Origin of the sequence: Pseudarthrobacter niigatensis, assembly GCF_030812615.1 — a bacterium.
Lineage (GTDB): Bacteria > Actinomycetota > Actinomycetes > Actinomycetales > Micrococcaceae > Arthrobacter > Arthrobacter niigatensis.
Window position 1 is genome coordinate 228,512 of the sequence record NZ_JAUSTB010000006.1, and the last position, 56,457, is coordinate 284,968.

General features: G+C 67.6%; 55 protein-coding genes and 1 pseudogene (2 of these 56 only partly in view). 43 read left to right on the forward strand and 13 right to left on the reverse strand.

Annotated features, from left to right (window positions below; genetic code table 11):
- From J2T23_RS11465 to J2T23_RS11495, 7 genes are all read left to right on the forward strand, one after another.
- Positions 1-356, forward strand: partial view of a molybdopterin molybdotransferase MoeA gene (locus tag J2T23_RS11465; protein WP_307360035.1) — the 3' end only. The gene continues 889 nt to the left of window position 1, outside the view; 356 of the gene's 1,245 nt are visible here — the last part of the coding sequence; its start codon lies beyond the left edge, outside the window; it ends in the stop codon at positions 354-356.
- Complete coding sequence (gene moaC / locus J2T23_RS11470; protein WP_307360038.1) at positions 344-835, forward strand: cyclic pyranopterin monophosphate synthase MoaC; 492 nt, start codon at positions 344-346, stop codon at positions 833-835. The genes J2T23_RS11465 and moaC overlap by 13 nt, the downstream gene beginning before the upstream one ends.
- Positions 832-1,362 (forward strand): MogA/MoaB family molybdenum cofactor biosynthesis protein, encoded by a 531-nt coding sequence (locus tag J2T23_RS11475; protein ID WP_141181172.1) that lies wholly within the window; start codon positions 832-834, stop codon positions 1,360-1,362. Before moaC ends, J2T23_RS11475 begins: the two co-directional genes overlap by 4 nt.
- The gene (locus tag J2T23_RS11480) at positions 1,352-1,816 is read left to right on the forward strand and encodes a molybdenum cofactor biosynthesis protein MoaE (RefSeq protein ID WP_141160972.1); all 465 of its coding nucleotides are present in this window, start codon (positions 1,352-1,354) and stop codon (positions 1,814-1,816) included. Before J2T23_RS11475 ends, J2T23_RS11480 begins: the two co-directional genes overlap by 11 nt.
- Positions 1,817-1,907: 91 nt before the next feature.
- The gene (gene dapB, locus J2T23_RS11485; protein WP_307360040.1) at positions 1,908-2,678 is read left to right on the forward strand and encodes a 4-hydroxy-tetrahydrodipicolinate reductase; all 771 of its coding nucleotides are present in this window, start codon (positions 1,908-1,910) and stop codon (positions 2,676-2,678) included.
- A 3-nt stretch (positions 2,679-2,681) separates the two neighbouring features.
- Positions 2,682-3,155 (forward strand): hypothetical protein, encoded by a 474-nt coding sequence (locus J2T23_RS11490; protein WP_141160970.1) that lies wholly within the window; start codon positions 2,682-2,684, stop codon positions 3,153-3,155.
- 326 nt (positions 3,156-3,481) lie between these two features.
- A complete protein-coding gene (locus J2T23_RS11495) occupies positions 3,482-4,453 on the forward strand; it encodes a TM2 domain-containing protein (RefSeq protein ID WP_307360042.1) in 972 nt (323 codons plus the stop codon).
- Between the two features lie 91 nt (positions 4,454-4,544).
- Here the strand turns inward: J2T23_RS11495 and J2T23_RS11500 are convergent, their stop codons facing one another.
- Positions 4,545-5,780 (reverse strand): heparan-alpha-glucosaminide N-acetyltransferase domain-containing protein, encoded by a 1,236-nt coding sequence (locus tag J2T23_RS11500; RefSeq protein ID WP_307360044.1) that lies wholly within the window; start codon positions 5,778-5,780, stop codon positions 4,545-4,547.
- A gap of 159 nt (positions 5,781-5,939) precedes the next feature.
- On the opposite strand from J2T23_RS11500, the gene J2T23_RS11505 reads away from it, so the two are divergent.
- The 7 genes from J2T23_RS11505 to J2T23_RS11535 all read left to right on the forward strand — a co-directional run bounded on the left by J2T23_RS11505 (position 5,940) and on the right by J2T23_RS11535 (position 13,900).
- Positions 5,940-6,428, forward strand: coding sequence for a hypothetical protein (locus J2T23_RS11505; protein ID WP_307360049.1), 489 nt, complete (start codon positions 5,940-5,942; stop codon positions 6,426-6,428).
- Positions 6,429-6,486: 58 nt separating this feature from the next.
- Positions 6,487-7,395 carry a 4-hydroxy-tetrahydrodipicolinate synthase gene (gene dapA, locus J2T23_RS11510; protein WP_141160967.1) on the forward strand — a complete coding sequence of 303 codons (909 nt, stop codon included), beginning with the start codon at positions 6,487-6,489 and terminating at the stop codon, positions 7,393-7,395.
- 40 nt (positions 7,396-7,435) lie between these two features.
- Positions 7,436-9,127, forward strand: coding sequence for a ribonuclease J (locus J2T23_RS11515; protein WP_141160966.1), 1,692 nt, complete (start codon positions 7,436-7,438; stop codon positions 9,125-9,127).
- Between the two features lie 140 nt (positions 9,128-9,267).
- Entirely contained in the window at positions 9,268-12,144 is a 2,877-nt protein-coding gene (locus tag J2T23_RS11520; RefSeq protein WP_307360052.1) for an FtsK/SpoIIIE family DNA translocase, read from the forward strand.
- 17 nt (positions 12,145-12,161) lie between these two features.
- Positions 12,162-12,803, forward strand: coding sequence for a CDP-diacylglycerol--glycerol-3-phosphate 3-phosphatidyltransferase (pgsA, locus tag J2T23_RS11525; protein WP_307360054.1), 642 nt, complete (start codon positions 12,162-12,164; stop codon positions 12,801-12,803).
- On the forward strand, positions 12,800-13,279 hold the full coding sequence (locus J2T23_RS11530) for a CinA family protein (RefSeq protein WP_141160963.1): 480 nt from the start codon (positions 12,800-12,802) through the stop codon (positions 13,277-13,279). The genes pgsA and J2T23_RS11530 overlap by 4 nt, the downstream gene beginning before the upstream one ends.
- Before the next feature lie 168 nt (positions 13,280-13,447).
- Positions 13,448-13,900 carry a helix-turn-helix domain-containing protein gene (locus tag J2T23_RS11535; protein ID WP_018771597.1) on the forward strand — a complete coding sequence of 151 codons (453 nt, stop codon included), beginning with the start codon at positions 13,448-13,450 and terminating at the stop codon, positions 13,898-13,900.
- A gap of 67 nt (positions 13,901-13,967) precedes the next feature.
- Here J2T23_RS11535 and J2T23_RS11540 read toward each other — a convergent pair whose 3' ends face one another.
- The gene (locus J2T23_RS11540) at positions 13,968-14,513 is read right to left on the reverse strand and encodes a MarR family winged helix-turn-helix transcriptional regulator (protein WP_307360057.1); all 546 of its coding nucleotides are present in this window, start codon (positions 14,511-14,513) and stop codon (positions 13,968-13,970) included.
- Between the two features lie 41 nt (positions 14,514-14,554).
- Between J2T23_RS11540 and J2T23_RS11545 the strand changes: the two genes are divergently transcribed.
- The 6 genes from J2T23_RS11545 to dapF all read left to right on the forward strand — a co-directional run bounded on the left by J2T23_RS11545 (position 14,555) and on the right by dapF (position 20,126).
- Positions 14,555-14,779 (forward strand): DUF3046 domain-containing protein, encoded by a 225-nt coding sequence (locus J2T23_RS11545; protein ID WP_141160961.1) that lies wholly within the window; start codon positions 14,555-14,557, stop codon positions 14,777-14,779.
- A gap of 221 nt (positions 14,780-15,000) precedes the next feature.
- On the forward strand, positions 15,001-16,056 hold the full coding sequence (recA, locus tag J2T23_RS11550) for a recombinase RecA (RefSeq protein WP_141161628.1): 1,056 nt from the start codon (positions 15,001-15,003) through the stop codon (positions 16,054-16,056).
- Between the two features lie 132 nt (positions 16,057-16,188).
- Entirely contained in the window at positions 16,189-16,677 is a 489-nt protein-coding gene (locus J2T23_RS11555) for a regulatory protein RecX (RefSeq protein WP_141161627.1), read from the forward strand.
- 3 nt (positions 16,678-16,680) lie between these two features.
- The gene (miaB, locus tag J2T23_RS11560; protein WP_307360060.1) at positions 16,681-18,237 is read left to right on the forward strand and encodes a tRNA (N6-isopentenyl adenosine(37)-C2)-methylthiotransferase MiaB; all 1,557 of its coding nucleotides are present in this window, start codon (positions 16,681-16,683) and stop codon (positions 18,235-18,237) included.
- A gap of 3 nt (positions 18,238-18,240) precedes the next feature.
- Entirely contained in the window at positions 18,241-19,137 is an 897-nt protein-coding gene (gene miaA / locus J2T23_RS11565) for a tRNA (adenosine(37)-N6)-dimethylallyltransferase MiaA (RefSeq protein ID WP_307360063.1), read from the forward strand.
- Between the two features lie 44 nt (positions 19,138-19,181).
- Positions 19,182-20,126: a diaminopimelate epimerase gene (gene dapF, locus J2T23_RS11570; protein ID WP_307360065.1), complete on the forward strand. Its 945-nt coding sequence runs from the start codon at positions 19,182-19,184 to the stop codon at positions 20,124-20,126.
- Here the strand turns inward: dapF and J2T23_RS11575 are convergent.
- Entirely contained in the window at positions 20,098-20,721 is a 624-nt protein-coding gene (locus J2T23_RS11575; protein ID WP_307360067.1) for a class I SAM-dependent methyltransferase, read from the reverse strand. The genes dapF and J2T23_RS11575 overlap by 29 nt on opposite strands.
- Before the next feature lie 437 nt (positions 20,722-21,158).
- Between J2T23_RS11575 and hflX the strand changes: the two genes are divergently transcribed.
- A complete protein-coding gene (gene hflX / locus J2T23_RS11580; protein WP_141181183.1) occupies positions 21,159-22,736 on the forward strand; it encodes a GTPase HflX in 1,578 nt (525 codons plus the stop codon).
- Positions 22,729-24,786, forward strand: coding sequence for an ATP-dependent DNA helicase (locus tag J2T23_RS11585; protein WP_307360069.1), 2,058 nt, complete (start codon positions 22,729-22,731; stop codon positions 24,784-24,786). Before hflX ends, J2T23_RS11585 begins: the two co-directional genes overlap by 8 nt.
- Before the next feature lie 47 nt (positions 24,787-24,833).
- Here the strand turns inward: J2T23_RS11585 and lexA are convergent, their stop codons facing one another.
- Positions 24,834-25,568 carry a transcriptional repressor LexA gene (gene lexA / locus J2T23_RS11590; protein WP_307360072.1) on the reverse strand — a complete coding sequence of 245 codons (735 nt, stop codon included), beginning with the start codon at positions 25,566-25,568 and terminating at the stop codon, positions 24,834-24,836.
- 357 nt (positions 25,569-25,925) lie between these two features.
- Here lexA and J2T23_RS11595 point away from each other — a divergent pair, with 357 nt between their 5' ends.
- The 8 genes from J2T23_RS11595 to J2T23_RS11630 all read left to right on the forward strand — a co-directional run bounded on the left by J2T23_RS11595 (position 25,926) and on the right by J2T23_RS11630 (position 32,170).
- Positions 25,926-26,276, forward strand: coding sequence for a LysM peptidoglycan-binding domain-containing protein (locus J2T23_RS11595; RefSeq protein WP_141160954.1), 351 nt, complete (start codon positions 25,926-25,928; stop codon positions 26,274-26,276).
- Positions 26,277-26,337: 61 nt separating this feature from the next.
- Complete coding sequence (locus J2T23_RS11600) at positions 26,338-27,456, forward strand: histidinol-phosphate transaminase (RefSeq protein WP_307360074.1); 1,119 nt, start codon at positions 26,338-26,340, stop codon at positions 27,454-27,456.
- Positions 27,457-27,517: 61 nt separating this feature from the next.
- Positions 27,518-28,144 carry an imidazoleglycerol-phosphate dehydratase HisB gene (gene hisB, locus J2T23_RS11605; protein ID WP_141160952.1) on the forward strand — a complete coding sequence of 209 codons (627 nt, stop codon included), beginning with the start codon at positions 27,518-27,520 and terminating at the stop codon, positions 28,142-28,144.
- Positions 28,141-28,899 (forward strand): imidazole glycerol phosphate synthase subunit HisH, encoded by a 759-nt coding sequence (gene hisH, locus J2T23_RS11610; protein ID WP_141181186.1) that lies wholly within the window; start codon positions 28,141-28,143, stop codon positions 28,897-28,899. Before hisB ends, hisH begins: the two co-directional genes overlap by 4 nt.
- Complete coding sequence (locus tag J2T23_RS11615) at positions 28,900-29,058, forward strand: CG2302 family histidine operon protein (protein WP_168223112.1); 159 nt, start codon at positions 28,900-28,902, stop codon at positions 29,056-29,058.
- Between the two features lie 84 nt (positions 29,059-29,142).
- A complete protein-coding gene (gene priA, locus J2T23_RS11620) occupies positions 29,143-29,889 on the forward strand; it encodes a bifunctional 1-(5-phosphoribosyl)-5-((5-phosphoribosylamino)methylideneamino)imidazole-4-carboxamide isomerase/phosphoribosylanthranilate isomerase PriA (protein WP_307360081.1) in 747 nt (248 codons plus the stop codon).
- Positions 29,890-29,910: 21 nt separating this feature from the next.
- A complete protein-coding gene (locus J2T23_RS11625; RefSeq protein ID WP_307360084.1) occupies positions 29,911-30,795 on the forward strand; it encodes an SseB family protein in 885 nt (294 codons plus the stop codon).
- Between the two features lie 58 nt (positions 30,796-30,853).
- A complete protein-coding gene (locus tag J2T23_RS11630) occupies positions 30,854-32,170 on the forward strand; it encodes an MFS transporter (RefSeq protein ID WP_307360087.1) in 1,317 nt (438 codons plus the stop codon).
- A 68-nt stretch (positions 32,171-32,238) separates the two neighbouring features.
- On the opposite strand, the gene J2T23_RS11635 is transcribed toward J2T23_RS11630, so the two are convergent.
- Entirely contained in the window at positions 32,239-32,625 is a 387-nt protein-coding gene (locus J2T23_RS11635) for a DUF1844 domain-containing protein (protein ID WP_141181188.1), read from the reverse strand.
- A 399-nt stretch (positions 32,626-33,024) separates the two neighbouring features.
- Between J2T23_RS11635 and infC the strand changes: the two genes are divergently transcribed.
- From infC to J2T23_RS11655, 4 genes are all read left to right on the forward strand, one after another.
- Positions 33,025-34,023, forward strand: a complete 999-nt coding sequence (gene infC / locus J2T23_RS11640) for a translation initiation factor IF-3 (protein ID WP_370871404.1) — start codon at positions 33,025-33,027, stop codon at positions 34,021-34,023.
- A 116-nt stretch (positions 34,024-34,139) separates the two neighbouring features.
- A complete protein-coding gene (gene rpmI, locus J2T23_RS11645; RefSeq protein WP_009358635.1) occupies positions 34,140-34,334 on the forward strand; it encodes a 50S ribosomal protein L35 in 195 nt (64 codons plus the stop codon).
- A 118-nt stretch (positions 34,335-34,452) separates the two neighbouring features.
- Positions 34,453-34,842, forward strand: a complete 390-nt coding sequence (rplT, locus tag J2T23_RS11650) for a 50S ribosomal protein L20 (RefSeq protein WP_018763610.1) — start codon at positions 34,453-34,455, stop codon at positions 34,840-34,842.
- A 69-nt stretch (positions 34,843-34,911) separates the two neighbouring features.
- Positions 34,912-35,835, forward strand: coding sequence for a TrmH family RNA methyltransferase (locus J2T23_RS11655; protein WP_141181189.1), 924 nt, complete (start codon positions 34,912-34,914; stop codon positions 35,833-35,835).
- Between the two features lie 65 nt (positions 35,836-35,900).
- On the opposite strand, the gene J2T23_RS11660 is transcribed toward J2T23_RS11655, so the two are convergent.
- Together J2T23_RS11660 and J2T23_RS11665 are read right to left on the reverse strand one after the other, a co-directional pair.
- A complete protein-coding gene (locus J2T23_RS11660; RefSeq protein ID WP_141160945.1) occupies positions 35,901-36,176 on the reverse strand; it encodes a GlsB/YeaQ/YmgE family stress response membrane protein in 276 nt (91 codons plus the stop codon).
- 178 nt (positions 36,177-36,354) lie between these two features.
- Positions 36,355-37,563, reverse strand: coding sequence for an MFS transporter (locus J2T23_RS11665; protein WP_307360090.1), 1,209 nt, complete (start codon positions 37,561-37,563; stop codon positions 36,355-36,357).
- A 161-nt stretch (positions 37,564-37,724) separates the two neighbouring features.
- Between J2T23_RS11665 and J2T23_RS11670 the strand changes: the two genes are divergently transcribed.
- Positions 37,725-38,213 (forward strand): (deoxy)nucleoside triphosphate pyrophosphohydrolase, encoded by a 489-nt coding sequence (locus J2T23_RS11670; RefSeq protein WP_307360092.1) that lies wholly within the window; start codon positions 37,725-37,727, stop codon positions 38,211-38,213.
- On the opposite strand, the gene J2T23_RS11675 is transcribed toward J2T23_RS11670, so the two are convergent.
- From J2T23_RS11675 to J2T23_RS11685, 3 genes are all read right to left on the reverse strand, one after another.
- Entirely contained in the window at positions 38,210-39,328 is a 1,119-nt protein-coding gene (locus J2T23_RS11675; protein WP_307360159.1) for an Rv2578c family radical SAM protein, read from the reverse strand. The two genes, J2T23_RS11670 and J2T23_RS11675, sit on opposite strands and share 4 nt — an antisense overlap.
- A 95-nt stretch (positions 39,329-39,423) precedes the next feature.
- The gene (locus J2T23_RS11680; protein ID WP_307360094.1) at positions 39,424-40,083 is read right to left on the reverse strand and encodes an SIMPL domain-containing protein; all 660 of its coding nucleotides are present in this window, start codon (positions 40,081-40,083) and stop codon (positions 39,424-39,426) included.
- Positions 40,080-40,532, reverse strand: a complete 453-nt coding sequence (locus tag J2T23_RS11685; protein ID WP_141160941.1) for a hypothetical protein — start codon at positions 40,530-40,532, stop codon at positions 40,080-40,082. Before J2T23_RS11685 ends, J2T23_RS11680 begins: the two co-directional genes overlap by 4 nt.
- A 200-nt stretch (positions 40,533-40,732) precedes the next feature.
- Between J2T23_RS11685 and pheS the strand changes: the two genes are divergently transcribed.
- The 3 genes from pheS to J2T23_RS11700 are packed head-to-tail and all read left to right on the forward strand — an operon-like array spanning position 40,733 to position 45,073.
- Positions 40,733-41,794 carry a phenylalanine--tRNA ligase subunit alpha gene (gene pheS / locus J2T23_RS11690; RefSeq protein WP_141160940.1) on the forward strand — a complete coding sequence of 354 codons (1,062 nt, stop codon included), beginning with the start codon at positions 40,733-40,735 and terminating at the stop codon, positions 41,792-41,794.
- A 2-nt stretch (positions 41,795-41,796) separates the two neighbouring features.
- A complete protein-coding gene (pheT, locus tag J2T23_RS11695) occupies positions 41,797-44,340 on the forward strand; it encodes a phenylalanine--tRNA ligase subunit beta (RefSeq protein ID WP_307360097.1) in 2,544 nt (847 codons plus the stop codon).
- Positions 44,341-44,368: 28 nt separating this feature from the next.
- Positions 44,369-45,073 (forward strand): 4'-phosphopantetheinyl transferase family protein, encoded by a 705-nt coding sequence (locus tag J2T23_RS11700; protein WP_307360099.1) that lies wholly within the window; start codon positions 44,369-44,371, stop codon positions 45,071-45,073.
- On the opposite strand, the gene J2T23_RS11705 is transcribed toward J2T23_RS11700, so the two are convergent.
- The 3 genes and pseudogenes from J2T23_RS11705 to J2T23_RS11715 all read right to left on the reverse strand — a co-directional run bounded on the left by J2T23_RS11705 (position 45,037) and on the right by J2T23_RS11715 (position 51,516).
- Positions 45,037-46,398 carry a M1 family metallopeptidase gene (locus tag J2T23_RS11705; RefSeq protein ID WP_307360101.1) on the reverse strand — a complete coding sequence of 454 codons (1,362 nt, stop codon included), beginning with the start codon at positions 46,396-46,398 and terminating at the stop codon, positions 45,037-45,039. The genes J2T23_RS11700 and J2T23_RS11705 overlap by 37 nt on opposite strands.
- A gap of 11 nt (positions 46,399-46,409) precedes the next feature.
- Positions 46,410-50,326: pseudogene (locus J2T23_RS11710) on the reverse strand (Pls/PosA family non-ribosomal peptide synthetase).
- A 224-nt stretch (positions 50,327-50,550) separates the two neighbouring features.
- The gene (locus J2T23_RS11715) at positions 50,551-51,516 is read right to left on the reverse strand and encodes a quinone oxidoreductase family protein (protein WP_141181194.1); all 966 of its coding nucleotides are present in this window, start codon (positions 51,514-51,516) and stop codon (positions 50,551-50,553) included.
- 156 nt (positions 51,517-51,672) lie between these two features.
- On the opposite strand from J2T23_RS11715, the gene argC reads away from it, so the two are divergent.
- The 5 genes in view from argC to argF are tightly spaced (at most 55 nt apart) and all read left to right on the forward strand, a layout consistent with a single transcriptional unit that may run on beyond the window.
- Complete coding sequence (gene argC, locus J2T23_RS11720; RefSeq protein ID WP_307360104.1) at positions 51,673-52,704, forward strand: N-acetyl-gamma-glutamyl-phosphate reductase; 1,032 nt, start codon at positions 51,673-51,675, stop codon at positions 52,702-52,704.
- Complete coding sequence (argJ, locus tag J2T23_RS11725; protein ID WP_307360106.1) at positions 52,701-53,867, forward strand: bifunctional glutamate N-acetyltransferase/amino-acid acetyltransferase ArgJ; 1,167 nt, start codon at positions 52,701-52,703, stop codon at positions 53,865-53,867. The genes argC and argJ overlap by 4 nt, the downstream gene beginning before the upstream one ends.
- Before the next feature lie 55 nt (positions 53,868-53,922).
- Positions 53,923-54,882: an acetylglutamate kinase gene (gene argB, locus J2T23_RS11730; protein WP_307360108.1), complete on the forward strand. Its 960-nt coding sequence runs from the start codon at positions 53,923-53,925 to the stop codon at positions 54,880-54,882.
- Positions 54,879-56,132: an acetylornithine transaminase gene (locus tag J2T23_RS11735; RefSeq protein WP_307360110.1), complete on the forward strand. Its 1,254-nt coding sequence runs from the start codon at positions 54,879-54,881 to the stop codon at positions 56,130-56,132. Before argB ends, J2T23_RS11735 begins: the two co-directional genes overlap by 4 nt.
- A 26-nt stretch (positions 56,133-56,158) precedes the next feature.
- On the forward strand, positions 56,159-56,457 hold the start of the coding sequence (gene argF / locus J2T23_RS11740; RefSeq protein ID WP_141161621.1) for an ornithine carbamoyltransferase. Its footprint extends 703 nt past the window's final position; only the first 299 of its 1,002 coding nucleotides appear in the window; it begins with the start codon at positions 56,159-56,161; its stop codon lies beyond the right edge, outside the window.

The following is a 56,457-nucleotide window of genomic DNA, read 5'->3' on the forward strand; positions in this document are numbered from 1 at the left end:
GCGGACCCCAAGGGATAGGACTGTTCGACGGCGTCCCCTTCCTGGGGTTTCCCGGCAACCCGGTCAGCTGCCTGGTGTCCTTCGAGATGTTCCTCCGCCCCGCCCTGTCGGGACTGCTCGGGTCGCCGGCGGCCAGGCAGCCGCTGCGCGGCCGCCTGGCCCAGCCCTTGGAGTCACCCGGGCACAAGCACCAGGTCCGGCGGGGAAGCCTGCAGCGTGACGGGACCGTGCAGCTGGAGGGCGGCGAGGGCTCGCACCTGATGCACGCGCTCGCGGGATCGAACTGCCTGGTCCACGTCCCCGTTGGCGTAACGGAGCTCGCCGCCGGCGACGAGGTGGAAGTATGGATGCTGTGAACGCAGAACAGACCCCCGCGCTGACGCACCTGCGCCAGGACGGCAGCGCCCAGATGGTGGATGTTTCCGCCAAGGCAGAAACAACCCGCGAGGCCACGGCCACCGCTACGGTCCGGACCACACAGGAGGTGATGCGGCTCCTGGGCACCGGCGGCCTCCCCAAGGGGGATGCCTTGGCCGTTGCGCGCGTGGCAGGCATCATGGCCGCCAAGAAGACCCCGGACCTGATTCCGCTGTGCCATCCGCTGCCGCTGTCCAAGGTGACGGTCGATTTCGACCTTGGCCTGGACGCCGTCGCCATCAGCTCCACCGTCAAGACACGGGGCGTCACCGGAGTGGAAATGGAGGCCCTGACAGCGGCGTCCGTGGCTGCGCTGAGCGTCTACGACATGATCAAGGCCGTGGACAAACATGCCGTCCTCACGGACATCAAGGTGCTGGCGAAGAGCGGCGGCAAGAGCGGAGACTGGGCCCTGTGACTACCCCCAACACCCTTCGGGTTCCCGAACCGCACCGGCATGGCGACGTACAGGGACGGAAAGCCGGCGTCGTCATCGCCTCCACGCGCGCCGCCGCCGGCATCTACGACGACGAAACCGGGCCCGTGATCACCGACTGGCTCACCGAACACGGCTTTGACGTGTTTCCCGCCATGGTGGTCCCCGACGGCGACCCCGCGGGCGCAGCCATCCGCGCGCTCCTGACCCAGCACCCCGCCGTCGTCATCACCAGCGGCGGCACCGGCCTCAGCCCCGACGACCGGACTCCCGACGTCACCCTGCCGCTGCTGGACCGGGAAATCCCCGGAATCATGGAGGCCATCCGGCGGGCCGGAGCCGCCAAAACCCCGCTTGCTGCCCTGAGCCGGGGGTATGCCGGCGCCGCAGGGCGGACCTTCATCGTGAACCTGCCCGGCTCCCCGAAGGGCGTCATGGACGGACTGGGCGTCCTGGACCCGCTCATCGGGCATCTGTGCGACCAGCTGGAGGGCGGACATGGGCACTGAAGCATTCGAAGTAGTCAGCGCGGTCCTGAGCGCTGAGCCCATCTCGGTGGACCAGGCGATTGCCGCTGTGGAAAGCGATACAGCCGGTGCCGTGGTCAGCTTCAGCGGCGTGGTGCGCAACCACGACGGCGGCAAGGCCGTCAACCGCCTCAGCTACAGTGCGCACCCCACAGCGCACCAGGTCATGGCAGACGTCGTCGGGCGCCTGGTTGCCGAGCAGAACGCCGAAGCAGGTGCCGGGCCCGGACAGCCCGTCCGGATCTGGGCGGCGCACCGGATCGGAATGCTGGAGATTGGGGACCCGGCCCTGGTGTGCGCGGTGTCCGCAGCCCACCGCGGGCAGGCGTTCGCGGTCTGCTCCGAGCTGGTGGACCGCATCAAGGAACAGGTACCTATCTGGAAGGAACAATTCTTCACTGACGGCACCGTGGAATGGGTTGGCGCAGGCAGCTGATGCGGCACTGTCCGGAGCGCCCCCGGGACTGCGAGGTAACGCACGCCGCCCGGTTCCTGCGCGCGCAGGTCCCGCCGGTAGGGTTAACGGCATGACCGAACAACACTCCGTTCCCAAGCTGGTGGCCGTCCTGGGCGCCAACGGACGCATGGGCGCCGAGGCCGTCAAAGCCGTCGACGCCGCGCCCGACATGAAGCTCGTCGCAGCCCTGGGACGGGGTGACTCGCTGGAGCAGCTGGCCGCCTCGGGCGCCCAGTATGTGGTGGACCTGACGGTTCCCGAAAGCACCGAAGCCAACGTCCGCTTCGCCGTCGAGCACGCCATCCACACCGTGGTGGGCACCACCGGCTGGGACGAGGGACGCTTGTCAGACCTGGAGTCTTTGCTGGCAGCGCACCCGGGCACCGGTGTCCTCATTGCGCCCAACTTCGCCCTGGGCTCGGTCCTGGCCTCGGCCTTCGCAGCGAAGGCATCGAAGTACTTTGAATCGGTGGAGATCATCGAACTGCACCACCCGGACAAGGTCGACGCCCCGTCCGGCACCGCTGTCCGCACCGCCCAGCTGATCGCCGCCGAGCGCGCGGCGGCGCAGGTTCCGCAAAGCCCGGATGCCACCACCAGCGAGCGTGCCGGGGCCCGCGGCTGCGAGGTGGACGGCGTCCGCGTCCACAGCGTCCGGCTCCGCGGCCTGGTGGCGCACCAGGAGGTGCTCCTGGGTGGTCCGGGGGAGCAGCTGACCCTTCGCCATGATTCCTTCGACCGCGCCTCGTTCATGCCCGGCGTGCTCCTGGGCGTGCGCAACGTTGCGGCGCACCCGGGCCTGACGGTGGGCCTGGATGGATACTTGGACCTGGGACTTTAGGCCATGAATGGTCTCCTTGCCGGCTTCCGGAAAAACCGCACCAAGATTTGGGTGGGTGCGGTCACCCTCCTGCTGGTCTTCTACCTGGTGGTCTCCTTCCAGCGTTCGCTCCTGCTCCTGACGGACAGCAACCTGACAGCCAAGGCCATCGGCGCCGCCTACCTGGTGCTGCCCGTTGTGGGCGCCTGGGCCCTGATCCGGGAGCTCATGTTCGGCGCCCGCACCGAGCAGATGGCCAAAGTCCTGGAAGCCGAAGGCGGGCTGCCCGTCGATGAGCTCCCACGCACGCCCGGAGGCCGGATCGTTCGGGCCGCAGCAGACGCGGAGTTCGAAAAGTACCGGGCCGAAGCCGAAGCCGCCCCCAACGACTGGCGTTCCTGGTTCCGCCTCAGCTGCGCCTACGACGCCGCCGGCGACCGCAAACGTGCGCGGGCGTCCATGCGTGACGCCGTGAAGCTCTTTACCGCCGCCTCCTGATCCACCGCCGGCGCCGGCCCGGCCCCAGCCTCGCGGTGGCGCTGCGGGTAACTGCGATGGGCATTTCTGCCCATCGCAGTCCGCCTCCGCCCGCGGTAGGTTTATTTAGTAAATACTCTTTAGCTTTGGGGGAAAGCATGAGGCTGGCCGTATCTGTGCCACGGTTCCGGCTCTTCGGAACCGAAGGCAGGGCCCCCGCCCCTCAACCCCACCACTTCGCTCCTCCACGCCGTGCCGCCCGAGGCTTCCTGACGCCGCGCGCAGTTACTCCTGGGCCCAGCCGCGCCCTGCGTGCCGCACCGCACCCTTGACCAGAAGGACCATCGATGAGCCACCCAAATTTCCCGCAGCCGCCCCACAACGGACCGGCCGCTCCACCCATTCCGCCGGCACCGTCCACCTACGGCGGACCGCCCAATTTCCAGGGGCAGTTCCCTGCAGGTCCGCAGGGGGAATACCAGCCCGGGCCCCACGGCAACGCTTTCTACTCCGGCGGCCCCGGAAAGTCCTTCATCACCACCTGGATCCTGTCCCTGCTGCTGGGAACATTTGGTGCGGACCGCTTCTACCTGGGCAAGACCGGCTCGGGTGTCGCCAAGCTCTTGACCGCCGGTGGCCTGGGCATCTGGGCCCTCGTGGACCTGATCATGACCTTGACGGGGAACACCAGGGACAAGGAAGGCCGCCCGCTGGAGGGCTACCCGGAGAACAAGAAGAAGGCCTGGATCATCACCGGCATCCTCTGGCTGGTGAGTATCATCACCGCTATCCTGCTGACCCTCGTGTCCCTTGCAGTGGCCGGCGCCGCCCTTGAGAAGCGGACGATCCCAGGAGCGCCCGATGTTCCGTCGGCCTCACAGGCCGCCCCGGCGCCGTCCACCGGATCCGCCCCACCCAGTGGATCGGCTGCCGGCGCGAACTCCTTCGTGGCCACCGTCTCGGAAGGAAATACCGTCAAGGTCAGCGTCCTCGACTCCATCTACACCACGGAAATTCCGGGCATGACGTACCTGCAGCCCAAGAATGGCGGATTCCTGGCCGTCAAGGTCTCCTGGGAGACGCTGACCGGGAGCAGCTTCGCCAGCCCCTCGAACTTCACGGTCTTCGACGCTGACGGCAAAGAGGGCGAACTGGTTTACCTCGATGACGGCATGGGCGCCCTGCCCACCGATGAGGTGGGTACCGGCGATCTCCGCCAGGGCGTCATCGCGTTCGATGTGAAGAAGGGCCCGGTCCAGGTTGTCCTCAACGATGACTTCGGCGACAAGGCGGCCGCCTTCACGCTGACGCCGCAATAGCAGGCGGCCCCGGCGCCGGAACCGGACCCGCGCCCCCACCCGGGGGGCGCGGGTCCTTTCATTCCGGCCGGCGCTTTGGGCAGCGGGAGGGTCAGGAAAGGGCCTTGAAGCCTCCGCGGCCCACAAGCGAGGCCGTATGGCCTGCCCACTCCAGCGGGCCGCGCCACCGCAGCCGGGCGAAAACGATGCCGATCGTGACGGCGGTGGCCGCCTGGGCGAAGAACATCCCGTCCTCGGTCCAGCCGGCGGGAAGGGGCTTCAGGTAAAACCCGGAGACAACCCAGACGTGGACGGTGTAGAGAGTCAACGTCATGGCGCCGGCCCCGCGCAACGGCAGCAGCAGGTCCAGGTCCACCCACTCCGCGAGGCGCTCCAGGAGCAGGCAGGCGCCGATGACGGCAGCGGCCACCGCCGAGGTATGCAGCAGGTCAAGCGGGGTTCCCGAGTGCGGTGCCGCTGACGCCAGCCACCACCAGGAACCCTCCTGCTGGATGCCGGTCAGGTTGACCTGCAGGACGCTGCCCAACGGGTACCCCGGAGCGTTCAGGACCTGCTCCAGCGCTGCACGGCCGCCCCAGTCTTCCATGGCCGCCGTACCCAGGGCCTTGGCCGCCACGGCCACCACGGTTCCGCTTACCAGCAGCAGCACCGGGGTGACTGCCTTGGGGAGCACCAGGCGGCCTATCACCAGTCCCACCAGCAGGTAGGACAGCCATTGGAACACGGGGTAGTAGCCGGTAAAGAAGACATCCGCGAGCAGCCGTGTTGGCGTAGCCAGGTCATCCCAGGCAGGGTTGTGGCCCAGGTTCAGCGGGGGTTCGGGGGCCAGCAGCCATGGCCGCAGGAGGTACGCCAGCACCGGCGACGCAAGGATCCATCCCGCGGCCCACGCGCACAGCGGCTTCACCCCGAGCCCCAGGAAAGGCAGGATACACAGGAACAGCACGGCGTAGTGGACCAGGATGATGGCCACGTTCACTTCGAGTCCGCCCAGGGTAAGTCCGACGGCGGCAACCACCAGGGCGCGCAGTGCCACGCCGCGCCGGGCGGCGGAGAGTTGGGCACCCTCGAGCGGCGTGTTCTTCCCGGTGGACAGGGCGAGCCCCACGCCCGCCAGCACGGCGAAGAGGGCAGCAGCCCGGCCGGAGAAGGTGAGGCCGATCCAGGTCGGCGTGAGGTTTGCATCCGATTCGAAGGTGGGCAGCAGGTGGGTGGCCATCATGCCCAGCAGGGCCACGCCCCGCGCAGCGTCGATGCCCCGAAGACGCCCCGGTTGCCGGCTTCCAGTGGCCTTGCGGGACCGGGTGGCCGCGGATCGGGACGTCATGACCAGATCGTCTCACATGCGCCGCCGGCGCAGCTTGTCACAGCACGGCAGGACCGGCCCCGGGCCCTGAAAGGCCGGACCGTCCGGGCAGCCACGCACCATCCAGAGGATACCTGGACATCCTTGTTTTCGAATATATGTTCGAATATCATGGCAGCCATGGAGATCAGACCAGCAGGAATCCCCGCACCCCGGGAGCAGGGGCGCCAGCAGCACGGACCTGGGCGGGCTGGGGCAGCGCGTCCTGGGAACCAGCCGGCGGACAATCCGCAGTCCGCCGGCAAGCCGCGCCGGATTGGCCCCGCCACCCAGTCAGCGGTGGATAACGGCTCCGGCGGTGGGCCCCTGAGGGCGATGAGTCCGGGAGTGGTGGATTACCTGTTCCGCCAGCTCGTTTCCGGCCGGCCGGCGGAGGACGTGGCATGGGAACGGGAGGGCATCAGCCTGACTGCCCAGCCCGAAGGGGCGGAGCTGGCCCGGCGGCTTGCTGAAACGGACCTTGATGCGCTGACGCCCACGGAGTTGTTCCACTATGTGCGCGCGGCGCAGCGTCTCGCGGCATGGGCAGAGGGCCTGCGCCAAACCGCCGTCGGCCGCTATTGCCATGCCGGAGCGGACGCACCGCGGCCGGACCGGCGCGGTATTTGACGCTCGTCACGCCCGTGGCATTGTCCTAACCAGCCGGGGACAGGGTAACGTTTTTTCCATGGCTGACTCTTCCGCGCACATCCCTGCCCTCGGTACCCTCCTGACCGCCATGGTCACGCCGTTCACCAAGGACGGCGCAGTGGATTACGACCAGGCGGCAGCGCTGGCCAGCAAACTGGTTGACGACGGCTGCGACGGCCTTGTGGTCACCGGCACCACAGGCGAAACCTCCACGCTGACAGACGAAGAGAACCTCGGCATGTTCCGCGCCGTCAAGGATGCCGTGGGCGGCCGAGCAGCCATCATTGCCGGTACCGGCACGAACGACACCGCGCACTCGGTGCACCTTTCCCAGCAGGCAGCCGCCCTCGGCGTCGACGGCCTCCTCCTGGTGACCCCTTACTACAACAAGCCCAGCCAGGCCGGCGTCCGCGCGCACTTCGAGACCATCGCCTCCGCAGTGGACGTCCCCGTCATGCTCTACGACATCCCCGGGCGTTCCTCCATACCGATTGAGCCCGACACCATGATCCGGCTGGCCCAGCACCCCAACATCGTCGCCGTCAAGGACGCCAAGGCGGACTTCACCGCAGCCACCCGCGTCATGGCCGAAACGGACCTCCTCTTCTACTCGGGCGATGACGGGCTGACCCTTCCCTGGATGGCGCTGGGCGCAGTCGGCCTGGTAGGGGTCACCACCCACGTCGCCACCCGCCGCTTCCGCGAGCTCATCGACGCCGTCAACGCCAATGACCTTGGGACTGCCCGCAAGATCAACTTCGAGCTGCAGCCCGTCGTCCGCGCCACCATGACCCGCGTCCAGGGGGCCGTGGCGGCCAAGCAGATTCTTAAATGGCAGGGAGTCCTGCCCAACTCGATTGTCCGTTTGCCCCTCGTGGAGCCGGACGAAACCGAGATCGAAACCATCCGCGGGGATTTGGCGGAAGCGGGGCTGGTCTTCTCCTGAGGCTAAGACCGGCACCCTTCCGCCTGGAAAGTAGTGCACTATGACCCAAACTGCCCTTACCGGCCTTGTCACCCCTCCGCGCCTGCCCCAGGGCACGCTCAGGATCGTTCCGCTTGGCGGACTCGGGGAGATCGGCCGGAACATGGCCGTGTTCGAAATCGACGGCAAGCTGCTGATCGTGGACTGCGGTGTCCTCTTCCCCGAGGAAACCCAGCCCGGCGTTGACCTGATCCTGCCGGATTTCTCCTACATCGAGGACCGGCTGGACGACGTCGTGGCCGTCATCCTCACCCATGGCCACGAGGACCACATCGGTGCCGTGCCGTACCTGCTGCGCCTGCGCAACGACATTCCCCTGGTCGGTTCCCAGCTGACGCTTGCCCTGATCGAGGCAAAGCTGCAGGAGCACCGCATCCGTCCCTACACGCTGACGGTCGAAGAGGGCCAGGTGGAGAAGTTCGGGCCGTTCGAATGCGAATTCGTCGCCGTGAACCACTCCATCCCGGATGCCCTCGCCGTCTTTATCCGCACCGCCGGCGGCACTGTCCTGCACACCGGTGACTTCAAGATGGACCAGCTGCCGCTGGACGGACGCATCACCGACCTGCGCCACTTCGCCAAGCTGGGCGAAGAGGGCGTTGACCTCTTCATGTCCGACTCCACCAACGCCGACGTCCCCGGCTTCACCACGGCCGAGAAGGAAATCGGGCCGACCCTGGAGCGCCTCTTCGGCCAAGCCACCAAGCGCATCATCGTGGCGTCCTTCTCCTCCCACGTGCACCGCGTGCAGCAGGTCCTCGACGCCGCCGCCAAGCACAACCGCAAGGTGGCCTTCGTGGGCCGCTCCATGGTCCGCAACATGGCCATTGCCGAAAAGCTGGGCTACCTGGACGTCCCGGCCGGGCTGATCGTCGACATCAAGAACATCGACAACCTGCCGGACAACCGGGTGGTCCTGATGTCCACCGGTTCGCAGGGCGAGCCCATGGCGGCCCTGTCCCGGATGGCAAACGGTGACCACCGGGTGGTGGTGGGGGACGGCGATACCGTCATCCTGGCCTCCAGCCTCATCCCGGGCAACGAGAACGCCGTGTTCCGGATCATCAACGGCCTCCTCAAGCTTGGCGCCGACGTCATCCACAAAGGCAACGCCAAGGTCCACGTCTCCGGCCACGCCGCGGCCGGCGAACTGCTCTACTGCTACAACATCCTCGAGCCGCTCAACGCGATGCCGGTGCACGGCGAAACCCGCCACCTGATCGCCAACGGCAAAATCGCCATCGAGTCCGGCGTTCCCGAAGCCAGCGTCATCCTCGCGGACAACGGCACCGTCATCGACCTTCGCGACCACCAGGCAGACATCGTGGGCCAGGTGGAGGTGGGCTTCGTCTACGTTGACGGCTCCAGCGTTGGGGAGATCACGGACGCCGACCTCAAGGACCGCAGGATCCTGGGCGACGAAGGCTTCATCTCGATCATCACGGTGATCCACCGCGCCACCGGCAAGGTGGTGTCCGGCCCCGAGATCCATGCCCGCGGCGTTGCCGAAGACGACTCCGTCTTCGACGACATCATCCCCAAGATCAACGCGGCACTGGAAGAAGCGGTCCAGAACAATGCGGACCACACCAGCCACCAGCTCCAGCAGGTGGTGCGCCGCGTCGTGGGCACCTGGGTCAACCGCAAGCTGCGCCGCAAGCCCATGATCATCCCGGTGGTCCTCGAGGCCTGATGGTCCACCCCGCCGGCTCCGGCCCGCCCTCCCCGCCGCAGGCAGGAGTGCGGGCCGGAGGCCTTTAACAGCGGGGAGCGGGGATGCTCCCGGCCCCGATATCCCCGGAATCACAGCATGCTTCCGGTAGCGTAACTACTATGGCCACACGTACTACTTCCGCGCCCAAAGGTACCGGCAGGGGCAGCTCCGGCAGCAAATCCGGGAGCCCCACAGGCCGCGGAACCGGCTCCACCGCCGGCAGGGCGGGGCGTGGCGGCTCATCAAGCACCGCACGCACCCGCCAGCTTCCCGCCGTCGAACACCACCAGCCGTGGCTGCTGCGCGTAGTGGGCGGCGCATGGCTTGGCGTGGGCCACCTGGTGGGCGGGGGAGTGCGCCGCATCGGCCACGACGTCAGCGACCTCCCCGCCGAGGACCGCCGCGACGGAGCCGCCCTGTTCAACCTGGCGCTCGGCGTCTTCATCGCCACGTTCGCCTGGTGGGGCCTGACAGGCTGGTTCCCCGACGCCGTCTACGCCGTGGTGAACGGCACGTTCGGGTGGATCTCCCTGCTGCTTCCGCTCATGCTCTTCGTCTGCGCCTTCCGGCTGTTCCGGCAGCCCTCCGATGGCCGGGGCAACAACAGGGTGGGCATCGGCTTCCTGATCATGACATTCGCCGGCTGCGGCCTGGCACACATCCTGGGCGGCCAGCCCACGGTGGCCGACGGCTTCGACGGGCTCCGCAGGGCGGGCGGCATGCTCGGTTTCCTGGCCGCCACGCCGTTGGCCGCCATCCATCCCGCCGTGCCCGTGGCCCTCTACGGCCTGCTCGCATTCGTATCCCTGCTGATCATCACGGCCACCCCGTTCACCGCCATTCCGCGCCGCATCCGCGGAGCGTACGAGCACCTCATGGGCATCGACCTGATGGATCCGGAACGCGCCGACATCCACGACCGCAGCTACCTCGAGCGGACGGCGCCGCCCGCACCCCGGAAGAAGAAGCGGAAGTTCTTTGGGAAGGACCAGGAGGCCGGGGCAGGCCTTGAGGGTTACGTGGGCGACGAAGCCTTCGAGCACGCTGTGATTGACGACGACGAGGGCGAACCGGCGCGGCCCGCTCCCGGAGTGCGGCGGCCCACCCAGGCGGAGATCGCCGTCGAGAAGATCAAGGCCGCCCAGGGCCTGGGCGCCGGTGCGCAGGCGGCCCCGCCGGAAAACGCCACCGAGGCCATCCCCCTGGTTATCCCCGGTGCCGCGGCTCCCGGCAAGCCTGCCGCCGCGCCCACGGTGCCCTCCAACCCGGTGGCGCCCGCGCCGCCGCCCGTTCCCATCCCGCAGCGGACCGAGCAGCTCTCGCTGGCCGGCGACGTGACCTACACCCTGCCGGCCTCGGACTTCCTGACCCCCGGGTCCATCCCGAAGGAGCGCACGGAAGCCAACGACGCCGTCGTCGCCGCCCTCACGGACACCCTGACCCAGTTCAACGTTGATGCCACGGTCACCGGGTTCAGCCGCGGCCCCACCGTCACCCGGTACGAAATCGAGCTCTCGCCCGGCACCAAGGTGGAGCGCGTCACCGCCCTGTCCAAGAACATCTCGTACGCCGTTGCCTCCAGCGACGTCCGGATCCTCAGCCCCATCCCCGGTAAGTCCGCCATCGGCATCGAGATCCCCAACACCGACCGTGAAACGGTCTCCCTGGGCGATGTCCTCCGCAGCCAGAACGCGCGCCGCACGGACCACCCCATGGTGATGGGCGTGGGCAAGGACGTGGAGGGCGGCTATGTGGTGGCCAACCTGGCCAAGATGCCCCACCTCCTGGTGGCTGGTGCCACCGGTGCCGGTAAGTCGTCCTTCGTGAACTCGATGATCACCTCGATCCTGATGCGGGCCACCCCGGATGAGGTTCGCATGGTCATGGTGGACCCCAAACGCGTGGAACTGACCGCGTACGAGGGCGTGCCGCACCTCATCACGCCGATCATCACCAACCCCAAGAAGGCCGCCGAGGCGCTGCAGTGGGTGGTGCGGGAAATGGACGCCCGCTACGACGACCTGGCCAACTACGGCTTCAAGCACATCGACGATTTCAACAAGGCCGTCCGTGCCGGGAAGGTCCACCCGCCGGTGGACTCCAAGCGCGTCATCCGGCCCTACCCATACCTGCTGGTGATCGTGGACGAACTCGCCGACCTCATGATGGTCGCGCCGCGCGACGTTGAAGACTCGATCGTCCGCATCACCCAGCTGGCCCGCGCCGCAGGCATCCACCTGGTCCTGGCCACCCAGCGCCCGTCCGTGGACGTGGTCACCGGCCTCATCAAGGCCAACGTGCCTTCGCGCATGGCCTTCGCCACGTCCTCCGTCACCGACTCCCGCGTGGTCCTCGACCAGCCCGGCGCCGAGAAGCTGATCGGCCAGGGCGACGCCCTCTTCCTGCCCATGGGCGCGTCCAAGGCGATGCGTGTCCAGGGCGCCTGGGTCACCGAATCCGAGATCCATAAAGTGGTGGAGCACGTCAAGGGGCAGCTGCAGGCTGTCTACCGGGACGACGTCGCCCCCGAAGCGGAAAAGAAGCAGATCGACGACGACATCGGGGACGACCTCGAAGTGCTGCTGCAGGCCACGGAGCTTGTGGTCACCACCCAGTTCGGCTCCACCTCCATGCTGCAGCGCAAGCTCCGGGTCGGCTTCGCCAAGGCCGGCCGGCTCATGGACCTCCTTGAGTCCAGGGGAGTGGTGGGACCTTCCGAGGGTTCCAAGGCCCGGGACGTCCTGGTCAAGCCGGACGACCTCGCCGCGGTCCTCGCCGCGATGAAAGGCCAGGAGCCGCCGGCCGTGGCCGATTCACAGACGGCCGCGCTCAGTGACAACGCCAACGCCAACATCGCCCAGGGCGGCTACGCCGAAGACCTGGTGGCCGCTGACCTGGACCAGCGGAAGCAGAACGTCGAATATTACGACGGATCGGATTCCGCCCCGGGCGACGACGACGGCTCCGAGGACGCCTGGTCCCTCACCGGACGCTAGCCCGGTAGCCTAGGAACGTGACTAGCACCGATGCAACCGCCGCCGGCCAAGGCCGTGCCGGGGTCTGGAACCTCCCCAATGTCCTGACCATGATCCGCATCGCGCTGGTCCCGTTCTTCGTGTGGTTCCTCGTGGCCGACGCCCCCGGGCTGCACAGCACCTCCGGACCGTGGCGCTGGGCGGCGGTGGCCGCGTTCGCCGTCGCCATCTACACGGACAAGCTCGACGGCGACATCGCCAGGAGCCGGAACCTGGTCACTGACTTCGGCAAGATTGCCGACCCCATTGCCGACAAGCTGCTCATCGGCTCCGCGCTGGTGATGCTGTCCTTGCTGGGCGAGCTCCCCTGGTGGGCAACCGTGGTGATCCTGGTCCGTGAATGGGGCATTACGGCCCTGAGGTTCTTCGTGATCCGCTACGGAGTCATCCCCGCCTCCCGCGGCGGCAAGCTCAAAACCGTTGTCCAGACCGCGGCAATCTTCCTGTACCTGCTGCCGCTCGGGGCATTCGCGCCCTGGATGTCCTTGGTGGCATTCGCCGTCATGATGGCAGCGGTGGCGATCACGCTGTGGACCGGCGTCGAGTACGTGGTTGAAGCCCTGCGCCTGCGCGCCAGGGGCAAGCGGCAGGCGGGAACCGAGGGACGGGAACAGGCATGAGCAACCTTCACCGGCTGGCGGCACAGGCCGTCCGGCAGGCACTTGACTCCGGACGGACCGTTGCCACTGCGGAGTCGTTGACGGCCGGCATGGTGTCCGCTGTCCTGGCTGACACCCCGGGCGCCTCCGGCATGCTGCAGGGCGGGGTGGTGGCATACCAAAACTCGGTGAAGGAGGCGGTGCTGCACGTGCCCGCCGACCTGCTGGCCCGTGCCGGCTCCGTCGATCCCGACGTCGCCCGGGCCATGGCCGCCGGGGCGCGCACTGTCCTGGGCGCCGACGTCGGGCTTTCCACCACCGGCGTCGCCGGTCCCGAGGCCCACGACGGCAAACCCGTGGGCCGGGTCTACATCGGCATCGCTACAGCGGCAGGCACCGCCGGTTTCGAGTACTCCTTCACCGGAAACCGGCCGGACATCCGCGCCGCCGCCTGCGCCGCCGCCCTCGAAAGACTCCTCGAAGCCCTCGCCGGCTAAGCCGCGCAGGCCGCCAAGTTACCGCGCGTAAAGTTGCCGGGAACAAAAGCCATTACCGATTAGTTATTACATTGTGTCGCTTCCGAAGAGCGGAGGCGCCTAGGATGAAATGACCAAGACAGGTTCGCCGGCGGCGGACCTGACCAATGAGGGAGCAAGGCGATACAGATGGTAAAGCAGCCCGTATCCGTAAACGGCGTTGTCCGCTGGAAGGATGTGGGCCTCGCCGAACAGGCTAAGAGCGAACAGAAGGAGCGCAAGATGGTAGTACTTCGTCACGAAATCGGTGATGTCCTGCGCGATGTCCGCCAGCGTCAGGGGCGCACGCTCCGTGAAGTTTCGCACAGCGCCCGCGTCTCCCTGGGATACCTCAGCGAAGTGGAGCGCGGCCAAAAGGAAGCATCGTCAGAGCTCCTGTCCTCGATCTGCTCGGCACTGGATGTTCCGCTGTCAAGCATGCTCCGCGAGGTCAGCGACCGCGTGGCAGTAGCCGAAGGCGTCGCCGTTCCGGACACCGTTCCGCAGGAATTCTCCCAGCGTTACGGCCGTGACCTGGAACGCGACCTCAACACTGAACTGAACGACGAACTCTCCACGGGACTCCTCTCCGGAGCCCGGTAAGGAGCCCCACCGCAGGGTGGGCGCCGGACAACAGGAAGCCCCCGGCCATGCCGGGGGCTTCCTGCTGTCATGAGTCCTGCTGCGCCCGCTCCGGCGAGCCCGGCCCGTCGGCGGCTTCCCTGGGGAATCCGTCACGCTCATAAGTGGAGTTCAACCTGGCCATACAGCGGGCCAATTCCTCAAGGTCCTCCACCGGCCACTCGCGCAGCCGCTCCTGGAAGACCTGTCGCCTGGCGTCCTGGACCTGGTGCATCTTCTCTTCGCCCTTGGGCGTCAGCCGGATCGACTGCGCCCGGCGGTCCAGGGGGTCCGCCTCCTTGGACACCAGGCCCAGGCTTTCCAGGAACGCGATCTGCCGGCTGACCGACGGCTTGCCCACACCGATGTTCATGGCCAGCTCAGTCAGCCGGATGGGGCCTTCCCGGCGGATAATCGTTAACAGCCCGTACGCCGCTGGCTCCATGTCCGGGTGGACCTCGCGCGAAAGCTGGTTGGAGATGGCCCGCGCCCGCCGCCAAAAAAGGCTGATCTGGTGTTCAACATTTTGCAGCGCGGCATCGGCGGCGTCATTGCCTGTGTCCTGCCGCGGCGGGAGGTCCGGGGAGTTGCTCATGGCAACAATTCTAGGGTCCACAATCATGAGAGGATTTACCGATGCGAATCAGCGAGTACTGGCGTCTGATGGATGACGAGTTCGGCGCGGGATACTCCCGCGTGCTGAGCAGCACCCTGGTCCTTGCCGGCGTCGGTGGGCGCACCGCTGATCAGGCCCTGGCGGCCGGGGTTGAGCCGCGCCGGGTCTGGCTTGCGGTCTGCGACGTCCAGGATGTCCCGTCGGAACGGCGGCTGGGCCGCGACATCGCCCCGCGCCGCGACTAGCGGAGGGCACGGCGCTGCCGGGGCGGGGATCCTGCCGGCGGACACGCCGCAGGAGCTCCACTCTTCGAATACCTGTTCGGATAAGGCTATGATTTTTTCATCGGGTTTATCCACATAGCCGTTGTCTTCCGGCCGGAATGTCAGTGGGTCCCCTTAGCGTCAGAGATGACCAACACAATGGCCGCGAAGGCCACCATCGAGAAAGCATTAGAGGTTCAACCATGGCGGCAGCCCCGGATCGTGCAAAAGCGCTGGAAGCAGCACTTGCCCAGATTGACAAGCAGTTCGGCAAGGGCTCGGTCATGCGCCTGGGCGACGAAGTCCGCGCTCCGATCGAAGTCATCCCCACCGGCTCCATCGCCCTGGATGTCGCCCTTGGCATTGGCGGGCTCCCGCGCGGCCGCGTCATCGAAATTTACGGTCCTGAATCCTCAGGTAAGACCACCGTGGCCCTGCATGCGGTGGCGAGTGCCCAGCGCGCGGGCGGGATCGCAGCCTTCATCGACGCCGAGCACGCCTTGGACCCCGACTACGCCGCCAAGCTGGGCGTGGACACCGATGCCCTCCTGGTTTCGCAGCCGGATACCGGCGAGCAGGCCCTGGAAATCATGGACATGCTGGTCGGCTCCGGTTCGCTGGATGTCATCGTCATCGACTCCGTGGCCGCCCTTGTGCCGCGGGCAGAAATCGAAGGCGACATGGGCGACAGCCACGTCGGCCTCCAGGCCCGCCTCATGAGCCAGGCCCTGCGTAAGATCACCGGACGCCTGAGCCAGACCAAGACCACCGCCATCTTCATCAACCAGCTCCGGGAAAAGATCGGCGTCTTCTTCGGTTCCCCCGAAACCACCACAGGCGGTAAGGCCCTGAAGTTCTACGCGTCGGTCCGCATCGACGTCCGGCGGATCCAGACCCTCAAGGAAGGCGCCGACTCGGTCGGCAACCGGACCAAGGCCAAGATCGTCAAGAACAAGATGGCTCCGCCCTTCAAGGTGGCCGAGTTCGACATCATCTATGGCCAGGGCATCTCCCGCGAAGGCGGCATCATCGACATGGGCGTGGAGCACGGCATCATCAAGAAGTCGGGTTCCTGGTTCACCTACGACGGCGACCAGCTGGGCCAGGGCATGGAAAACTCGCGCCGTTTCCTCCGTGACAACCCGGAGCTGGCCGCCGAGCTGGAGCGCCTGATCAAGGAGAAGCTCGGTGTCGGCGTCAAGCCTGCCGAGGATGAGTCCAAGGACGCGCCAAAGCTGAAAGCCGTCGACGGGTTCTAGCCCTTGACCGGCCCACGAACACGGCGGACCCGTTCCGGCAGCCCCTCAACCGGGGCGCCGGACGGGTTTGCCGCCCCTGAGGACCCGCAGGCCGCGGACGCCGAACCGGATCCGTTCTCGGTTGCCCAGGCCATCGTGTACCGGCAGCTCACAGCCGCGCCCAAGAGCCGGCTCCAGCTTGCCCGGAAATTGGCGGAGCGGAACATCCCGGAACCCGTCGCCGAGGCCGTGCTGGACAAGTTCCAGGAAGTCCGGCTGATCAACGACGCCGAATTTGCCGACATGTGGGTCAGGAGCCGGGCCCAGTCCAGGAAGCTGGCCAAGGGTGCGCTCCGGCGGGAGCTCGCTGAGAAGGGCATCGACCAGGAAACGGCTGCCTCGGCCCTGGAGCAGCTGACCGACGCCGACGAGGAAGCCGCAGCCCGTGCCCTGGTGGAACGGAAGCTCCGCCCTGGGACGGACCTGGCCGGCCCCGGCGAGCGGGACAAAGCCGTACGGCGGTTGGCGTCAATGCTCGCACGCAAGGGCTACCAACCCTCCCAGGCGTTCCGGATCGTCAACGAGGTCCTCGATTCCCGGCAGGACCCCGACAACGACCGCCTCCAGAGCCGGTACCCTTAACGGGTGAGTTTGACCATTCCTTCCCCCCAATCCGACGCCACCCCTTCCGTCGAAGCAGGGGCGGTGCCGCAGTCCGGAGCGATGCCCCGCACCTACCAGGTGCGCACCTTCGGCTGCCAGATGAACGTTCATGACTCCGAGCGGATGTCCGGCATGCTTGAGGCCGCCGGTTACGTGCCCGCGGAGGGCGGGCATGCCGACGTCGTGGTGTTCAACACGTGCGCAGTCAGGGAAAACGCGGACAACAAGCTCTACGGCAACCTGGGCATCCTGGCCCCGGTGAAAGCGGCCAACCCCGGCATGCAGATTGCCGTGGGCGGTTGCCTGGCACAAAAGGACCGCGAAACCATCCTCAAAAAGGCGCCCTGGGTGGATGCCGTCTTCGGTACCCACAACGTGGGTGCCCTGCCGGCCCTCCTGGACCGGGCACGCCACAACAATGAAGCGCAGCTGGAGATCCTGGAGTCCCTGGATGTCTTCCCTTCCACGCTGCCCACCAAACGCGACTCCGTCTACTCGGGCTGGGTGTCCATCTCCGTAGGCTGCAACAACACCTGCACTTTCTGCATCGTGCCGGCCCTGCGCGGCAAGGAAAAAGACCGCCGGCCCGGAGAGATCCTCGCGGAAATCCAGGCACTCGTGGACGACGGCGCCATCGAAGTCACCCTGCTCGGCCAGAACGTCAACTCCTACGGGGTGGAATTCGGGGACCGGCAGGCATTCTCCAAGCTCCTGCGTGCCTGCGGCGGGATTGAGGGGCTGGAACGCGTCCGCTTCACCAGCCCGCACCCGGCCGCGTTCACCGATGACGTCATTGACGCCATGGCAGAGACTCCCAACGTCATGCCGCAGCTGCACATGCCGCTGCAGTCCGGGTCGGACAGCATCCTCCGGGCCATGAAGCGTTCCTACCGGTCCACCAAGTTCCTGGGAATCCTGGACAAGGTCCGTGAAAGGATCCCCCACGCCGCCATTTCCACCGACATCATCGTCGGCTTCCCCGGCGAAACGGAAGAGGACTTCCAGGCAACCCTGGACGTGGTGGAGCAGTCCCGCTTCGCCACCGCCTTCACCTTCCAGTATTCAAAGCGTCCCGGCACGCCGGCGGCCGACCTGCCCGACCAGCTCCCCAAGGCCGTGGTCCAGGAACGCTTCGAACGCCTCACCGCCCTGCAGGACCGCATCGCCGCGGAAGAAAACCGGAAGCAGCTTGGCCGCCGGCTCGAAGTCATGGTCACGGCCCAGTCCGGGCGGAAGTCGGAGGAGACCCACCGGCTCTCCGGCCGGTCGCAGGACCAGCGGCTGGTCCACTTTTCGGTCCCTGAGGGCGCACCCGCCCCCAGGCCCGGGGACCTCGTCACCGTCACCATTACCGAAGCGGCGGCCTTCCACCTGGTGTCCGATCCCACGCTTGAGGACTACAGCCTGCGCCGGTCCCGGGCAGGGGACGCATGGGACAGGTCCCAGGCCGATTCCTGCGGGGCACCATCCCCGGCTTCACCCGGGGAACGCAAGGGCGTCTCCCTCGGCATGCCCGCACTGCCGCTGCGCACCCGCTGACAGGTGGCTGCCCCGCCCGTCATCGCCGTCGTCGGTCCCACCGGCTCAGGCAAATCTGACCTCGCCGTCAACCTTGCCCTTGCCCTGGACGGCGAGGTCATCAACGCCGACGCCATGCAGTTCTACCGCGGCATGGACATCGGCACCGCCAAAATCACCATGGCCGAGCGCAGGGGAGTGCCGCACCACCTCCTGGACACCCTGGACGTCACCGAGGAAGCCAGCGTTTCCGACTTCCAGTCCCAGGCACGCAAGACCATCGACGACATCCATCGGCGCGGCAAGCGCGCCATCCTGGCCGGTGGCTCCGGGCTGTACGTCCGGGCGGCGCTGGACGTCCTGGAATTCCCGGGGACCGACCCCGCACTGCGGGCCCGCCTTGAGGCGGAGCATTCCGAACTCGGTACCGAAGCACTCCTTGCAAGGCTCCGGACCGTCGATCCCGCCTCCGCCGCCCGCGTCTCCGATGCCCGGCGCATCATCCGGGCCCTCGAGGTGCACGAACTCACCGGGCGGCCCTTCAGCTCCTTCATGCCCCGGCGGGAGTACCACCAGCCCGCCATCCAGCTGGGCCTCAGCGTGGACCGCGAGGTCCTGCGGGAGCGCCTGGCAGAACGGGTGCACCGGATGGTGGACGCCGGCCTGCTGGACGAAATCCGGATGCTCGACGCCAGCGGCCTGCGCCGCGGCAAAACCGCGTCCCGGGCGCTTGGCTATTCACAGTTCCTGCGCGTGGTCGATGGCACGTTCACCGTTGCAGACGCCGCCGAGGAAACCATCGTGGCCACCCGGCAGTTCGCCCGCCGCCAGCTGACCTGGTTCCGCGCCGACCCCCGCATCACCTGGCTGGACTGGCAGGAACCGGGACTCGTTGGCAAGGCAGCGGAGTTGTGCCGGTAGCTGCAGTTTCAGCGCCGGCGGCATGCGCCGCTACGCTTGGGACCATGAATGCAACCCCCGCCGAAACCACCGGACCCATCCTGCGCACGCTGAGCGGGCTCCGCTTTTCCAAGGGGCACGGAACCGGCAACGATTTCGTCCTGGTGGCCGACCCCGAGGGCGTCCGTGCCATCGGCGCGGACCAGGCCGCGGCGCTGTGCGACCGGCACCGCGGGATCGGGGCCGACGGCCTGATCAGGGCGGTCCCGTCCCGCTTCCTGCCCGAGGGCCGGGAACTGCTCACGGAAGCCCCGGACGCGGAATGGTTCATGGATTACCGCAATGCCGACGGCTCCCTGTCCGAGATGTGCGGCAACGGGGTCAGGGTCTTCGTCCATTTCCTGCGGACGGAGGGCCTGATCGACCTGCCCGACGGCGGATCCCTCACCATCGGCACCCGCGGCGGGGTCAAGACCGTGGTCCGCACCGGAGACGGCTATGCGGTGGACATGGGACCCTGGGAGTTCATCTTCCCCGGGGAGGCAAGCGCCAAAGCCATGGATTCCCTGGTCACCGCCGACGGGCTGGAAGTTGCCCGGCCGGCCCTCTCCGTGAGCATGGGCAACCCGCACACGGTGGTGGCCCTCGCCGAACTCTCGGAGCTCACGGGCACCCGGCTCTTCACCGCTCCCAAGGTCGATCCCGTTCCTGCAAACGGGACCAACGTGGAATTCGTGGTCCCGGCAGAACCGTTGGTCCATGACGGTGTGGGCTCTGTGACCATGCGGGTGCACGAGCGCGGCGTGGGGGAGACCCAGTCCTGCGGGACCGGCGCCTGCGCTGCCGCCGTCGCCATCCGGCACTGGGCCGGGGCGGAGGCGCCGGACGCCTGGCGGGTCCACGTTCCCGGCGGAGTGGTGGGCGTGAAGTTCTTTGCCGGCCCCGGCGGCCACGAGCACGTGGAGCTCAGCGGCCCTGCCGTCATTGTGGCGAGTGGGACGCTTTCGTGACCTTCAGGATCCGGAAGGACTTTGACGTGGACTCGCGGGTTACGGTGAAGGAGCCGTCCAGTTCGGCCGCCAGCCAGCGCTGAAGCGAGTCGGAGCCCAGGTTCTTCTGCACCACCAGCCATGCGGTCCCGCCATCTGCCAGGCGCGGCAGCCACAGTTTGAGCAGGGCGTGCAGTTCGTCCTTGCCGATCCTGATGGGCGGGTTGGACCAGATGGTGTCGAAGCGGATGTCCGGATCCACCGCCGCGGGTGTGCTGGCGACCACGTTGGCCAGTCCCAGGGCGGCTGCGTTCTCATTGGTCAGGGTGATGCAGCGTTCGTTGACGTCCACGGCATAGACCTTGGAACCGGGGGCCAGCAGCGCCATGGTGAGCGCCACGGGTCCCCAGCCGCACCCGATGTCCAGGAGGTTGCCTTGGGGATGCGGCGCCGGAACGCCGGCCAGGAGCACTGCGGTGCCTTTGTCGATACCGTCGGGGCTGAAGATCCCCGGGGAGGTCTGGAGCTGCCGCGTCCCACCGGCCAATTCCACTGTCAGGGGCTTCCGGGTGAAGGGGCCGGCAGGGGACGTGCTGAAATAGTGTGCGGACTCCATAACTGGCCAGAGTAGTTCCCCCTGCAGCGTAATGGGAAACCGGCCTGAAGGCCCTCTGCTACGCTGGAGGGCATGTTCCTGATCTTCGAGTAGCCGGTACGGGCCGCGCCCGTCCCGCAGGCTGTCCTCCAGCGGCAGTCCGTCCCGCAGCGACGCAGGTTTCCATACCTTCCGCTTTTGCGCACCGGCCAGACCATTCCGTCTGGCCCGGCCGCCGGACACAACTCGAAAGTCAGCCCACTGCTGCACTTCCCGCCTTGGTCCGGCCTTTCCAGCCCTGCCGCCGATCTGACGCGGCATTCGACCCCCGGCATCGCAGCCGGCGGCGCAACAACCAGGAGAAACGCATGACCGCAGGCCGTCAGCCCAGCGCGAATACATTCCAACTTCGAGCCAATCAGCACTATTCTGGAACTGCCGAATCTTCAAAGGAGACCATGACCAGCCAGCCCAATACCGGTTCCGATCCAGCCGCCCAGGACATGAGTCCGCAGGAGATCCAGGCTGTCATCGACCGGATCCTCGCCAAGGACGTTCCCGCCAAAAATGCCGGCACGTCCGGCGGTGAAGGCGGCAGCGGTAAAGCCGTCCTCGGCAAGGCCCAAGCCATTTCCCGGCTCGACGAAGAACATTCAACGTACGACGGCGACCAGCAGGACCTCGAGGAACGCCGCGCCCTGCGTCGCAGGGCGGGTCTGTCCACCGAGCTTGAGGACGTCACCGAAGTTGAATACCGGCAGCTGCGCCTGGAACGCGTTGTCCTGGCCGGGCTTTGGTCAGAGGGAACGCTCGCCGACGCCGAAAACTCACTGCGGGAGCTGGCCGCCCTGGCCGAGACTGCGGGCTCGGAAGTCCTCGACGGTCTGGTGCAGCGCCGCGACAAGCCGGACCCCGGGACGTTCCTGGGTTCCGGCAAGGCGCAGGAACTCAAGGACATCGTCATGGCCACCGGCGCGGACACCGTAGTGGTGGACGCCGAACTGGCTCCTTCCCAGCGCCGTGGCCTTGAAGACATCGTCAAGGTCAAGGTCATCGACCGAACAGCCCTGATCCTGGACATCTTCGCCCAGCACGCCAAGAGCCGCGAAGGCAAGGCGCAGGTAGAGCTGGCGCAGCTTGAATACCTGCTTCCCCGCCTGCGCGGCTGGGGTGAGTCGATGTCCCGCCAGGCCGGCGGCCAGGTGGGCGGCGCCGCCGCCGGCATGGGCTCCCGTGGTCCAGGTGAGACCAAGATCGAACTCGACCGGCGCCGGATCCGTACCCGGATGGCCAAGCTGCGGCGCGAAATCGCCGCCATGAAGCCGGCACGGGAGACCAAACGGGCCAACCGGCGTCGTAATGAAGTGCCCTCCGTGGCAATCGCCGGCTACACCAACGCCGGCAAGTCCTCGCTGCTCAACCGGCTCACCGACGCAGGGGTCCTCGTGGAGAATGCCCTCTTCGCCACCCTTGATCCCACCGTCCGCAAGGCCGAAACCGCTGACGGCCTGGGGTACACGCTGGCGGACACCGTCGGGTTCGTCCGTTCACTGCCCACCCAGCTGGTGGAAGCCTTCCGCTCCACCCTCGAGGAGGTGGCGGACTCGGACCTGATCCTGCATGTGGTGGACGTGTCGCACCCCGACCCGGAAGGGCAGATCGCCGCGGTCCGGAAGGTCTTCAGCGAAGTCGACGCCCGCAAGGTGCCTGAAATCATCGTCCTGAACAAGGCCGATGCGGCGGACCCCTTTGTGGTGGAGCGGCTGAAGCAGCGCGAGCCACGGCACGTGGTTGTCTCGGCCAGGACCGGGGAAGGCATCCCGGAATTGCTGAAGGCCATCAGCGAGTCCATTCCCCGGCCATCGGTCAAGATGGAGCTGCTCATCCCGTACGAGCGCGGGGACCTGATCAGCAAGCTCCATGAGTCCGACGCCGAGATCCTCAGCCTGGACCACCTCGAGGCCGGTACCAGGGCTGCGGTGATGGTCCGGGAGGGCCTCGCGTCCGAACTGGAACAATTCGTCGTCAATGACTGACCTCGCAGCCGGCGAAGCTGCGCAGACGGCGGGCGAGCAGTTCGTTATCGAACTGCTCGACCGCGCCGTCGCCGGCATGGGCGGACAAAGCCGCACCGGACAACACGAAATGGCCCGCCAGGTGGCCAGGGCCATCGAAACCGGCAACCACCTGTTGGTCCAGGCAGGTACCGGCACCGGCAAATCGCTGGCCTACCTGATACCGCTGATCGCCCACGCCCTGGAAAGCAACAAGCCTGCGCTGGTCTCCACGGCGACCCTGGCGCTCCAGACCCAGATTGTCGGCAGGGACCTGCCCCGGCTCCTGAAGAACATCACGCCGGCGCTGGACCGGCCGGTCAAGGTTGCACTGGTCAAGGGCAGGTCCAACTATGTGTGCCGCCACAAGCTTGAAGGCGGGTTCCCTTCCGAGGAACCGTCGGAAGGGCAGCTGTTTTCCCTGGGGGAGGACACCAGCGTTCCGCATTTCGCCGCCTCCGTGGGCGGACCATCGTCACAGCTGGGCAAGGAAGTGGTGCGGCTCCGCGAATGGGCGGAGAAGACGGCCACCGGCGACCGCGACGAGCTGCTGCCTGGAGTGACGGACCGTGCATGGCGGCAGGTTTCCGTCACCTCGATGGAATGCCTCGGCGCCCAAAAATGCCCGATGGCCGCTGAATGCTTCAGCGAGCTCGCCCGGCAGGATGCCGCCGAGGCTGACGTGGTGGTGACCAACCACGCCATGCTGGCCGTCAGCGCGTTCGAAGGACTGGCAGTCCTGCCCGAATACGACGTCGTGGTGGTGGACGAAGCGCACGAGCTGCAGGACCGGGTGACGGGAGCCGTCTCCGGGCAGCTGTCCGTGGCCATGGTCCACGCGGCCGCTTCCGGCGCACGGAAACACACCGCCATCACCGTTGACGCCCTGAACGCCGCAGCTGCCAACCTGGAAATGGCCCTCGCGGGCGCGCCCAACGGACTTCTCCCCAACGGACTGAACGATGAACAGCTTGACTGCGTGGACCAGCTGCGTGAAGCGTGCAGGGCTGCGTTGTCCGATTCCAAGGGGGACAGCAATACCACGGCCGACGGCGGGCGGCAGCTGGCGCGTTCCCGGCTGATGCTCATCCTGGAACTGTGCGAGCGGCTGATCGCTGCCCGGGAAAACCGGGAAGTGGTGTGGTTCTCCCGCGCCAGCACCTTCGATCCCGGCCAAGGCTATTCGCAGCCCGATGACAGCGCGCCGGTCCTGATCAACATTGCGCCGCTGTCCGTCGCCGGCCGGCTGCGGGAGGGGCTCTTCGCGGGCCACACCGTGGTGCTGACCTCTGCCACCCTGGCGATCGGTTCCGCCTTTGAACCGGCCGCGGGAGGCCTGGGCCTGATCGGTGACGGAGCGCCCAGCTGGACGGGCGTGGATGTTGGCTCGCCCTTCGACTATCCCAAACAGGGCATCCTTTACGTTGCCGGCCACCTGCCCAAGCCCGGCCGAGGTGTTTCACCGGAAGCCCTGGCCGAACTCGAAGCGCTCATCAAGGCCTCCAACGGGGGAGCGCTTTGCCTGTTCTCCTCGCGGCGGGCGGCCGAGGAAGCCGCCGATGCCCTCCGCCCGAAGCTCGACATGACTGTCCTCTGCCAGGGGGAGTCGACCATGACCGCCCTGGTCAAACAATTCGCGGACGAACCGGACACCTGCCTCTTCGGAACCATGTCCCTGTGGCAGGGCGTGGATGTTCCCGGTGGATCCTGCCGGCTGGTAGTGATTGACCGCATCCCGTTCCCGCGGCCGGACGACCCCCTCATGACGGCGCGTTCGCGTGCCGTGGCGCAGGCCGGCGGGAACGGTTTCATGTCTGTTTCGGCAACCCACGCTGCCATCCGGCTTGCCCAGGGGGCCGGCCGCCTGATCAGGTCAACCGGGGACAAAGGAGTGGTGGCAGTCCTGGACTCGCGGCTGGCCACCGAGCGCTATGCGGGATTCCTGCGCGGCGCCCTCCCGCCGTTCTGGGCCACCACTGACCGCGCCAAAGCGCTGGCAGCCCTCACCAGGCTGGGCGCCGACGCGTCCTGAGAACGGCCGGATAGCGCCTGCACGGATGCCGGGCAGGCGTGCGCAGGCTAGAGCGAACGCAGGACTGAGACGACCTTGCCCATGATGGTGGCATGGTCGCCCAGGATCGGTTCGTACTGGGTGTTCTGCGGCAGCAGCCAGGTGTGGCCGTCGCGCTGGCGGAAGGTCTTGACCGTCGCCTCGTCATCCAGCAGTGCAGCGACGATGTCCCCGTTGGCAGCGTCAGCCTGGCGCCGCACCACCACCCAGTCACCGTCGCAAATGGCGGCATCCACCATGGAATCGCCGGCCACCTTCAGCATGAAAAGTTCGCCCTGGCCAACCAGCTGGCGGGGCAGCGGCATGACATCTTCGACGAGCTGTTCGGCAAGGATGGGTCCGCCGGCGGCAATCCGGCCCACCAGCGGAACCATGGCCGTATCCAGGGCAGTAGGCAGCTCCGTTACGGTGGCGCTGTCCCCTGCGGCTTGGGGCGCACGGGACGTGCCCCCACTCTTTCCCCCGCCGTCCAGCGTCAGCGGCATCAACACTTCCATGGCACGGGGCCGCTTGGGGTCGCGCCGAAGATAGCCCAGCTTTTCCAGCTGCGAGAGCTGATGGGTCACGCTTGACAGGCTTGCAAGGCCGACCGTGTCGCCGATTTCCCGCATGGACGGCGGATACCCGTTCTCGTTAACGGAGCGCTGGATGGTCTCGAGGATCTTCTTCTGCCGGGGCGTCAGCCCCTTGGTGGTCCTCTTGGATTGCGGGGCGGTCCTGCCCCCGGCGGCTGCTGCTGCCATATTCGCCATTGCCTTTCGCTTGCCGCCGGAACTTCCGCCGGGCGCTGTTTCCGCCGTGCCGGTGGAAGGACTCCCACCGTCATTGTCAGACCCTGCTGGTCAACTTCAGGAGTGGTTGTTCTTGGTTCCAAAACTAGGCCAGCCATAGTGCTTTTTCAAACATTTGTTCTAGCGAGTCTCGACAATGTTCGTTGATAGGTGCTAAAACTTAACCAGCAAAGTTCGAATATGTGTTCTAACCAGCAGATGCCTCCTTCGAATACCCAGCCGGAAGATGTGCCCGGCGGCGGTGTGGAACGGCAAGGGCGTTGCGGGCGGACACCCGGGCAGCACGGCAAGTCCAGGAGGGCTTAGTTCATGTCAGCTTTAACTCTTCACCAGGTTTCACCATCGCCTGCACCGCTGCGGCTCACCCGCCGGGGGAGGATCGTCCTGATTGGGGTCCCGCTTGTAGTCCTCGCTGTTCTCCTGCTGTCACTCGCCGGGTTCTTCCATTCCCCGGCCAAGGCCTCGGATTCGGTTGCGGACCTCGCGGTGACACCCACCGTTACCGTGACGGTGCAGCCCGGACAGTCGTTGTGGGCCATTGCCGGTACCGTCGCGCCGGGCCGGGACGCCCGCGACGTCGTGGCGGACATTGTCCAGCTCAACAACCTTGACGCCGGCACCGTTCTTCCAGGCCAGCAGCTGTTCGTTCCCACCCACTGAGTGGGAAGCCGCGGGAACCGTCACATTTTCCGGTAGTTGCCGCGGCAACTAAACTGTTCAGGTGAACCAGCAGCTAGAACGTCTGAACCGGCTTCCCCTCCGCAGCAACCTTCGCGGACTGACTCCCTATGGGGCTCCCCAGCTGGACGTCCCCATCCTGCTGAACGTCAACGAAAACACCCATGGGGTTCCTGCCGATGTGCGGGCCGCCATCAGCGCCGCCGTTACGGAAGCCGCCGCAGGCCTCAACCGCTACCCGGACCGCGAGTTCACCGCGCTCCGGAAGGCCCTGGCGGAATATCTCGGGCATGGGCTCGATGAAACCAACCTGTGGGCAGCCAATGGCTCCAATGAGGTCCTGCAACAGATCCTCCAAGCCTTCGGCGGCCCAGGGCGCACGGCCTTGGGCTTCCCGCCGACATACTCCATGTACCCGTTGCTGGCCAGCGGAACGGACACGCAGTACATCATTGGGGAACGCGCGGAAGGCTATGACCTCAGCGCAGAGTCCGCGGCCCGCCAGGTCAAGGAACTCCAGCCCAACATCGTGTTCCTCTGCTCGCCCAACAATCCCACCGGGACCGGGCTTGGGCTGGACGTCGTGGAAGCCGTCTATGACGCCGGCGCGGACAGCCAGGCCATCGTGATCGTCGACGAGGCTTACCACGAGTTCGCACACGACGGAACGCCGAGCGCACTGACACTCCTGCCCGGCCGTGAACGTCTGATCGTCTCCCGCACCATGAGCAAGGCCTTCGCCCTGGCGGGGGCACGGCTCGGTTACATGGCCGCAGCCCCCGAGGTCGCCGATGCCCTGCGTCTGGTGCGCCTGCCGTACCACCTCTCCGCCATCACCCAGGCCACCGCCCTGGCGGCCCTCGAACACCGCGAAGCGCTGATGGCCGACGTCGAGGACATCAAGAAGCAGCGGGACCGCATCGTGGCCGAGCTGACCAGGATGGGACTCAAGCCCGCAGCATCGGACTCCAACTACGTTTTCTTCGGCGGCCTGGAGAACCCGCACCAGGTCTGGCAGGAGCTCCTTGACGCCGGCGTGCTCATCCGCGATGTGGGCATCCCGGGCCACCTCCGCGTCACGGCGGGCACTGAGGCGGAAACCACAGCCTTCCTGACCTCCCTGGAACGCATCCTTGCCGGCCACGCCGCGCTTCACGCCTAGACTTGATACGGCGGCCCTGGACGCCTTGAACCACTTCTTCTCGCACAAAGGATCCTTCACCATGAGTTCAACCGGATCGAATACGGCTGCAGCCCGGACCGCCCGCATGGAGCGTGCCACCAGCGAGTCCTCGGTACTCGTGGAGATCAACCTGGACGGTACCGGAGTCTCGGACATCGACACCTCGGTGCCGTTCTACGACCACATGCTGACGGCCCTGTGCAAGCACTCCCTGATCGATATGACGGTCAAGGCCACCGGGGACACCCACATAGACGTCCACCACACCGTTGAGGATGTCGCCATCACCTTTGGTGAAGTCCTGCGGACGGCCCTCGGCAACAAAGCGGGCATCCGCCGGTTTGGCGAGGCCACGGTGCCGCTGGACGAGGCCCTCGCCAACGCGGTGGTGGACGTTTCCGGCCGCCCCTACCTGGTGCACGGCGGTGAGCCCGCCGGCCAGGAATACCACCTCATTGGCGGCCACTTCACCGGGTCCCTGACCCGCCATGTCTTTGAGGCCATCACGCTGCACGCCGGCATTTGTCTCCACATGAACGTGCTGGCCGGCCGGGACCCCCACCACATCGTCGAAGCCCAGTTCAAAGCCTTTGCGCGCGCGCTCCGCGCCGCCGTCGAACCGGATCCCCGGGTTGAGGGCATCCCCTCCACCAAGGGTGCCCTGTGAGCGGCCCGGAACTGAAGGACGGGGCCATCATCGACCCCTCGGCGTCCCGCAGGCTGCCGTCGCCTGAGGGCAAGCCCACCGTCACGGTGCTGGACTACGGTTCCGGGAACGTCAGGTCCGCGGTGCGTGCCCTGGAACGCGCCGGCGCGGAAGTGATCCTGAGCGCCAAACCGGAGGACGTCCTGAACGCGGACGGCCTGGTGGTGCCCGGCGTCGGCGCATTCGAAACCGTGATGCGCGAACTCAAGGCCGTGGACGGCATCCGGCTCATCGGCCGGCGCGTGGCCGGCGGGCGCCCGGTACTTGGCATTTGCGTGGGCCTGCAGGTCCTGTTCGAAGCCGGCGTCGAACACGGCACTGAAGCCCAGGGCATCGGTGAATGGCCCGGAAAGGTGGAGGCCCTCCCGGCGGAGGTCGTACCCCACATGGGCTGGAACACCGTCAAGGTCCCCGAAGGCTCAAAGCTCTTTGCCGGCGTCGAAAACGAACGGTTCTACTTCGTGCACTCCTACGGCGTGCAGGAATGGAACTTCGACGTCATCCAGCCGCGGATGGCACCGCCACTGGTGACCTGGTCCGAGCACGGCGGCCCGTTCATCGCGGCCGTGGAAAACGGCCCGCTCTGCGCAACCCAGTTCCACCCCGAAAAATCCGGCGATGCCGGCGCGCGGCTCCTGCGCAACTGGGTGGAGGGCCTGCGCAGGCCGGCCGGCGCCGATTCCGGCGGCCCTGCCAGCGCCGGCAGTGGCGCCTAGATGTGGTCCGTACTCCTGATGGGCCTCGCCGGCCTGCTGATTGGCGGCGGTATCTCGTTCCGGCAGCAGGCCAGGCCCCTGTGGCTCCAGGTGTCGTTCTACGCCCTGGCTGCCATGTCACTGGTTGCCGCCTACCTGCTCACGCTGCCGGGCAATTGACAGTCCGGGGGCGGCACGGAGCATAAACGGTTGCCGGCCGCCCCCGCTTTAGTCCCAACCGAAGAACCAACACCGAGGATGAGTATGACCACCGCACATGACCTGCCGGTACTTGAACTCCTGCCCGCCGTCGACGTCGTCAACGGCCAGGCCGTCCGGCTGGTCCAGGGCGAGGCGGGCAGCGAAACCAGCTACGGCACCCCCCTCGAAGCCGCGTTGAACTGGCAGCAGCAAGGTGCCGAATGGGTCCACCTGGTTGACCTTGACGCTGCATTCGGGCGCGGTTCCAACGCCGACCTGCTCCGCGAGGTGGTGGGCCGGCTGGACATCAAGGTAGAGCTCTCGGGCGGCCTCCGCGACGATGAGACCCTGGAGGCAGCGCTCGACCTGGGCGTCGCCCGGGTCAACCTGGGGACCGCAGCACTGGAGAACCCCGACTGGACCGCGCGGGCCATCGAGCGCTTCGGCGACAAGATCGCCGTCGGACTGGACGTCCGGGGCACCACCCTGGCCGGCCGTGGCTGGACGAAGGAAGGCGGGGACCTGTGGGACGTCTTGGGCCGCCTGGAGGAGGCCGGCTGCGCCCGCTACGTGGTCACCGATGTGACCAAGGACGGCACCCTGCAGGGCCCGAACGTTGAACTCCTGCGCCAGATGGTGGAGAAGACCGGTAAGGCCGTGGTGGCGTCCGGCGGCATTTCCAGTTTGGACGACCTCAAAGTCCTCCGCTCGCTGGTCCCCTTGGGCGTCGAAGGCGCCATTGTGGGCAAGGCACTCTACGCCGGCGCCTTCACGCTGCCCGAAGCCCTCGACGTCGCCGGCCGCCGGTAGGCGCGGGGAAGCAGCCCGGCCATGCCCAGCTCCGAAGAACCGGTAAGCCCTCCCGCACGCCAACTCCCCGGCCATATTGCGGCGGCCCTGGCCGGCGCCGGTGGTGCCACGGATTCCGCGGGCCAGCCATGGGCCGGCCGCAGCCTGGCTGGAGATGATGCGAAGATCCACAACTTCGAGGACGACGACGGAACGGCCGACGCCGGCTACCTCACCGCAATTGCCGCGCTCCGGGAGGGGCGGGGCGACGAGGCGGACGTCGTTGCCGCGCTGGCCACGGCCCGCGTGTTCATTCCCATCGTGGCCCAGCTCGCCGAAGAGGCCGGGACAGTGCACGGGCTGCACGCGGACAAGCAGGCGGACATGGCGCTGGTGACGCTGAAGGCCGCCGACGGCAGGACCGCGCTGCCGGCGTTCACTTCTGCGGCCGCACTGGCCGCATGGCATCCCGAGGCCCGGCCGGTAGCGGTCTATGCCGCCCGGGCGGCCCTCTCTGCGGTCGCCGAAGGGGCAGAACTCCTGGTCCTGGATCCGGGTGCGGATGTAACCTTCGTGGTGCGCCGCCCCGGTGTCTGGGCCCTCGCCAAGCAGCACGCTTGGACCCCCTCCTACAATGACCGGGCCCTCGCCGCCGAAATGGGCAACGCTGCCGCCGGCTTCGCGGCCGTCCGCGGCGTCGAACTGTCGCCCGGCAGGGGAGTCGCCGCCAGGGCGGCCGACGGGTCCCTGCTCCCCGGTGGCGGTACCGGGCCGGAACTGCAGGTGGTGCTGTACCTCGAGGACGGCCTGGACGCGGCCGGTGTCCAGGATCTGGTAGCCGGCCTGCAGGCCGAGTGGTCCCGGAATGTATTGTTTGGGGAGCGCGTCGATTCCCTGGAAATCAAACTGAGGCGCGCTCCCGACTAGCCGCCAGCCGGATGGGTGATCCCCAAGGGGCTGCGGCGCATCCTGAAGGACCGCTTTCGTGAATTTCGCTCTCTACCGGGAGTTGCTTGCCGTCCGGCCCATCCGCCGGCTGCTGCTGGTGGGCATGGTTGCCCGGATCCCGCACTCAGCCGCCGGTGTTCTGCTAACCCTGCACATCGTCCTTACCCTGGGCCAGGGCTATGCCGCCGCCGGTGCCGCCGCGGCTGTCATGACCATCGGCATTGCGTTGGGTGCGCCATGGCGTGGCAGGCGCGTGGACACGGCGGGGCTCCGGACCGCGCTCATCCCATCGGTGATCTCGGAGACGGTGATCTGGTCGGTGGTGCCGCACGTGTCCTACCAGTGGCTCCTTCCGCTGGTCTTCGTCGGCGGCCTGCTCACGCTCCCCATCTTCAGCGTGGTCCGGCAATCCCTGGGCGTCCTGGCGGAGGGCGAGCAGCGCCGCACCGCGTTTGCCCTCGACGCCATCACTACGGAGGTGGTCTTCATGATCGGCCCGGCGGCCGGCGCCGTGGTGGCCACCAGCGGCTTCACCACCGCAGGGCTAACGGTGGTGGGCGTTTCAACTTCGCTGGCCGGCCTGTTCCTCATGTGGTTCAACCCGCCCACCCGCAGCGAAGGACTGAGCCTGGAGTGCGCGCCGGATGAGCAGCATGCCGCCGAGGCCGCGGTGGTGTCCACGGCCCCGGGGCATGTGCAGGAAGCCGCCGCGGAACTGGCGCCCGCCGGGGCGGCCACCAGCGCCGCGCAGGGCCTCAGGGGAAGACTGGCGGGCGGCTTTTCCTGGTTCACCGCAACAGTCGCGGCCCTCTTCGCCGTTGCCGCGGGCGCCGGAATGGTCCTCAGCGGCACCGACGTCGGCATTGTGGCCGCGCTGGAAATCGGCGGCCACCAGAGCGAGATCGGGATCGTCTTCGTCTTCTGGTGCGCGGCTTCCGTGGTGGGCGGTTTGGTCTACGGGGCCATGCACCGGCCCATTCCGCCGGTCTTCCTGCTGCTCGGCATGGCCGCGCTGACCCTGCCCATGGCCTTCGCCCACGACACCTGGATGCTTGCCTTTGTCTCCGTCCTGCCAGGGCTGCTGTGCGCCCCTGTGCTGTCCGCGGCCTCGGAAAAGGTCGCGGAGCTGGTCCCGGAGGAGCGGCGGGGGGAGGCAATGGGCTGGTACGGCTCCGCGTTGACCGCCGGAGTTGCGTTCGGTTCGCCGCTGGCCGGGGTCTTCATCGACGTCATGGGCCCTTCCGGCGGTTTCGTCTCCGTCGGAGCCGCCGGCGTGGTGCTCTGCGTCGTCGGGCTCGCGCTTCAGCAGCGGCGCCGCAGGCCGGCCCCTGGGTCTCCCGGCCAGCCGCTTTAAAATGCGACGGCGGGACGGCCCGCAAAGGGGGCGTCCCGCCGTCGGACGGTGCTTGGGGGAGTTGGGCTTTAGTTGACTGCCCCGGTGTACTTTTCGCCCGGACCCTTGCCCGGTGCATCCGGAATCAGCGACTCTTCGCGGAAGGCCAACTGCAGGGACCGCAGGCCGTCGCGCAAGGGTCCGGCGTGCTGGGACCCGATTTCCGGGGCGGCCGCGGTCACGAGGCCGGCCAGTGCGGTGATCAGCTTCCGGGCCTCGTCGAGGTCCTTGAGTTCGGCTGCGTTGTCCTCTTCGGCCAGGCCAAGCTTCACCGCTGCGGCGCTCATCAGGTGCACGGCCGCCGTGGTGATGACCTCGATGGCGGGAACTTCGGAGATGTCGCGGATCTGTTGTGAGACGTCTGCGCCTGCGTCGCCGGGCTCGAAGACGTATGAATTACTGTCTGGGGTGCTCATACTGGTAAGCTTGACACAGACCGACTGGATGTAGTTATTTCAGGGATTGTCCTAAACGATCAGGTTCCCAGCAGCGCTTCGCGGCGTTGACGGGAATTTTTTCTGTAGAATGGCATCCAGTTTGCAAGCGGAGTTCTCTCCCACCCGCGTCAGCCGTTGTCCCGCCCGTTCCTTTGGAACCCGCAGGGACGCAAGGTTGCCGGGTACCTGGTTGGGCATGGGCCGGCATTTGCCGGGACTGTGCACGTGCAGCCCTTAGCGGGTTGCCGGTCCAACCTCTTTGAGGCCTTCGATTGCTCCGGCAATTGGGGGCCTTCTTCATTTGCCGGACTCAACAACAAACACAGGAGCTTTAACATTAGCGAGCCAAGAATCAATGAGCGTATCCGCGTCCCCGAGGTGCGGCTGGTCGGCCCTGCAGGTGAACAGGTAGGAATCGTCCGTATTGAGGATGCCCTGCGCCTGGCTGCCGAGTCCGACCTTGATCTCGTTGAAGTTGCACCTCAGGCGAAGCCTCCGGTGTGCAAGCTGATGGACTTCGGCAAGTACAAGTACGAGGCCGCGGTCAAGGCACGTGAGGCCCGGAAGAACCAGACGAACACCGTTCTGAAGGAAATCCGCTTCCGCCTGAAGATCGACACCCACGATTACGAGACCAAGCGCGGCCACGCCCTGCGCTTCCTCGGTGCCGGGGACAAGGTCAAGGCCATGATCCAGTTCCGTGGCCGTGAGCAGCAGCGTCCGGAGATGGGCATCCGCCTGCTCCAGCGCTTCGCGGACGACGTCGCCGAAGTCGGCGTGGTGGAGTCCAGCCCCCGCATCGACGGCCGCAACATGGTCATGGTGGTTGGCCCGCTGAAGAACAAGGCTGAGGCCAAGGCGGAGGCACGCCGGGCAACCCAGCGCGCCGAGGCCAAGGCGCAGAACGAAGCCAAGGCTGCAGGACGCGTTGACACCTCCGGCCAGGACCAGACACCCATGACGCAGTCACTGGCGGACCTCCTGCCGGAAGGCTTCACCGTGTCCACCGAGCCGGAGGCACCTGCCGCCGACAACGCTCCGGCCGAAGCGCCTGCTGCCGCTCCTGAGCAGGAAGCTCCGAAGCAGGAGGCCCCGAAGCAGGAAGCGCCCAAGGCCCAGGCTCCGAAGCAGGAGGCCCCCAAGGCTCCGGCTCCGAAGCAGGAAGCGCCGAAGGCTGCTGCACCCAAGGCTGCTGCACCGAAGGCCGCCGCGCCGGCGCCCAAGCCTGCAGCTGCCGCCAAGCCGGAAGCGGCTGCGCCGAAGCCGGCCGGTGTGCCTGCGCCGCCCAAGCCGGTGGCCAGGCCTGCTGCACCGAAGCCTGCTGCACGTCCTGCCCCCAAGGCAGTGCCGAAGCCGGCCGGTAAGAAGACCAACTAGTTCACAGCTGCCGGGCATGTTCCGGCAGTCAGCAACCAGCATGCTGCCCGCGGGGGTGGCTGCGCGATAGAACTGCCGGCCCCCGGGCCCGCAGAAACGTAAGGAGATCGGTTCCCATGCCGAAGATGAAGACCCACAGTGGTGCTAAGAAGCGCTTCAAGCTGACCGGCAGCGGCAAGCTGCGCCGCCAGCAGGCCAACCGCCGCCACTACCTGGAGCACAAGTCCAGCCGCCTGACCCGCCGCCTTGCCGGCGACAAGATCGTCTTCAAGGGCGACGCCAAGGTCATCCGGAAGATGCTCGGCATCTAGTTTCCAAGTTTATTGATGGACCGCCCGCCGGTGGTCCGTCACCTGCCAAACAGCCTTCTCAGGCCGCCGGGACACCGGCAACAGATGCTTGGGATCAGATTTTCGAAGGAGTACGCACGTGGCACGTGTGAAGAGGGCGGTCAACGCCCACAAGAAGCGCCGGGTTGTTCTTGAACGGGCGAAGGGTTACCGCGGACAGCGTTCGCGCCTGTACCGCAAGGCCAAAGAGCAGCTGCTGCACTCGTTTGTGTACAGCTACGGTGACCGCAAGAAGAAGAAGGGCGACTTCCGCCGCCTGTGGATCCAGCGCATCAACGCTGCGTCCCGCGCCAATGGCCTCACCTACAACCGCCTCATCCAGGGCCTGAAGGCCGCCGAGGTTGAGGTTGACCGCCGCATGCTGGCCGAGCTTGCCGTCTCCGACGCCAACGCTTTCGCCGCACTGGTCCAGGTGGCCAAGGACTCCCTGCCGGCAGACACCTCCGCCAAGAAGGTTGCCGCAGCCTAGAAGTCGCTGCCGCCCCTCGCCTGAGGGGCCAGTTCAGGAACTGGAAGCGTCAGCTACTACAGTTCTTGTATGAACGAATCCGGGCGCCCGCAAGATCTTCCACTGTCCAACCCCCGAGCCGATCGGGTCAGGGACGTGGCAAAGCTTGCCGGGCGCCCGGCCCGTTTAAAGCGCGGCCAGTTCCTTGCGGAGGGGCCGCAGGCTGTCCGGGAAGCCCTCAAGCTCCACCAGCAGCGCCTCGCGGCGGGAGCACCCGGAGTGGTCACCGAAGTCTTCGCCAGCGAAAGCTGCCTGGACCGCTTCCCCGAATTCGAAGAGCTCGCCGAAGGCACCAACGCCCGGCTGGCCACCGACGAGGTCCTGGCAGCCATGGCGGACACCGTCAACCCGCAGGGAATCGTGGCCGTCTGCAGGTTCGTGGACGTTGCCTTGGCGGACGTGCTCGACGCCGGCCCGCGCCTGATTGCCGTGCTGTGCCAGGTCCGGGACCCGGGAAACGCAGGCACCGTGCTGCGTGCGGCCGATTCGGCGGGCGCGGACGCCGTCATCTTCACAGCGTCCAGCGTTGATATCTACAACCCCAAGGCTGTCCGCTCCACCGCGGGGTCGCTGTTCCATCTGCCGGTCGTCCTGGCCGCAGATCCCGCGGAACTTGCTGCCGCCTGCAAGGCCCGGGGCATCGGTGTCCTCGCTGCCGACGGTTACGGGCAGCTGGACCTCGATGTCCTGCAGGACGAGAACGCCCGCCGCAGGCTCACCGGAGCCGGCCCCGGATCTGATTACGACCTCGCTGCACCTACCGCCTGGTTCTTTGGGAACGAGGCCCAGGGGCTCTCCGAGGCGGAGCTTGAACTGGCAGACCACCGGGTTGCGGTTCCGGTGTACGGTGCGGCCGAAAGCCTCAATCTTGGGACCGCAGCCACCGTGTGCCTCTACGCCAGCGCCCGATCCCAGCGCCGCCCCGCCCCGCTCGCCCAGGACCACAACGGCTAGTGCGTCCGGGCACAAAGAAAGGCCCCGGAAATCCGGGGCCCATTGACTGTTGCTGGACAGATTGATCAGGGTGCGCGAGTGGCTTTCCCGCGTCCGGTGACGGCTCCGTAGATGCCGGCAACAACCAGGCCGCCAACGATAGCGAGAATCCAGGTGCCGAGGTCGAAGAAGGCAAGATCGCCCTTGTTGAACAGGAGGCTGCCAATCCAGCCGCCAACGATGGCTCCAACGACACCCAGGATGAGGCTGGTGACCCAGCCGCCGCCGACCCGTCCGGGCATAACGGCCTTAACAATGGCCCCGACAATCAGGCCCAGAATAATCCAAGCAAGAAAACCCATGTCTCCTCCTTATTGTGACCGGGATTAATAGTCCCGATGAGCCTCAAGCTAACATACCCACCCGGCAAAGTCAGTAGCTCCAAAGCGGGCGTTGCCGCATCGTTAAGACCCGTCACGGGCGGTCTGTTCACTGCTGCCGCACCGGTGAAGGGACGGCCGGGACCAGCGCCCGGGCCGCTCAGGCAGCGAGCGGCCTTTTGCGTTCCAGCAGTCCGCTGAGCAGGGCGACGCCGAAGCCGAGGACCGCAAGGACAGCGCCCACCAGCGCGGGGGCGACGAAGCCCCACCCGAGCGCAATGACCAGCCCCCCGAGGAATGCGCCGAGTGCGTTGGCAACGTTCAGCGCGGCATGGTTGAGGGACGATGCCAGCGACGGTGCGTCGGGCGAGGCGTCGAGGAGGCGGGTCTGGAGTGCCGGGATCAGCATGGAGCCGGAGGCGCCCACCACGAACACCATCACCATGGCGCTCCACGGCCAGTGGGCTGCCACCGCGTAAACCACCAGGGCCACGGCAATGGCCGGGAGGACGCGGTAGAGCGTGCCCATCACGGATTTGTCGGCCAGCCTGCCCCCCACGATGTTTCCGGCCACCATGCCCAACCCGTATAGAGCCACCACCAGGGGGAGCAGCCCCGACGGGATGCCGGCAACAGCCGTCATGGTGTGCGCGATGTAGGTGTAGGTGGCGAAGAAGCCGCCGAAGCCGACGATGCCCACCAGGAGGGCCAGCCAGACCTGGAGCCGCTTGAGGGCGCCGAGTTCACGGCGGATGCTCGCGTCAGGGTGCGCGGCCTGGAACGGGACAAACTTCCACACCATGAGCAGTGCCACCAGGCCGATGGCGCCCACCAGGACAAACAGCAGGCGCCAGCCGAAAGTCTGGCCCAGCCACGTGGCGAACGGTACGCCCACCACGTTGGAGACGCTGAGGCCGGCCATGACCATGGAGATGGCCCAGCCCCGCCGGGTGGGGGGCACCAAGGATGCAGCGATCACGGCGGCAACTCCGAAGAACGCCCCGTGGGGCAGCCCAGCGGCAAAGCGGGACACGAGCATCGACCCGTAGTCGGGGGCCATGAATGAGGTCAGGTTGGCCACCGTGAAGAACAGCAGCAGGCCCAGGGCCAGGCTCTTGCGGGGCAGTTTGGCGCCGACGGCGGCCAGCAGCGGAGCCCCGACCACCACTCCCAGCGCGTACGCGGAGATCAGGTGCCCGGCTTCAGGGGTGCTGATCCCAAGGCCCTGCTCCACTTCCTTGAGCAGGCCCATCATGGTGAACTCGGTGACGCCGATGCCCACGCCACCCATGGCCAGCGCAAAGATGGCCATGCCGACGCGGGGAGTCGTGGTGCGGGCTGCCGTGGACGGGGAGAGGACGCTGCTCATATGCCTGCTTTTCTGAAGGTGGAACCGGAAAGGGGACGGACGCCACGGCAATGGGGCAGGAAGGTCCGGACAGTGGGGCAAACCCTGGGGGGCGGGCCACTATTCCCCCTGAGGGAGATGACGTTCCGGGCCCCTCCCATTGTCGCCCATAGAATGGGGCGGTGACTGGACTGATACAGGTGGTTGGCGGGGCAGTAGTGGATACGCTGGCCAATCCGGGGGCGTTGCTGGTGGCACGGCGGAGCGCTCCGGAGCATTTGGCCGGCCTGTGGGAGTTCCCGGGCGGTAAGGTGGAACCCGGTGAGGCTCCCAAAGCGGCGCTGGTGCGCGAACTGGCCGAGGAGCTGGGAATCGGCGTGCGGCTGGGAGCAGAGCTGCCGGCGGAAACCCCGGCCGGCTGGCCCCTCAACGACCGGGCCAGCATGAGGGTGTGGTTCGCCGAGGTGGCCAGTGGCGAACCCGCGCCGCTTGAAGACCATGACGAACTGCGCTGGATCCGGCTGGAGGACCACGCCGCTGTCCTTGGCTTGCCTTGGATACCGGCCGACTATCCGATTGTGCACGCACTCCTGGACTCTGTGTCGGCGCTGGTGCCGCAGTCCCTGGTACAGGACCGGCCCGCAGGCGGGGCCAACGCCAAAACCGGCTAAAAGAGGGAATCCTGCACGGCCGTCCCGGCCGCCGAAGAAGTCGTCGCGGGGGAGCCGGCAAGGGGTCCGCCGGGAACCGCGGTGGGAATGCTCCCCGCCGGGTACGCCGCTTCCTCGGCCCGTGGATCGTCGAGGTCCCTGTGGCTGAAGCCGGAGGAGTGCGTAAAGCCGTAGCGGGCCTTGAAGTAGCGGACCCTGCCCGCAAGCCACGTCCGGTACTCCTTGGATGCATAGGAACCGGTGCCGTAGAGCCGCCGGTAGCGTCCGGCCAGTTCAGGATGGTTGGCGGCGATCCACTTCATGAACCATTCCCTGGTGCCCGGCTTCAGGTACAGGGCCCCGGCGGTGACGCCGGTTGCTCCGGCGGCGGCCAGGGAAGCGAACAGGGCATCCAGGGCTTCGTCGCTGTCGGAGAGCCACGGCAGGATGGGCATGGCCATCACGCCGCACGGGAGCCCGGCTTCGCGCAGCCGGGACACCAGCCTCAGCCGCGCCCTGGGCCCGGGAGTGCCGGGTTCGATGGCCTCGGAGAGAGCTTCGTCGGTCATGGCCAGGGAGATGCCAAGTCCCACGGGTACCTGGGCAGCGGCGCGCTTGAGCAAGGGAATGTCACGTGCCAGCAGGGTCCCCTTGGTGAGGATGGACAGGGGAGTGCCGGATTCCGCCAGGGCATTGATGATGCCAGGCATGAGGCGGTACCTGCCCTCGGCCCGCTGGTAGGGGTCGGTGTTGGTGCCCAGCGCCACCTGCTGGCGCGTCCAGGAGGCCTTGTTAAGTTCCTTCCTGAGGACTTCCGCGGCGTTGACCTTCACCACCACCTGGCTGTCGAAGTCCATGCCGGCGTCGAAGTCCAGGTAGGTGTGGCTCTTGCGGGCAAAGCAGTAGACGCAGGCGTGGCTGCAGCCGCGGTAGGGATTCACTGTCCACTCGAAAGGCATCTTCGATCCCGCCGGGACCCTGTTGAGCACAGATTTTGCGGTGACCTCGTGGAACGTGATCCCGGCGAACTCGGGGGTGGTGACGGACCGGACCAGACCGGCCAGCGGAAGCAGCGCGGGGCCGGGTCCTCCTGCGGCATCCGGCGTGGGTACCAGTGCTTGCGCTTCCCATCTCATGGCACCATTCGAAAACATGTTCGAATTTAAGTCAAGGCGCCACGCAGTCCAGCCCAGGCGAAACAATGGCTCGACGCGGCGGGTACGGCTGCGGGCTAGGGCAGTAGCTCCCAGGTGACGGTGACGGCTGCCTCCACCCGGTTCAGGCCCAACTCAACCTGTGGCCCTTCCGTGGCGGATGCCCGCTGCAAACCGGCAAGCGGCACCGGTCCCGGGGCCGGGCACTGGTCGGTGACGGACAGGACACTGCCCAGGCCGGCCGAGGCCAATGCGGCATACTGCGCAGCGGAACTGAGCGCGTCCTGCCATGCAGCGTCACGGGCCTGTGCCCGGACCACCGAGTCGTCCGAAAGGACCAGCTGCAGGCTGTTGAGGCGGACATTGTCCCCGGCCGTGTGGACGGCTGCGGAAACGGTGGCGGCCGCGCTGCCTGGGTCCCGCAGCCTGACCGCGAGGCTACTGGAGGCTATGTAGCCCACAAGCCGCTGGCCTTCACCGTCCCGCCAGGCGAGGTCGGCGCGGACAGCAAGGCCGGCCGAGCGGATATCGTCCGGCCCAACGCCCCGGCTGCGGAGGGCCGAGCCAACTGCCGCCAGGTCCTTGCCTGCTGCCGCGTAAGCTTCAACGACCGATTCGGCGCGGCACTCGACACCTATGGAGACAAGCATCAGGTCCGGTGCGGCTTCCGCCCATCCGGTCCCCGTGACGGTGATGGTCCCCGGATCCCGGCTGGCCTGGGGGTCGCGGCCCGTCACGGATGCCTCGCCGCCCGGAGTGGGTAGCCGCCGGCGGCCAGGCCGGCCCGACGCTCAAAGATGTTGGCTGTCCCCGGATTGCCGGTCCGCAGCACGGACCAGCCGGCGGCCACCAGGTATAGGGGGATGAAGGGCAGCCCCAGGCACCACGCGTACTGGCTGCAATGCCGTTCCTCGTGTCCCAGCAGGGCAGGCCGGGACAACAGGTCCTCGGCCGTGCCGCGGCACAGCACCACGTTGCCCAGGGTGTAGGCGCCGGCGAAAGGCAGCCGCCAGCGGTAGCCGGCCGCAATGATCAGCCCGCGCGGGCCGTGCCTGATGTGTGTCCTGGCGGCAAGGGCGACGGCGAGCCCGGCCAGGGTGCTCCCGTTGAGGAGGTTGGCTGCCCGCCTGAGCCGCTGGGCCGTCGTCGGGCCATTCACCGAACCTGCGTGCTGCCGCAAAGTCATGAGGCCATGGTAACTGGAGGGTTCTACTAGACTGGAGGGCAGTGGCCGCCGGTCCTTCCGGCGAGCCCTGACCTGGTCATTGAATGACACTGACGTTCAGCGCATTCATCCATGACCTGCCGGCGACGGACGGGCCGCGCGGGAAACCGTGCATGGCTGACCGGCTGCCGGCAGCCACGACTCGTAGCTAAGAACAGTAGATGACTGAAACTTTGCCGGGCGCCGCCATCCCGAACCCCACGGATGAGGCCGCCATCAACGCCGCTGTAGACCAGGCCATCACCGCCATCGCCGGTGCGGCCACCCTTGACGAGCTGAAGGCGGTACGCCTGGCCCACAGCGGCGAGAAATCCCCGCTCAGCCTTGCCAACCGCGAAATCGGCCGGTTGCCCAAGGACCAGAAGGCGCTCGCCGGAAAGCTCATGGGTGCCTCCCGCGGCCGGGTCAACAAGGCGCTCGCCGAGCGCGCCGAAGTGCTCGAAGCCGAGAACGACGCCCGGATCCTGGTCGAGGAAACCGTTGACGTCACCGCCGCCCCCCGCCGCCGCCGCGCCGGTGCGCGCCACCCGCTGTCCACCCTGCAGGACCGCGTCGCGGACATTTTCGTGGGCATGGGCTGGGAGATCGCCGAAGGCCCCGAAGTGGAATCCGAATGGTTCAACTTCGACGCCCTGAACTTCAAGCCCGACCACCCGGCCCGCGAAATGCAGGACACCTTCTTCGTGGAGCCGCCCGAAGCCCACCTGCTGATGCGCACGCACACCTCCCCGGTGCAGGTCCGCTCCATGCTGGAGCGCGAAGTTCCCATCTATGTGCTCTGCCCGGGCAAGGTGTTCCGCACCGATGAACTGGACGCCACCCACACCCCGGTGTTCCACCAGTTCGAAGGCCTGGCCATCGACAAGGGCCTGTCCATGGCGGACCTGCTCGGCACCCTGGAGCACTTCACCCGCCAGATGTTCGGTGAGGAGGCAAAGGTCCGCCTGCGGCCCAACTACTTCCCGTTCACCGAGCCGTCCGCCGAGCTGGACATCTTCCACCCCGGCGCCAAGGGCGGCCCGCGCTGGATCGAGTGGGGCGGCTGCGGCATGGTCAACCCCAACGTCCTGCGCGCCGCCGGCATCGATCCGGACGTCTATTCAGGTTTTGCCTTCGGCATGGGCATCGAGCGTGCCCTCATGTTCCGCAACGAGGTTGCCGACATGCACGACATGATCGAAGGCGATGTACGGTTCAGCGAGCACTTCGGGATGGAGATCTAACAGTGCGTATCCCACTTTCCTGGCTGCGGGAATTCGCAGCAGTACCGGCCGGAGCAACGGCCGAAGACGTCATGGAAGAACTGGTCAAGGTCGGCTTTGAAGAAGAAGCCGTCCACCGCCCCACGGACACCCTCCAGGGCCCCGTGGTGGTGGGCCAGGTCCTGAGCCTGGTCAAGGAACCGCAGACCAACGGCAAGACCATCAACTGGTGCCAGGTCCGGGTTGTCCCCGAAGGCAAGGAACAGACCCTCACTGGGGACGGCATCGACCCGTCCGGCGTCCAGGGCATCATCTGCGGCGCGCACAACTTCGTTGAGGGCGACAAAGTGGTGGTCACGCTGCCAGGCGCCGTACTGCCCGGCGACTTCCGCATCTCCGCCCGCAAGACGTACGGCCACCTGTCCGCCGGCATGATCGCCTCGGTCCGCGAACTGGGGATCGGCGAGGACCACGACGGCATCCTGGTGCTTTCCCGCATCGGGCTGGACCCAGAGGTGGGCACCGACGCCATGGAGCTCCTGGGCCTCTACGACCAGGCGGCCGAAATCAACGTCACCCCCGACCGCGGCTACGCCTTCTCCATCCGCGGCGTCGCCCGCGAATACGCGCATGCCACCGGCACCGCCTTCACGGATCCCGCCTCCAGGGTCCAGGCACCGGCCGAACTTTCCGGCGGCTACGGCGTCAAGCTCAACGACGACGCCCCCATCTACGGCAAAGCCGGCTGCGACCGGTTCGTGGCCCGCACGGTGCGCGGCGTGGACGCCACCCGGCCCACCCCGCCGTGGATGGTCTCCCGGCTCCGGCTCGCCGGCATCCGCTCCATCTCCCTGCCCGTGGATATCTCCAACTACGTCATGCTCGAACTCGGCCAGCCCACGCACTGCTATGACCTGGACAAGCTCTCCGGCGACATCGTGGTGCGCCGCGCAACCGCAGGGGAGAAGATCACCACCCTGGACGGCAAGGAACGCACCCTTGACGCCGAGGACCTGCTCATCACTGACAACTCCGGGGCCATCGGCATCGCAGGTGTCATGGGCGGCGCGGCCACCGAGGTGAGCGACTCGACGTCGAACATCCTGGTTGAGGCGGCGCACTTTGACGACGTCTCCATCGGGCGTTCCCGGCGCCGGCACAAACTGCCGTCCGAGGCGTCCAAGCGGTTCGAGCGGGGCGTGGACTGGCAGGTGGCCGGCGTCGCCGCCCAACGCGTGGTTGACCTCCTGGTGGAACTGGCCGGCGGCACCGCTGACGAAGCGGGAACCGACGTCGGGACCGCCCCGGACACCGTCACCATCGAGCTGCCCGCAGGCTTCGCCGCTGCACGGATCGGCATCGACTTCACTGGGCAGCAGATTGTCACGTCCCTCGAGGACCTGGGCGCCGTGGTAGCAAAGAACGACGCCGGGTGGACGGTTACGCCGCCGAGCTGGCGCAGCGACTTGGAGACCAAGGAAGACCTCACCGAGGAAATCGCCCGGCTGGTGGGCTACGACAAGATCCCCGCCACCCTGCCGGTCGCCCCTCCGGGCCGTGGCCTGACCCGCGTCCAGCAGCAGCGCCGCCGCCTCATCCAGGCCCTGGCGGACGCCGGACTCACCGAGGTCCTGTCCTACCCCTTCGTGTCCAAGGCGGCCAACGACACGTTCGGCGTGGCTGACGAAGGAGGGGCGCGGACCGCCCTCAAGCTGGCCAATCCGATCAGCGAGGAGCACGGCTACCTGCGCACGTCCATCCTGCCCGGACTGATCGAGGTGGCCAAGCGCAACCACTCCCGGGGCTTCCGGGACCTGGCCCTGTTTGAATCCGGCCTGGTGTTCCTGCCGGAGGGGACCGTGGGAACTGCTGACATCCCGCCGCTGGGCGCCAAACCTGCCGATGAGGTTCTTGACGCACTGTACGACGGCGTCCCGAACCAGCCATTCCACATCGCGGCGGTCCTCACCGGCCACGATTCCCCGGCCGCCGCGAACCACACACCCCGCGTGTGGGACTGGGCCGACGCACTGGACGTAGCCCGCCTTGCCGGCGATGTGCTGGGCGTGGACCTGGTGGTCAGCCAGGGCAGCCACCAGGCGTTCCACCCCGGCCGCACCGCCCGGCTGGCGCTGCGCACGGGGGAGACCGTGGGCTATGCCGGCGAACTGCACCCCAAGCTGCTGGCCGCCTCGGACATGCCCGCCCGTTCGGTGGCACTGGAACTTGACGCCGATGCCCTGTTCGAGGCCGCACCCGATGTGATTGTGGCGCGCCACATTTCCACGTTCCCGGTGGCCACCCAGGACGTGGCGCTCGTGGTCCCGGCCGACGTACCGGCAGACGACGTCCTTGCCGCCCTGCGGGAAGGCGCCGGAGAGCTGCTGGAAGACGTGGCACTGTTCGACGTTTACGCCGGCAAGGGCATTGAGGACGGCAAGAAGTCGCTGGCCTTCGGGCTCCGGTTCCGGGCCGCCGACCGCACCCTGACCGCGGACGAGGCCTCGGCAGCGCGTGAAGGCGCCGTGGCCCTGGCAGCGGAACGCTTCGGAGCCGTCCAGCGCTAGATACTGTTCGGAGCAGGAAGGGCGGGTCATGGCGCAATGTGAAATGCGTGCAGTCCCGCCCTTCCTGCTGCCCGGGGAAGCGGCCGCGGTGCAGCGGGACGCCGAACGCCTCCTGGACAGCGCCGAACTCACGCGGGCCGCGGCCATGGCACCTGCCGCGGGCTGGATGTTCCTTGCCGGCCGCGTTTCCCAGAGGGTCTTTGCAGGCCAATTGCTCTCAGTTCCCGCCGCAGACCTCACCGTGGCCTACAGCTGCCCGCAGTGCGGAACAGGCCCCGGTCTCGGCCACGGCCGGCCGGGATACAGCTACCGGGGTGCCCCTGTGCCCCTGGCGCTGAGCCTGTCCCGGGCCGGTGGCTGGACGCTGCTCGCGGCTGTGGTGGACGCCTCCCCTGGAACGCGGCTGGGCGCCGACATCGAGGAGCCGGCCCGTAGCGGCTTCGACGGGTTTGACGAGGTGGCCCTGACGCCCGCGGAGCGGCGGACCCTCCGGGACGTCAAGGCCGAACTGCTGCCGGCGGCGAGGGCGAGGCTCTGGACACGCAAGGAAGCCTGGCTGAAAATGGCTGGCGACGGGCTCCGCACTGCTCCTTCCACCGTGGATGTGCGGGAACGTCCCGGCCTGCGTGACCTGGACCCGGCCGAAGCCGGGTTGCCTCCACACTTTGCGGCCGCCGTCGCGCTTTCCGTGCGCGCTCAGGCCAGCGGCAGTGGCGGCAGCGGCTCCTCGTAAAGCCAGGGGTGCAGCAGCGTCTCCGCATCGACGGCCGTGGCACCACTGACGGCCACGATGAAATCCTGCGTGGTGACCGAGCCGTGCCTGTGGCCGGCGGTCCATTCCTGCAGCACCGCGAAGAAAGCGAGGTCGCCCACGGCCATCCGGACCGCGTGCACGGCCAGCGCGCCGCGCTTGTAGACACGGTCGTCGAACATCCGCTCAGGACCGGGATCGCCCACCAGGATGTCCTGGTCCTCTGACGCCAGCCGGCGCCAGGCCGCGGCGGCCCGCTCAGCCACGCTCATAACGCCTGCCTCCTCGGACCAGATCCACTCGGCATAGCAGGCGAAGCCCTCGTGCAGCCAGATGTCCTGCCACCCGGCAGCGGTCAGGGAATTGCCGAACCACTGGTGCGACAGCTCATGGGCGATCAGGCGCTGGGACTCCCACTCCAGGTCCAGGTGGTTGGGCCCCAGGATGGCCAGCGACTGGGCCTCCAGCGGAATCTCCAGTTCGTCATCCGTTACCACCACCGTGTAACCGGGGAAGGGATAGGGCCCGAAGCAACTGCTGAACGTGCGCATCATGGCCGGCTGCCAGGCCAATCCCGCGATGGCACGCTCTGCCAGCGCGGGGGAGACGGCCACGGATTGCGGAACTGGCATCCCGTGCCGTCCACTGTCCAGCGCCAGCAGTGCGTACCGGCCAATCTGCACCGTGGCCAGGTACGCGGCCATCGGCTCCGACTGTTCGTAGACCCAGGTTTCCCGGCTGGCGCGGGGAGTATGCGATTGCAGAACGCCGTTGCACACCACCCGGTAGTTCGCTTCAGTGGTGACCGTGAACCGGTAGCTGGCCTTGTCCCCGGAGCGGTCGTTGCAGGGGAACCAGGAGGGTGCACCGTTGGGTTGCCCGGCCACCAGGACACCGTCCGTAAGTTCCTCCCAGCCCACCTCGCCCCACGGCCCGCGGCGGGGCCTCGGACTGCCCTCGTAGCGCACCTCCAGGGTGAAGGGCTGTTCGGGTTCGAAGGGGCGCGGCGCAGTCACCACCAGCTGCCCGGCCCGCTGGCTGAACCGGAGCGGCTTGCGGCCATCCAGCAGGACCTTCGTTGCCCGCAGACCAACAAGGTCCAGGACAATGGCCGACGTCGGAGCGCAGGTCACGCCGTGCAGCACCGCTTTGCCGCTGAGACGGTTGCTGGCCACGCGGTAGTCCAGGTCCAGTTCGTACCGCTCGACGCGGAAGGCATGTGTCCCGGCGCCGGGCAGGTACGGGTCCGGGGAGGTTCCGGCGGCTGCGGGAGTAGTGCCCCGGGCGGCTGATGCTGAAGAACTCATGGGACCTTCGGTTAGGTGGCAGACGGCGATCCGGGCCCGCTCCATGGGCTGACCGGGTTACCCATCCAGTACGTTGCGGCGGGCACTGCTTCGCCGCGCATCACCAAGGATGCCGGCCCCACCGTTCCGCCTGCGCCGATGCTGGCCTGGGGGAGGATGACCCCGTGCGGGCCCATGGTGGCCCCGTCCTCGAGCGTAACAGCGTCAATGCTCATGACCCGGTCGTGGAACAGGTGCGTCTGCACCACGCAGCCCCGGTTGACCGTGGAATTCCTGCCAAGGGCCACCAGGTCGGCCTCAGGCAGCCAGTAGCTCTCGCACCATGTGCGGCGCTGCCGATTTTCGCCCCGAGCGCCCGCAGCCACCAGACCAGCGCCGGGGTGCCCGACGCTGCCCGGGCGAACCACGGCGCCGTGACCAGTTCGATGAAACTGTCCACCACTTCGTTCCGCCAGATAAAGGAGCTCCACAGTGGATGTTCGCCGGGGCGGATCCGCCCCACCAGGACCCACTTCGCGGCGACGGACGCCGCTGCTGCCACAAGGCCCGCCAGCAGCATTACGACGCCGGTGAGCAGGGCGGCGGCGGCGTAGCCCCAGGTCGCTGCGATCCAGTCGAAGGCCAGCATGGTGCCGGCCGCAATGGCGACCGTGAGCATGACAGGCAGGAAGCGGCCCAGTTCCCACAGGGAGCGGGCGACTTTCAGCCGCGCCGGGGGCTGGAAAGTGCGCGAATCGTCGGAGGCGATCGCGGTCCGCCGCAAGCGGACGGGCGGGCTGCCCAGCCAGGAGGTGCCGGATTTTGCCTTCGCCGGTGTAGCGGACAGGACGGCTACGAGTGAGTTCTTGGGAACGCTGCGGCCGGCGGCGGTCATGCCCGAATTGCCCAGAAACGACCTTTTGCCGATCTTTGCCGGTGCCACCCGTAGCCAGCCGCCGTCGAGCTCGTAGGAAGCCACCATGGTGTCATCGGCGAGGAACGCCCCTTCACCCACGGTGGTCATCTTCGGGATCAGGAGCACCGTGGAGGCCTCCACGTTCCTTCCGACCTTGGCGCCCAGCAGGCGCAGCCATACCGGCGTGAACAGGCTCGCGTAGATGGGGAAGAGCAGGTCCCTGGCCAGGTCCAGGACCCGCTCGGTGGCCCAGATCTGCCAGCCCACCCGGCTGCGGATCCGGTAGTAGCCCTCCGTGATCCCGGTGGACAGGAGGCGCGTGGCAACCAGGACCAGAACGGCGTTCGTGGCGAACCACACCAGTGATGCCGGGGCTAGGGCCGCCAGCAGCCGGGGGAGGGCCCCGGTCAGCGAGGTACTGCCCTGGATGAAGGTGAACGCGACCCACAGCGCGGCGGCAGCAGACAGGTACGGCATGAAGGACAGGCCCGCAGACGCCAGGGCAAATCCGGCAAACCAGGCACGTGCGGCAAACCTGCCCTGGGCCGGGGCACTTGGCACGCTGTGCTTGGCCTTGCCCTGCCGGCGGGCCGGTGAACCTGCCGCAAGTTGGCCTGCCTTCACCTTCCCCAGCACCGCGGAACCTGCTTCCACCTGCGACCCGGCCCCGATCGAGGCGCCGGGCATCAGCGTGCTGCGCGCACCCACGCTGGCGCCGCGGCCAATGCGGATGGCCCCGATGTGCACGTCGTCGCCGTCGATCCACCAGCCCGACAGGTCCACCTCCGGTTCCACGTTGGCTCCGCTGCCCAGCGTCAGCAGTCCCGTGACGGGCGGCAGCGAATGAAGCTGGACGTCCTGGCCGATCTTCGCCCCCAGCGCCCGGGCATAGTACGGCACCCACGGCGCACTGGCGAGGCTGATGGCTCCTGCCAGGTCCTGGATCTGTTCCGCAAGCCACAACCGCAGGTGGACGCGCCCGGACCGGGGATAGATGCCTGGCCTGACGCCGCGGAGGAGGAGCCTTGCAGCCGCGATGGACAGCAGCATTCGTCCGGCCGGGCTGACGAAGACCAGCCAGGACGCCGCCACCCACCACCATGAAATGGTTGGTGCGGCCGTAAATCCGGCGAGTCCTGCCAGCAGGTTGTTGACGGCCATGAGGTAGGTCAGCCACCGCATGCCCACCAGGATGTGCAGCGGCACGCCCATCAGCGTCTGGAAGACCTGCGACTTCCTGGCAGTTGGCCGCACCGTCCGCTCCCGCGCCGGAGCGGAGTCGCCGCCCTGGTTGACTTGCCGCGCCAGCTCCACCAGCGCCCCCACCCTCGGCGTCGCGTAGACGTCGGCCACCGTGATGGTGGGGTAGCGGGCCCTCAGCGCGGAGACCAGCTGGGCGGCGGACAGCGAACCGCCGCCGTAGGCGAAGAAGTCGGCGTCCAGCGAGGTGACGGGGCTGCCCAGCACGCTGCTCCATTGCTCCACGATCCACCCGGCATCATCCGGAAGGTTCAAGGGAGCCGCATCCGCCTCTGCGGCGCCCGCACCCGCCAGCGGCCACGGCAGGGCGTGCCTGTCCACTTTTCCGCTGGTCTTGGTGGGCACCGAGTCAACAGTCGTCAACAACGGCACCAGCGCCGCCGGAAGGCTTGCCGCCAGCTGTTCCCGTGCCGCACCCAGGTCCATGTCATGGCCCGGGGCGGAGGCAAGGTAGCCCACCAGGATTTGGTTGCCTGCCGCGGTGGTCTGCACGGCGGCCGCGGCGCCGGCCACCCCGGGGAGGGCCTGCATGGCTGCGTCGATCTCACCGAGTTCGATCCGGCGGCCGCCCAGCTTGACCTGATCGTCCGCGCGGCCCTGGAAGATCAGACCTGCCTGTTCGAACCGCACGAGGTCGCCCGAGCGGTAAGCCCGGTCCCACCCCAGGCTGGGCATCGGGGCGTACTTTTCCGCATCCTTGGCCGGGTCCAGATAGCGGGCCAGGCCCACCCCGCCGATGATCAGTTCACCCGTTCCGCCCTCGGGCACCGGAACGCCGGCGGCATCGACAACGGCAAGGTCCCAACCCGCCAGGGGCAGCCCGATCCGTATTGGTCCAGGCCCGCCCAGCGGCGCCGCGCAGGCCACTACCGTCGCTTCCGTGGGCCCGTACGTGTTCCAGACTTCCCTGCCCTCCACGGCCAGGCGTTCGGCGAGTTCCGGCGGGCAGGCTTCGCCGCCGAAGATCAGGAGGCGGACGTTTTCGAGGGATTCCGCGGGCCACAGTGCTGCGAGCGTGGGCACGGTGGAGACGGCGGTGATTGCGTGGTTGATCAGCCAGGGGCCTAGGTCCATGCCGGTGCGGACGAGGGCGCGCGGTGCGGGTACCAGGCAGGCGCCGTGGCGCCAGGCGAGCCACATTTCCTCGCAGGAAGCGTCGAAGGCAACCGAAAGGCCGGCCAGGACGCGGTCCTGCGGGCCCAGCGGATCATCCTGGAGGAACAGCCGGGCCTCCGCATCGACGAAGGCTGCAGCCGACCGGTGCCGGACGGCCACCCCTTTGGGCGTTCCCGTGGACCCCGACGTGAAGATGATCCAGGCGTCGTCCCCGGGTTCGGGCGGGCGCGCACCCTTGAACGGGCCGCTGCGTACCGTGCCCGCCGGCCCTGGCTCGATCGAGCCCCCGGCCCCAAGGATCGCTGCCACCCCGGCTTCGCCAAACACGAGCCGGGCCCGTTCTTCGGGATCGTCCGCATCCACGGGAACGTAGGCCGCGCCCACCAGGAGGATGGCAAGGATGGAGACGTACAGTTCGCTGGTTCCGGACGGGATCCGCACGCCGATCCTGTCACCGGCGCCCAGTCCGGCAAGGTGGAGCCGGCGTCCCGTGGCTCGGACCTCGTCCAGCAATTGGGCGTAACTGAGCGACGTGCGGCCGTCGTCCAGGGCCGAGGCGTCGGGAAACCGTGCGGCCGTGTCCTGCAGCACATCAATCAGGGTGCGGGCAGGCGGTGCCGCGGGAGCCCCGGCCAGCTGGGGCCGGTGGACGGCAATGCCGTGGCCGGCGTCCCCGGACGCCTGGTCCCGGCCACCGGCTCCTGCGCCGTCCCGGATGATGCTGGCTGGCTCCACGCCGGAACCGGAATCCCCGAAGGGGACCTGCTGCTGAGTCACCTGCGCATTGTGCCGGGACAAGATGAACGGAAGGTGTCGCGCGCGCCTGGACGGTCCGATTCATGCCGTTCGGGCGTTTGCCTGTTGTTCACGTCGCCCCGCGGCTATGGCACCAGGAGGACTTTCCCGGTGGTCTTGCGGCCCTCGAGGTCGCGGTGCGCCTGCCCGGCCTGGCTGAGCGGGTAGCGTGCGCCGATCCGGACCTTCAGGCTGCCGTCGGCCGCGGCAGCGAACACCTCGTCCGAGCGCCAGCGCCGTTCCGCCGCGTCCCGCAGGTAGTGGCCCATGGTGGGGCGGGTCAGGAACAGGGAGCCCGCGGCGTTGAGGCGCTGCGGGTCAAACGGCGGGACGGGCCCGGATGCTGCTCCGAACAGCACCAGCATGCCCCGGATCCGCAGCGCTGACAGGGAGCCGTCGAACGTATCCTTACCCACGCCGTCGTAGGCGACGTCGACGCCGGTTCCGCTGGTGATGTCCCGGACCCGCTCCGCGAAGCCGTCGTAGCGCAGCACGTGGTCCGCGCCGGCGTCGAGCGCAAGCTGTTCCTTTTCGTCGGTGGAGACCGTGGTGATGACTTCCGCGCCACGTGCCTTGAGCAGCTGGATCAGCAGCAGCCCCACGCCGCCGGCGCCCGCGTGCAGCAGGACCTTGTGGCCTGGTTCCACCTTGAAGGTGGAATTCATCAGGTAGTGGGCGGTAACGCCCTGCAGGGGGAGCGCTGCGGCAGTGAAGACATCCAGGCCTTTGGGTACCGGCAGTGCCGCATCCTCATCCACCAGGGCGTAGTCCGCGTAGCAGCTGACGCCTTCCGCGGTGGCTACCCGGTTGCCCGCGGCGAAGCCGGTCACGCCCTCGCCCACTGCCTCCACCGTGCCCGCTGCCTCCGAACCGGGAGTGAAGGGGTAGGAGACTTTGTAGGTGCCGCTGCGCTTGTAGGTATCGATGAAGTTGACGCCCGCCGCGCCGACCTTGACCAGCAGCTGCCCCGGGCCCGGAACGGGGGGCTCCGACTCCGTATACTCAAGGACTTCCGGTCCGCCTGCCTGCCGTGCGACGATTGCGTGCGTCATGGCGCTCCTTTCGCGGGTCCCGGCGTCTCCGGCCCCGGCTGCCGAACCCATCCTAGGGACACAGTGGGCTGGCAGGACAAGTACCAATCGCCTGATAGCCATCCTATATGCATAATTATCGGTAGCAATGCATAACTATTGCTGTATAGTCGAAGCATGACTATTTCTGTTGCGGTTTCGGGAGCCAGCGGCTACGCCGGGGGAGAGGTCCTCCGCCTGCTTGCCGGGCACCCCGGTGTGACCATCGGCGCCATCACAGCCCACAGCAACGCCGGTTCCCGCCTCGGTGAACTCCAGCCCCACCTGCACGGACTGGCCAGCCGCATCCTCGAGGACACGACGGTGGAGAACCTGTCCGGCCACGACGTCGTCTTCCTTGCCCTGCCCCACGGTGCTTCCGCGGAGATCGCCGCCCAGCTGCCGGAGGGCACGGTGGTCATCGACGCCGGCGCAGACCACCGGCTCGAGGACCCCGCCGCCTGGGAAAAGTTCTACGGCTCCGCCCACGCCGGCACCTGGCCCTACGGTCTTCCGGAGCTGCCCGGCCAGCGCGAAGCACTCAAGGGCGCCAAGCGCATCGCCGTTCCCGGGTGCTACCCCACGTCCGCCCTCCTCGCCCTGGCTCCCGGCTTCGCGGGGCACCTGCTGGAGGCCGACGACGTCGTGATCGTTTCCGCTTCCGGGACCTCAGGTGCGGGCAAGGCCGCCAAGGTCAACCTGATTGGCTCCGAGGTCATGGGCTCCATGAGTCCGTATGGCGTGGGCGGCGGCCACCGGCACACTCCGGAAATCGAGCAGGGCCTGTCCAATGCTGCGGGGGAGCAGGTCTCCGTTTCCTTCACGCCCACCCTTGCCCCGATGAGCCGCGGCATCCTGACGACCGCCACCGCCAAAGTCAAAGCAGGCACCACGGCCGCGCAGCTGCGCCTGGCCTGGGCCGAGGCGTACGACGACGAGCCGTTCGTCCACCTGCTGCCGGAAGGCCAGTGGCCGACGACTAAATCGGTCCAGGGCTCCAACCATGCCGCCATGCAGCTGGCCTTCGACGCGCATACCGGACGGGTCATCGTCACCTGCGTGATCGACAACCTCACAAAGGGCACTGCCGGCGGCGCCGTGCAGTCCATGAACATCGCACTCGGCCTGCCGGAAACCGCCGGCCTCAACCTGCAGGGAGTAGCCCCGTGACCATCACCGCACCCCAGGGATTCCGGGCCGCCGGCGTCACCGCCGGACTCAAGGCCTCCGGCAACCCTGACCTTGCCCTGGTCGTCAACGACGGCCCCTCCAAGGCAGCCGCCGCCGTCTTCACCAGCAACCGCGTGGCAGCTGCCCCCGTGCACTGGTCCCGCCAGGTGGTCTCCGACGGCCGGGTGGACGCCGTCATCCTCAACTCCGGCGGGGCAAACGCCTGCACCGGCCCTACCGGCTTCCAGAACACCCACAGCACAGCGGAGAAAGTGGCGAAGGTCCTTGGCATTTCGGCCACCGACGTCTTCGTCTGCTCCACGGGACTGATCGGCGAGCAGCTTCCCATGGACAAGATCCTGCCGGGGGTGGAGGCTGCCGCGGCGGCGCTGAGCACCGATGGCGGTCCCGCCGCCGGAACCGCCATCATGACCACGGACAGCGTGCCCAAGTCAGCGCTCTTCATCGGCACCGACGCCGACGGCCAGGAGTTCAGCATCGGCGGCATCGCCAAGGGAGCCGGCATGCTGGCCCCGGGCCTGGCCACCATGCTGGTGGTGCTCACCACGGACGCCGACGTACAGCCGGAAATGCTCGACGTCGTCCTCCGCGACGCCACCCGTGTCACCTTTGACCGCGCCGATTCGGATGGCTGCATGTCCACCAACGACACCGTGGTCCTGCTGGCCTCCGGCGCTTCCGGGGCTGTGCCGTCCGCCGAGGCGTTTGGTGCCGGGTTGACGCAGGTCTGCGCCGAGCTGGCACGCAAACTGATTGCCGATGCCGAAGGCGCCAGCCATGACATCGCCATCCGGACCTTCAACGCAGCCAGCGAAGCCGACGCCGAGACGGTCAGCCGCTCCGTGGCCCGCTCCAACCTCTTCAAGGCCGCCATTTTCGGCAAGGACCCGAACTGGGGCCGCGTGCTCTCCGCCGTGGGCACCACCGATGCCATCTTCGAACCGGACAAGCTGAACGTCGCCATGAACGGCATCCAGATCTGCCGGAACGGCAGCATCGGCGATGACCGCTCCCTGGTGGACCTGGAACCCCGCGAAGTCCTGGTGGAAATCGACCTGCAGGCAGGCGACGCCGAAGCCACCATCTGGACCAATGACCTCACCCACGACTACGTGCACGAAAACAGCGCCTACTCCAGCTAGGAATCCCAGCCGGCGCGCGACCCGCCAGGCCCAAACTGCCGTGGAAAGTGACACCATGAACACCCAGACGCGTGAAACCACCAGCATGTCCGCCGCCCAGGACAAGGCAGAAACCCTGATCGAGGCCCTGCCGTGGATCCAGCGGTTCGCCGGCACCACCATGGTGATCAAATACGGCGGAAACGCCATGGTCAACGACGAACTCCGGCGTGCCTTCGCCGAGGACATCGTCTTCCTGCACCACGTGGGCATCCATCCCGTCGTGGTCCATGGCGGCGGCCCGCAGATCAACGCCATGCTGGGCCGCCTGGGCATCGAATCCGAGTTCAAGGGCGGCCTGCGCGTCACCACCCCGGAGGCGATGGACGTGGTCCGCATGGTCCTCACCGGCCAAGTGGGCCGCGAACTGGTGGGCCTGATCAACTCCCACGGGCCCTACGCCGTCGGCATGTCCGGCGAAGACGGCGGCCTGCTCCGCGCCGTCCGCACCGGCACCGTGGTGGACGGCAAGGAGGTGGACCTGGGGCTGGTGGGCGAGGTGGTCGGCGTCGACCCCGCAGGCATCATGGACATCCTCGCCGCGGGCCGCATCCCCGTGATTTCCACGGTGGCCCCGGAAATTGTCGACGGCGGTGACAGCGTGGCGGGAGCCGCGCGGTTCCAGCCCACCGGCCAGGTCCTGAACGTCAACGCCGACACGGCAGCGGCCGCCGTGGCCTCGGCGCTTGGCGCCTCCAAGCTGGTGATCCTGACCGACGTCGAAGGCCTCTACGCCAACTGGCCGGACAAGTCCTCCCTGATCTCGTCCCTCACCGCGTCGGAACTGCGGAAGATGCTTCCGAAGCTTGAGTCGGGCATGATCCCGAAGATGGCCGCGTGCCTCAAGGCCGTCGACGCGGGCGTGGAACGCGCACACATCGTGGACGGGCGGCTGGCCCACTCCATGCTTCTTGAAACATTTACGACGGCGGGCATCGGCACCCAGGTAGTCCCGGACGAGGAGATCAACGGATGAACACCATGGAAAAGTCCCCCGTGACTGAGCTCGTGGAAACCACGGGCCACGCAGGCTCCGAGTGGCTCTCCCGCTACTCCAGTTCGCTGATGAACGTGTTCGGCACGCCGCAGCGGGTCCTGGTCCGCGGCGCCGGCTGCCTGGTCTGGGACGCGGACGGCAAGGAGTACCTGGACCTGCTCGGCGGCATCGCCGTCAACGCCCTGGGCCACGCGCACCCGTTCGTGACCTCGGTGATCGCCAGCCAGTTGGCCACCCTGGGGCACGTCTCCAACTTCTTCACCAGCCCCACCCAGGTCGCGCTGGCCGAAAAACTCCTTGACCTGGCCCACGCGCCCGCCGGTTCCAAGGTGTTCTTCAGCAACTCCGGCACCGAAGCGAACGAGGCCGCATTCAAGCTGGCGCGCCGCAACACCGGCGACGGGCCGGTGAAACGGGCCAAGATCATCGCCCTTGAAGGTGCCTTCCACGGCCGGACCATGGGGGCGTTGGCCCTCACCGCTAAGGAAGCCTACCGGGCACCCTTCGAGCCGCTGCCCGGCGGCGTGGTGCACATCCCGTTCGGTGACATCGCCGCACTGGAAGCCGCCGTGGACGACACCGTCGCCGCTGTCTTCCTGGAACCGATCCAGGGCGAAGCCGGCGTCCGTCCGCTGCCGCCCGGTTACCTGAAGGCGGCGCGGGAGGCCACCAGCAAAGTGGGCGCCCTGCTCATCCTGGACGAGGTCCAGACCGGCATCGGCCGAACCGGCAAGTGGTTCGCCAGCGAGGACGCGGGCATCGTGCCCGACGCCATCACCCTGGCCAAGGGGCTGGGCGGGGGCTTCCCCATCGGCGCCCTGGTCACATTTGGTGAGCAGACGTCGTCGTTGTTGTCCGCAGGCCAGCACGGGACCACGTTTGGCGGAAATCCCGTGGCGACCGCAGCGGCCCTGGCCACCCTCCACGTCGTGGAAAGCCAGCACGTGCTGGCCAATGCGGCGGCGGTGGGGGAGCACCTCCGCTCCGCGCTGGCCGCCATCCCCGGCGTTACCGAAGTCCGCGGCGAAGGACTGCTGATCGGCTTCGACCTGGACGGCGACGTCGCGCCGGCCGTGGTGCAGGCCGCCCTCGACGCCGGATTCATCGTCAACAGCCCGGGTCCGCGCACCATCCGCCTGGCACCTCCGCTGATCCTCACCACAGCGCAGGCCGATACCTTCCTCTCCGCTTTCCCGGCAATCTTCCAAGCAGCTAAGGACGCCCAGTGACCCCCACAGCTTCATCCCTTGGTACGGTGCCTGGCAGCACCCGGCACTTCCTCAAGGACACCGACCTCAGCCCCGCCGAGCAGGCAGAGGTGCTGGAACTCGCAGCCCGGATGAAGGCCGCCCCGTACAGCGTCCAGCCCTTCGCCGCGGAGGGCAGCGGCCGCAAGACCGTGGCTGTCATCTTCGACAAGACCTCCACCCGGACGCGCGTCTCGTTCGCCACGGGCATCGCGGACATGGGCGGCAACGCCCTGATCATCAACCCTGGCGAAGCACAGATCGGGCACAAGGAATCCGTGGAGGACACCGCCAAAGTCCTCGAGCG

Coding starts and splice junctions, on each gene's coding strand:
- moaC (WP_307360038.1), top strand. CDS start 344: ATGGATGCTGTGAACGCAGAACAGACCCCCGCGCTGACGCACCTGCGC.
- J2T23_RS11480 (WP_141160972.1), top strand. CDS start 1,352: ATGGGCACTGAAGCATTCGAAGTAGTCAGCGCGGTCCTGAGCGCTGAG.
- dapB (WP_307360040.1), top strand. CDS start 1,908: ATGACCGAACAACACTCCGTTCCCAAGCTGGTGGCCGTCCTGGGCGCC.
- J2T23_RS11490 (WP_141160970.1), top strand. CDS start 2,682: ATGAATGGTCTCCTTGCCGGCTTCCGGAAAAACCGCACCAAGATTTGG.
- J2T23_RS11495 (WP_307360042.1), top strand. CDS start 3,482: ATGAGCCACCCAAATTTCCCGCAGCCGCCCCACAACGGACCGGCCGCT.
- J2T23_RS11500 (WP_307360044.1), bottom strand. CDS start 5,780: ATGACGTCCCGATCCGCGGCCACCCGGTCCCGCAAGGCCACTGGAAGC.
- J2T23_RS11505 (WP_307360049.1), top strand. CDS start 5,940: ATGGAGATCAGACCAGCAGGAATCCCCGCACCCCGGGAGCAGGGGCGC.
- dapA (WP_141160967.1), top strand. CDS start 6,487: ATGGCTGACTCTTCCGCGCACATCCCTGCCCTCGGTACCCTCCTGACC.
- J2T23_RS11515 (WP_141160966.1), top strand. CDS start 7,436: ATGACCCAAACTGCCCTTACCGGCCTTGTCACCCCTCCGCGCCTGCCC.
- J2T23_RS11520 (WP_307360052.1), top strand. CDS start 9,268: ATGGCCACACGTACTACTTCCGCGCCCAAAGGTACCGGCAGGGGCAGC.
- J2T23_RS11530 (WP_141160963.1), top strand. CDS start 12,800: ATGAGCAACCTTCACCGGCTGGCGGCACAGGCCGTCCGGCAGGCACTT.
- J2T23_RS11535 (WP_018771597.1), top strand. CDS start 13,448: ATGGTAAAGCAGCCCGTATCCGTAAACGGCGTTGTCCGCTGGAAGGAT.
- J2T23_RS11540 (WP_307360057.1), bottom strand. CDS start 14,513: ATGAGCAACTCCCCGGACCTCCCGCCGCGGCAGGACACAGGCAATGAC.
- J2T23_RS11545 (WP_141160961.1), top strand. CDS start 14,555: ATGCGAATCAGCGAGTACTGGCGTCTGATGGATGACGAGTTCGGCGCG.
- recA (WP_141161628.1), top strand. CDS start 15,001: ATGGCGGCAGCCCCGGATCGTGCAAAAGCGCTGGAAGCAGCACTTGCC.
- dapF (WP_307360065.1), top strand. CDS start 19,182: ATGAATGCAACCCCCGCCGAAACCACCGGACCCATCCTGCGCACGCTG.
- J2T23_RS11575 (WP_307360067.1), bottom strand. CDS start 20,721: ATGGAGTCCGCACACTATTTCAGCACGTCCCCTGCCGGCCCCTTCACC.
- hflX (WP_141181183.1), top strand. CDS start 21,159: ATGACCAGCCAGCCCAATACCGGTTCCGATCCAGCCGCCCAGGACATG.
- J2T23_RS11585 (WP_307360069.1), top strand. CDS start 22,729: ATGACTGACCTCGCAGCCGGCGAAGCTGCGCAGACGGCGGGCGAGCAG.
- lexA (WP_307360072.1), bottom strand. CDS start 25,568: ATGGCAGCAGCAGCCGCCGGGGGCAGGACCGCCCCGCAATCCAAGAGG.
- J2T23_RS11595 (WP_141160954.1), top strand. CDS start 25,926: ATGTCAGCTTTAACTCTTCACCAGGTTTCACCATCGCCTGCACCGCTG.
- hisB (WP_141160952.1), top strand. CDS start 27,518: ATGAGTTCAACCGGATCGAATACGGCTGCAGCCCGGACCGCCCGCATG.
- J2T23_RS11615 (WP_168223112.1), top strand. CDS start 28,900: ATGTGGTCCGTACTCCTGATGGGCCTCGCCGGCCTGCTGATTGGCGGC.
- priA (WP_307360081.1), top strand. CDS start 29,143: ATGACCACCGCACATGACCTGCCGGTACTTGAACTCCTGCCCGCCGTC.
- J2T23_RS11625 (WP_307360084.1), top strand. CDS start 29,911: ATGCCCAGCTCCGAAGAACCGGTAAGCCCTCCCGCACGCCAACTCCCC.
- J2T23_RS11635 (WP_141181188.1), bottom strand. CDS start 32,625: ATGAGCACCCCAGACAGTAATTCATACGTCTTCGAGCCCGGCGACGCA.
- rpmI (WP_009358635.1), top strand. CDS start 34,140: ATGCCGAAGATGAAGACCCACAGTGGTGCTAAGAAGCGCTTCAAGCTG.
- J2T23_RS11655 (WP_141181189.1), top strand. CDS start 34,912: ATGAACGAATCCGGGCGCCCGCAAGATCTTCCACTGTCCAACCCCCGA.
- J2T23_RS11660 (WP_141160945.1), bottom strand. CDS start 36,176: ATGGGTTTTCTTGCTTGGATTATTCTGGGCCTGATTGTCGGGGCCATT.
- J2T23_RS11665 (WP_307360090.1), bottom strand. CDS start 37,563: ATGAGCAGCGTCCTCTCCCCGTCCACGGCAGCCCGCACCACGACTCCC.
- J2T23_RS11675 (WP_307360159.1), bottom strand. CDS start 39,328: ATGAGATGGGAAGCGCAAGCACTGGTACCCACGCCGGATGCCGCAGGA.
- J2T23_RS11685 (WP_141160941.1), bottom strand. CDS start 40,532: ATGACTTTGCGGCAGCACGCAGGTTCGGTGAATGGCCCGACGACGGCC.
- pheS (WP_141160940.1), top strand. CDS start 40,733: ATGACTGAAACTTTGCCGGGCGCCGCCATCCCGAACCCCACGGATGAG.
- J2T23_RS11700 (WP_307360099.1), top strand. CDS start 44,369: ATGGCGCAATGTGAAATGCGTGCAGTCCCGCCCTTCCTGCTGCCCGGG.
- J2T23_RS11705 (WP_307360101.1), bottom strand. CDS start 46,398: ATGAGTTCTTCAGCATCAGCCGCCCGGGGCACTACTCCCGCAGCCGCC.
- J2T23_RS11715 (WP_141181194.1), bottom strand. CDS start 51,516: ATGACGCACGCAATCGTCGCACGGCAGGCAGGCGGACCGGAAGTCCTT.
- argC (WP_307360104.1), top strand. CDS start 51,673: ATGACTATTTCTGTTGCGGTTTCGGGAGCCAGCGGCTACGCCGGGGGA.
- argB (WP_307360108.1), top strand. CDS start 53,923: ATGAACACCCAGACGCGTGAAACCACCAGCATGTCCGCCGCCCAGGAC.
- J2T23_RS11735 (WP_307360110.1), top strand. CDS start 54,879: ATGAACACCATGGAAAAGTCCCCCGTGACTGAGCTCGTGGAAACCACG.